This window comes from Thermithiobacillus plumbiphilus, assembly GCF_038070005.1.
Classification (GTDB): Bacteria; Pseudomonadota; Gammaproteobacteria; order Acidithiobacillales; family Thermithiobacillaceae; genus JBBPCO01.
This window is the reverse complement of sequence record NZ_JBBPCO010000001.1, coordinates 226,508-284,178: the sequence shown is the minus strand read 5'-3', so window position 1 is coordinate 284,178 and position 57,671 is coordinate 226,508. Positions and strand designations below refer to the sequence as shown.

Here is a 57,671-nt window from a genome sequence, read left to right as displayed (position 1 = left end):
TTGCCGCGCTGCCGTCCCATGTCAACGATGTCGATGAGGGCCTGGCTCCAGTCCGTATCCGTGAGGATCTTCATGGGCATTACCGCTGGTCCCTTGCTGGCAAAGCGCAGGCGACGGATATGCGGGATGGCCAGGAGCGTTTCGCCGATCAGGCGGATGCGGCTGGCGGACAGGTTGTAGGTATCGCCGCCGGAGATGACCACGTCCTCGATTTCCGGGCGGGAAGCCAGATAGGCAAAGGCCTGTTGCCACTCCTTCGGGCTGGCGCGGAAGGAGGCAAGCTTGCCGTGCGCCGCTTCGGGCCCGATGCTGTAACTGCGTGTACAGAAACGGCAGTATACCGGGCAGACGTCCAGAGGCAGGAACAGGGCCTTGTCGTAATAGCGGTGCACCAGATTCGGGACGGGCGCATCATCCTGCTCATGCAATGAGTCAAAGCTCAGCTTCGGATGATCGGGCAACAAGCGAGAGGCCACCGGAATGAACTGGATGCGGATCGGATCATCGTAGGGATTCTTCCAATCAACCAAGCTCAGGAGATAAGGGGAGAAACGCAGGTTCATCGGCGCCCGCTCCAGGCCGTTCTCGACATCCTGCAGAAACTCTGGTGAAACCAGCGGTGCAATCAGGGTCTTGAGCTGCTCGATACTCTTGGCGCTGTTCTTGACCTGGAAACGGTGGTCGAGAAATTCTTCCCGGCTCACCTTGGCAAAGGCCGGGATGACTTGCCAGAAGCTGGAAGCGTCAAAATCGCGGTGCGCCAGCGCATCGTCCGACACGGGATCCTTCAGTGGTGACGGGATCTCCACCTGGGACAGGTGCTGCAATTCTGGAATGTCACAGATTTCCTGGGACAATTCGTTGACCGGCTCATCATGTACAAAGTCAATCCGTTTGAGGGCTTCTAGGCTGCTCATTCGTTCTCCTTGGGTGTTATGGACTGCTGAGGATTCGTCGTGTCCTCACTGATCGCACCGGTATCCAGAATGGGCGATGCATCCAGGTGACCGACTTCCATCAAATGCACGAGGGTCTGCAAGGCGCTGGATATGGCAAGCTGCTGATCACGAGGCAGGTGCTTCAGGGCTTCGGCCAGCCGGTCCTGGACTGGCGAGGGCGCGCTCGCTGCCAGCAAATGTCCCGCCTCGGTGGCAGAGACATTGACCTGGCGGCGGTCCCGCGCATCCCGCTGTCGTTGGATCAGGCCGCGTTCCTCTAGCCGGTCCAGAATGCCCACCACGGTGCTGTTGCTGAGATAGACACGTTGCGCCAGGGCGCCGGTACCTATGGAACCCGATTCGACGATGGCCAGCAGGCAGATCAGCTGGGGCGCCGTGATCGCATGGCGACCTTTCAGGCGCTTTGAGTAAAGATCGACCGCCCGGATGATGCGCCGCAAGGACTGCAGGATGGCGAGATCATAGCGGTCTTCCGGCAGCACCGTTGCAGCACCGGCCTGGCTTTCCGGCCGGTCCTGGACGGCTGCGCTGGTAATCGAATTGCATGCCGTATCAGCGGGATCGCGGGCCAAATATTCGGGAGCTTTCGCTGGGATTTCCGGAAAGTGTTGGGGCATTCATTTCTACTGAATCAATTTGTGTAGAAACTAATTTAACAAAAAAGGGGTCCTCTGCCAAATCGACAAAGGCCCATGTCCGTGACGCGGACAGTATGGCAGCCCGACTCAGGTGAACAGGGTCAGCACGCCGGTGTAGCCGTAGAGGCGATCATGGGAGATCTCGCCATTGGCGAAAAAGCCGACCAGGGGAAAGTCGCCGAGGATCTCCTGAATCATCCTCAGCTCCGCCGAATCCGGTCCAAAGAGACTCTCGCCACGGCCAAGGCAGGAGTAGTAGAGCCCGCCTTGCGGCCTGGCGCCCTGGAGATTTTCCTTGAGGTCCGAAAGCATCCGCAACATGTCCTCGCGCGCGGTGCTGCCATCACGGCGGCAGAAAAGTAGGGGCTGGCCCGGTTCCAGCAGTTCGCCGATTGCGAGCAGTTTCTGGCCGATATCCACACCGGTGAGATTGCGCACCAGATAATCATTGGTATCGGAACCAGGCACCGGCAAGCCTACGAAGATATAACCGGCGGCACGCTGCAGATCGCGCACCAGCAGTTCACCGATCTCCTCGTAGAAGACATCCAGGGCCGGGCGGTTATCGATGCTGATGATGACGTTCTGGTGACACTCGGTAATGATGTGCCGCGGCCCGATGGGCGAGACGCTCTGGGTCAGGCGGGTGGACACACAGACACCCGGAGAAAACACCACCCCCGAGAGACCGCCCTGGGTCACGGCATCGGCAATCTGCAGGCTGCGGCTGCGCGAGCTGGTCAGCCCGCCGGTGACAAAGCCACTGCTCATCTGCGAGGCAAAGGCCTCGATCAGTTCGGGGAGATCCGGGGTGTAGGGATCGCCATGCACGATGGCGAAGTTCGGCGCCCGGCGCTGGGGACGTGGGACCGCGATGCCGGAAGCGATGTCACCCAGGTCCGCGATTGCGGGAAAAACCTCAAAGGAATCCGGTGCGAAGCTCCCGACCATGACAGCGATAGCAGGTCGGTCGAGGTACTCCTGGCCTGTGCTGCAGATCCCGATGCCGAGCGTACCCACCCAGTGCGCCCCGGGAATGCGGCCCTGGAAGAAGGCGAGAATGTCGTCCAGATGCTCCGTGAAGGCATCCGACACGAACAGGAAACCGAGATTGGTCCCGACCGGGAGTTCTCCCAACTGCGCGAGACAGGACTGGGCTGCCGATCGCCATTGCGAGGCGCTCCCATGGCCGTAGCGAAAATCATGTGACATGCCGCCCCCTGAGGCGCTCTGAAATGGTTAGTCCTATTGTGCCCAATCCCGCTGGTTTGTCCCAGCCCTCACAGGGCAGGCGGCAACCCGGACTGCTTTTTCCAGGAAACCTGGTCATCACCAAGCATCCAGCGCATGCGAATCGCGCCGGTATCGCTGCAGATCTCTCAAGAACAGCGGAAACTCCAGATCCAGTCCGCCTTGCAGTTGATCGGCCCTGGTCCGGAGAGCGGCTGATTGCACGCTATCCGGAGCATCCTTCGGGCTGGCCAGCACGATCAGATTGCCACGGTCTCGCACCGGCAGGCGCCACACCTGGGAAAAATATTCCTCGATATAGCCAAGCGGCTGGGCAACACCGCCCCAGAGATTGATGGAAAACCAGCCAGCTTCATTCAGAATGCGCCGGCAGTCAGCAAAGAACTGCGGCTTGAACAGGGCAGGGGCCAGACCCTGGCCATCATAGGCATCCACCAGCACGAGATCAAAGCGCTCCGGCGTCTCTCGTACATACTGCGCACCATCGGCAAGGATGAGGGCGGGCCCCTGCGGCAGGCCGAAATGTTCCTGGGCCAGACTCGCCACCAGCGGCCGCTTCTCGATGGCCGTCAGCCGGCACTCGGGAAAGTGATGCGCGAGAAAACGCAGCAGGGAGCCACCGCCAAGACCGATCAGCAGCACCGAGCGCGGGCTCGGGTCAAACAGCAGGCTGGCCAGCATGGCGCGGGTATAGCTCAGGACCAGCCTGGCCGGGTCCTCGGGGTCCATGCAGCTCTGGCGCGATGAAGTGCCGAAATAGAGTGAAAGCAGTGTCTGCTCCCGCACGATCTCGATCGGGCCGAACTCGTCGCGTGCGTGATGCAGCATCGATCCATGTCTTTTCATAATCTGATTCTAGCGCAAGGGCATTGAAAGCTGCCCGGACCTGGGCCGGATGGGACAGCGGCTTGAGTTGCCTTGCCGGCCTTGTTATACATGAAAAACAAGTCTGACTGGGAGGTGGCATGCGCAGCATCTGTGTTTTCTGCGGTTCCCGTGCCGGGGCCCAACCGGTGTACCAGACCCTGGCCGAACAGCTTGGCCGGCACATGGCCCGGCAGGGCATCCGCTTGATCTATGGTGGCGGCCATGTCGGCCTGATGGGTGTGATTGCCGACAGTGTGCTGGCTGCTGGCGGGAAAGTCACCGGTGTCATCCCGCAGATGCTCATGGACCGCGAGGTGGGGCACCGAAACCTCACCAGGCTGCATGTGGTCGGCTCCATGCACGAGCGAAAGGCGATGATGGCGGAACTGGCGGAGGGTTTCATCGCCATGCCTGGCGGTATTGGCACCTTCGAGGAGCTGTTCGAGATCTGGACCTGGGCGCAACTGGGCCTGCACCGCAAGCCCATCGGGCTTTTGAATGCCGGCAATTACTATGATGATCTCTTGCGCTTTCTCGATCACGCCGAGGGTGAAGGTTTCTTAGGCGAACGACACCGGCAGATCCTGATGACAGACGAGCATCCGGAAAGGCTACTGCAAAGCATGCGGGATGCCGTCATCCCGCCTGAAACGCCTGTCATTTCCCTGGAGGAGAGCTGAGCCATGCAGCGCGACACCCTGGTCAGCCATGTCAACGAGATGCTCGACATAAGCCGCTTTCGCGACTATGCCCCCAATGGTCTGCAGGTGGAGGGGCGGGAGTCGGTGCAGCGCATCGTGACCGGCGTGACTGCCTCACTGGCCATGATCGAGGCCGCCATCGCGCTTCAGGCCGACGCTATCCTGGTGCATCACGGTTATTTCTGGCGCAATGAGGACAGCCGGATCACTGGCATGAAAAAGCGCCGCATCGCGCAACTCCTGAGTCATGACATCAATCTGCTGGCCTATCATCTGCCTCTCGATGCCCACCCGACCCTCGGCAACAATGCCCGGCTTGGCGCCCTGCTGGGGGTGCCGGTGCAAACCTGGCACGGCGAGCAGGGCATCATCGCGCTTGGCACTCTGCCAAGCCCCATGCGCGTCGAGGCACTGGGCGCGAGGATCCAAGAGAGGCTCGGGCGCGAACCCCTGCTGCTGCCCGGCGATGGTCGCGAGATACAAATGCTGGCCTGGTGCAGCGGCGGCGCGCAGGGCTACTTCGAGGAGGCCATCATGCTTGGTGCGGATGCCTATCTGACCGGTGAGGTCTCGGAACCGGCCTTTCACATTGCGCGCGAGTCCGGCTGCGCCTTTTTCGCGGCGGGCCACCATGCCACGGAAAAGTATGGCATCCAGGCCCTGGGCGAGCACCTGGCCGGGCATTTTGGGCTTGAGCATCGGTTCATCGACATTTCCAACCCGGTCTGAGCCAGCCCCTTCTTTCGCCCCCTGTTAGTACTTTCGCTTCATTTCCGCATCAATACCCACCATATAATGAGGCCATAAGCCCGATGAGGCGTCTGAACTTCCAGATGCCAGATCACATCCTAACTGGACATGATCCCAGAATGGAAAAAGACATGAATGCCAAACCTTCGGAAAATGGCACGGAGCAATGCAAGGCGCAGCTTATCGAAGAAATGGCGCTTTCCGAACAGGAGCGGCACTCCTTTACCAAGACTGAGTTCTGGATCGAGGACGAGCCGCGCGCGGTCTATCAGCGAGCCCTGCAGGCGCTGAATGACGGGCAGGTGCCCTATATCCTGTCCGGGGCCTTTGCCATCCATCACTACACGGGCATCTATCGGGAAACCAAGGATCTCGATCTCTTTTTCGAGCCGGAAAATGTGGTGGCAGCAGCCAGGGTGCTCAAGGAAGCTGGCTTCCGGGTGCACGTGGAACAGCCGCACTGGGTGGCCAAGGCAACGATGGGGGAATACTTCGTCGATATGATCTATGGCATCGGCAATGGGCTGGGGCTGATCGATGCCGACTGGTTTCGCAACAGCCACCCGGCCATCCTTGCTGACCAGGCCGTGAAGGTCGCGCCACCCGAGGAAATGATCTGGCACCGGCTCTTCATTTCCGAGCGCCATCGCAACGACATGGCCGATACCATTCACCTGATCTACCGGCTGGGCGGCAAGCTCGATTGGGAGCGTCTGGTGGCGCGCACCGGCGATCACTGGCCGCTGCTGCTTTGCAATCTGCTGCAGTTTCGCTACATCTACCCGGGTTTTGCCGACTATGTGCCCGATGACGTGCTCAAATCCCTGCTGGATCGCGCCGAACAGCGGGTAGGACTCAAGGGCAATCGCGACAAGGTCACGCGCGGCACGCTGATGTCGCTCTTTTCCTTCCAGGTGGACGTCAAGGACTGGGGTTTTCAGGACCTGCGCATGGAAGCAATCACGCGTACCATGCAGGACCCGCGCATTGGCCGCCTCATTCAGGATCCTGTCTGGGAAAAATAGGAGGGCTTCAATGGCACAGCAGGAACAGGTACGGGTCGCTGCCGTGGGAGATCTGCACGTCGGCCCATCCTCGGCAGGCGCCCACCGGGACGCGATGGCACATGTCAACCAGGATGCAGACCTGCTGCTGCTCTGTGGCGATCTCACCAATTTCGGCACGGTCGAGGAAATGGCCATGATGCTGGAAGAACTGTCCGGCGTGACCATTCCCATCCTGTCGGTGCTTGGCAACCATGACTATGAATCTGGTCAGGAAAAGGAATTACTGGCCATGATGCGCCGACGCGGTATCCATGTACTGGACGAGGGCGAGCCCTACCAGTACAACGATTGGTTAGGCTTCGCTGGCGTCAAGGGTTTTTGCGGCGGCTACGCGCGTGGGTCCCTGTCGCCCTTTGGCGAGGCTGCGATCAAGCGCTTCGTGCAGGAAAGCCTCGATGAGATCTTTCGGCTGGAACTGGCCTTGCGCAAGCTGCCCACCCCAGTGCGCGTGGTGCTTTATCACTATGGCCCGGTGATCGATACCGTCCGGGGCGAACCCCTGGAAATCTACCCCTTCCTGGGAACCTCGCGCTTGGCGGAGCCCCTGGACAACTATGACGTCAGCGCCTGTTTTCATGGGCATGCCCACCGGGGCAGCCTGAGGGGCAAAACCCTGAGCGGCATTCCGGTGTTCAATGTGGCGCTGCCGGTTTTGAAGGCCCTGGAGCTTCCCAGGCCCTACTACGTCCATACACTCTGCAAGCCTGAGGAGGAGCGCCGTCAGCAGGGCACGCCGGAACGCCGCCAGCAACCCGAAAAGCCCCCCGCCTGAGACATCGGAATCCGGGGGATTGCGCCTGATTCCTGAGCAACTCACAATGTTCAACCCGGATGAAATCAGGAAAGCTGCCATCAGGGGTGGCTCAAACACGGATATTCAGGGAAGGAAACTGCATGACCAAGATGATCAGCGCTGTCTGGCCGGGAAAACCCTATCCTCTCGGGGCCACCTGGGACGGCCAGGGCGTGAATTTCGCCCTGTTCTCGGAACATGCCGAAAAGGTGGAACTCTGTATCTTCGATCCCACCGGCCGGCGCGAGATCCAGCGCATCGAAATGCCCGAACAGACCGACATGGTCTGGCACTGTTACCTACCTGAGGCACGCCCTGGCTTTCTTTATGGCTATCGCGTCCATGGTCCCTATGCCCCCGAACAGGGGCATCGCTTCAATCCCAACAAGCTCCTGATCGACCCCTATGCCAAGGACATCCAGGGCAGCATCCGCTGGAGCGACGCCATGTTCGGTTACCGGATCGGCAGCCGGCGCGAGGACCTGTCCTTTGACAGGCGCGACAGCGGCCCGGGCATGCCAAAATGTCGGGTAGTGGAGACCGCCTTCAGCTGGGGCGATGACCGCCCACCGAATACCCCTTGGCACGACACCATCATCTACGAGCTGCACGCCAAGGGATTCACCTGGCTGCACCCCGAGGTGCCACCCCAGTTGCGAGGTACCTATGCCGGGCTGACCTCGGCGCCGGTGGTGAACTATCTCAAGCGCCTCGGCGTGACCGCCATCGAATTGCTGCCCATCCACAGCTTTGTGGATGACCGCTGGCTGGTGGAAAAGGGCCTGCACAATTACTGGGGTTACAACTCCCTGAATTTCTTCGCGCCGGAAAATCGCTATTCCTATTCCAAGGACATCAGCGAGTTCAAGACCATGGTGCGCACCATGCATGCCAATGGCATCGAGGTGATCCTGGACGTGGTCTACAACCACACGGCGGAAGGCAATCACATGGGCCCGACCCTGTCCTTCCGCGGCATCGACAATGCCAGCTATTACCGGCTGGTGCCGGACAATCCGCGCTACAACATGGATTACACCGGCACCGGTAACACCCCGGACATAGGCAACCCGCGTGTGCTACAGCTGATCATGGACAGCCTGCGTTACTGGGTGCTCGAAATGCATGTCGATGGCTTCCGCTTCGATCTGGCCTCGACCCTGGCGCGGCAATATCACAACGTTGACAGGATGGCGGCCTTCTTTACCCTGATTCACCAGGACCCGGTGCTGTCTCAGGTCAAGCTGATCGCCGAACCCTGGGACGTGGGCGAGGGGGGCTATCAGGTCGGCAACTTCCCGGTAGGCTGGAGCGAATGGAACGGCAAGTATCGCGATGCCGTGCGTGCCTACTGGAAGGGCGAGGGCGGCCTGATCGGTGAGCTGGCCTACCGCCTGACCGGCTCCTCGGATCTTTATGAGCACAGTGGCCGCAGGCCTTACGCCAGCATCAACTTCATCACCGCCCATGATGGCTTCACCCTGCAGGACCTGGTCAGTTACAACGAAAAGCACAATGAGGCCAACGACGAAGGCAACTGCGACGGCGACAATTACAACCAGAGCTGGAACTGTGGCGTGGAAGGCCCGACCGACGATCCGGCCATCAATCGCCTGCGTGCCCAGCAAAAACGCAATTTCCTGGCGACTTTGCTGCTGTCCCAGGGCGTACCGATGATTACGGCAGGAGACGAGATCGGCCGTACCCAGCAGGGCAACAACAATGCCTACTGCCAGGACAACGAGATCAGCTGGGTGAACTGGGACCTGTGCGCCGAGGATGAATCCCTGCTGAACTTCGTGCAGCGGCTGATCCAGTTGCGCAAGACGCATCCGGTATTTCACCGGCGCAATTTCTTCCAGGGCCGCATGATCAAGGGGGCAGGGGTCAAGGACATCATCTGGCTCAACCCCGCCGGCCAGGAGATGAGCGATGAGGAATGGAACCTGTCCTTCGCCCGCAGCCTCGGGGTTTTTCTGGCAGGCAAGCACATGCATGAAAGCGACCGATGGGGTCAGCAGGTGAGCAAGGGCAATTTCCTGTTGCTGCTCAATGCGCACCACGAGGAGATCCCCTTCTGCATTCCGACCCTGACTCAGCCAGGTGATCGCTGGAGCCTGCTCCTGGATACCAGCCTGTCGGAAGCAGAATCCCAGGACAACCGAGTCTACGAGGCCAGCAGCAATTACCCCCTGCAGGCACGCTCCCTGGCCCTGCTGATGCAGGTCGAAGCCGCCCAGACGACCGGCATCACAGTCACCGGCACGGGCACCGAAGCAGGAACACCCACGCTGATCGAGGAGCGCCCACTGGCCGGCATTCCTGAGTGATAAAAACCACGAACAACCGGGAGAGGTGGAATGAACGATAGCGCTGCACTCGACCAGCTTTGCAGGATGAGCGGCATTTCCCCCAGCTATGCCGACGTCTGGGGCAAGATCCATGAAGCCAAGCCCGAACATATCCGGTCACTGCTAGCGGCCATGGGGATAGCGGCAGACGATCCAGAGGCATTGCAGGCGTCACTGGAGACACTGGAATCCCGCAACTGGCAACGGATACTGCCAAACGCGCGGGTGGTTCGCGAGAGCGGGGCACCCTTCGTGATCCCTGTCACGCTAACTTCGAATGATCCCGAGTTCCGCCTGATCTGGACGCTGCAGCGCGAATCCGGGGAAAGCGAGGGGGCGGAGATCCGGCTCGCTGATCTCGAGCACGAGGCAGAGCGCGACATCGATGGCGTTCGCTATCACCGCTATCTGCTTCGTTTGCCGGTCAATCCTGGCTGGGGCTATCACCGGCTGGCGGTCAGTCCGCGCGACTATCCGCCGGGCGACAGCATGTCCCTGATCGTGACGCCGGATCGCTGTTATGAACCCGCGGCCTTGCACAGCGGCGAGCGCGTCTGGGGCTTTGCCGTGCAGCTCTATACCCTGCGTTCGGCGCGCAACTGGGGCATGGGTGACTTCACGGATCTGAAAAATCTCGTCGGCATTGCCCATGAACTGGGCGCAAACGTCATCGGCCTGAACCCGCTGCACGCGCTCTACCCGCACAATCCGGGTCACATCAGCCCCTATAGTCCCTCCAGTCGGTTGTTTCTGAATCTGCTGTATCTGGATGTCGAGGCCATTCCCGACTTTGAAGAATCCGCGCTGGCGCGCGAACTGGTGCAGATGCCGGGCTTCCAGGAGCGTCTGGCGCAGTTGCGCGAGACCGAGCTGGTCGACTACCGCCAGGTTGCCGAACTCAAGCTGCAGGTGCTGGAAATTCTCTACCGGCACTTCCGGGAATGCCACCTGCAGCAGGAAACATCCCGCGGACAGGCTTTTCGTGCCTTTCAGACCGAAGGCGGCCCAGTGCTGCACCGCCAGGCCCTGTTCGAGGCCCTGCAGGAAGAATTTTACCGGGCTGACAGCAATATCTGGGGCTGGCCAGTCTGGCCCGAGCCCTTCCGCCATCCCGATGCGCCGGAGGTGGCGCAGTTTGCCGCCGACAATGTCGATCGCGTGGAGTATTACCAATACCTGCACTGGTTGACCCAGGAGCAGTTGGGTACCGCCGCCATGGAGTGCCTGCGCCTTGGTTACAAGGTCGGCATCTACCAGGACCTGGCCGTCAGTGTCGACCGCGGCGGGGCGGAGGCCTGGGGCAACCAGCACCTGTATGCACTCACTGCCAGCATCGGCGCGCCCCCTGATGAACTTGCGCTGCAGGGCCAGGACTGGGGCCTGCCGCCACTGGTGCCCGATCGTCTGCGCGAATCCGCCTACACGCCCTACATTGCCACCCTGCGCGCCAACATGCGCCATGCCGGTGCCTTGCGCATCGATCACGTCATGGCGCTGTTGCGGCTATACTGGATCCCGCCGCAGGCCAGTGCCGCCGAAGGCATCTATGTCCATTACCCTTTACAGGACCTGTTGGGCATCCTGGCGCTCGAAAGCCAGCGCAATCAATGCATGGTCATCGGCGAGGACCTTGGCACGGTGCCCGAGGAGATCCGCGAGGCGCTCGGGCCGCTGGGCGTGCTGTCCTATCGCTTGCTGCTCTTTGAAAAGGATGAACAGGGCAATTTCAATCCACCGGACAGCTATCCACGTCAGGCCCTGATCGCGGTTTCCACCCATGACCTGCCCACCCTGGCGGGTTACTGGGAAGGTGTCGACCTGGCCTTGCGTGAGAAACTGAAATTGTTCCCGACCGAGGAACTGCGCCAGAGCCAGACCGAGGGCCGGGAAAAGGAGAGGGCAGGGCTCCTCAAGGCCCTCGATGAGGCTGGATTGCTACCAGAGGGCTATTCCACCGATCCAGCTGAAATCTCCGAGCTGACACCGGCGCTGGTACAGGCCATCCATGCCTTTCTGGCGCGTTCTCCGTCAAGTCTGATGGTGATTCAACCGGAAGACATGCTTGGCCAGCGCCAGCAGGTCAACCTGCCGGGCACCGTGGATCAGTACCCGAACTGGCAGCGCAAGCTGACCCTGACCCTGGAAGCCTTCCTGCAGGATGACCGGGTACGGCAACTGACCCAGGCCATGTGCCAGGAACGTGGGGACTAGAACCCGTCACCAGCAACTGGCGAAGAGGAGGGGGTATGACAATTCTCGGCCCACTGGAGCGCGCCCTCGAACACATCGAGCGCGATCCCGCCAGTGATGCAAGTGCCAAGCTCTCTTTGTTGATCCACGCCCTGTACTGGCCCGACGCGGTCTATCCGCTCACGCAGATCTGGACCATGGAGGAGAACGAAATCCTGCTGGCCCTGGGGCTTTTCAACATGCGCCACTATGGTGATGAAGCAGCCTGGCAGGCCAGTGTGGAGCATCTGGGCGGACGCCAGGGTTATCTGGCCTTGCTGGCGCGCATGCAACTTTTGAGTTCTGCCGGGAATGGCTGAGATCATTCCTTGTTGCTGCGCCAGTTCAGGCGGTGCTTCTGCGCCTCGTCATGCCAGCGCTCATCATCTTCATGCACATAAAGCGAGGTCGTGCGCGCATCCTCGTGGCGGGCATCCTTTTGCACATAGCGCCGCTCAATGCCGCTGTCGACCTTGGCGGTGATACTGGTGTGGCGCCCCCAATGCGCGGAGGCCTTGCGCAGTTTCTCGGCCTTGTGCGGTGCTGTAGCTTCAAGCCGGACGGCAGCCGCAGCAAAGAGATCTTTCAGTATTTGATTTAGGCGCCGTGCCGTGATGGGGCGGCGACCCTTGAGCGACAGGAGCAGCGGGGTGTCTTCCGTGGGTGACGGCATCGGGCTCAGGCCCAGATGCAGGCGATAGCGTCTCAGCGCCGCCAGCATATCGTCCGGCACTGGCACCCTGGCCGCTTTCTGGCCCTTGCCCAGCACATACCACCACCAGCGTCCTCGCACCTCGCGAAAACTGTTCATCCCATGGGTTTCGAGCTCTCCAGCGCGGGGAGCGAGCATCATCAGCATGGCCGCGATAAAACGCGCCCGCTCATAATGATCCTGCTCCGACGAATCATCCCGGGGCAGGGCCTCGACCACCGCATTCAGCGCCTCCCACATTTCCTCATCGAGAAATCGCTCCACCTTCAAATCCGGCATGCTGGCTTGCGCGGCCTTCCTGCGTCGCTGACGGATCAATCCCAGGGGATTGCCGCCGAGATAACCGGCATCCACCAGATAGCTCATCATGGAATTGAGCGCGGCCAGGGCGGTGATACGGGCACTTTCGGAGAGCGGACCGACGAAGGGTTTCCAGTCGCGGGCATGGCGGTCGCGGCGTGGACCGCACCAGCGCTCGGCAGGCTGAGGATCACCCAGGAATTCGAGATAGGCCTCGAAATCCTGACGGTTCAAGCTGGAGAGCGGCTTTCGCCGTTCCGCCAAGGCCCACAGCAGCAGGCGCTCGCATTCCTTGGTGTAGATGCGCTGCGTGCCCGGCGAGCCGCTGTATTCATCGAGAAAACTGCGTACCGCTTCGAGATCGGTGCGCGCGGCGATCTGGAGTTGCGCCAGAGGCGCGCGATTGCTGCCCTGGCTGCCATCGAGGCTCGCGTCCGCCAGTTGCAGATGTTCCATGGGTGAGAGCGGGATGAAGGTAGCCATATTGTCGGGAGACATCATGATTCAGGGACTCCAGCGGTGGAACAAATGGTCGAGCCAAGCAATTTCAAGCCCTTCCAGGCCCAATTACACGACTTCTGAAAATGCCGATTTTCAGAAATTTTAGTCGGTATTCGGGAAAAGTCCAGGTCCCTCGGCTACTGTCTGCCGCTTGACCTGCACTCTCTAATATTTCATATTACGTTATACATATTACATTAATGAGGAACCTTCATGGCTCGCATAGGCATCAGCTTTGAAGATGTGCGCGATGCCGCGTTAAAACTCCAGGATCAGGATCTCCTGCCTACAGTGGAGCGCGTTCGCGCGCAGCTTGGCAGTGGCTCGCATTCCACCATAGCCCGGCATCTGCGAGACTGGCGCACGCAGCAGGAAAAGCCCGCTGAAGGCTCGCCTTTGCCGCCAGCGGCCCTGAACTCCCTGGGCGCGGCCTGGCAGGCCCTGCAGGAGGAAACCACGCAGGCCCTGGAACAAAGTCGTCAGCAGGCCCAAGCCGAGAAGACAGCATTGGAGAGCCAGCTCGCAGATGCCCTGCGCGTCACCCAGGAACACGCGATCCAGATTGAAAGCTTCGGCATAGCGCGCCGTGGCCTGGAACGGCGCCTGAGCCGGGAACGCCTGCAGCATCATCAAGCACAAAGGCAGCTCCAGCACGCGCAGGTGTCGGCGGTACGCGCGCAGCAGACCAGTAAGGCGCTCAAGATGGAGCTGAATCAGGCGCGCTCAGAGTTGGAAAAGGTGCAGGCGCAAGCCCATCAGCGTGAAACGCAGCTCAGAGCGGAAATGGCTGACTTGCGTGAAGGCCAAGCCCGTCAGTCGCAGGCTTTCAGCCTCTTGGAAAGCGCCCTGCGGGCTCAAGAAGCGGATCAGGCCCTGCTCCGCAGCACCCTGGACATCCAGGCGCGGCAGCATGAGGGAGCCATCAATGCCCTGCGTGCTGCTCTGCAACAGGCCATTGAGGTTCGTGACACTGCCCGGATGCGTTTGGCTGAGTACGAAAAAGCGATTCGAGAGAAGCACCGCCCCTGGCGGCAACGTCAGTGGGAATCGTCTCGGCGCAGAAAGTGATGCGCTCTCAGATGAAGCTCCTGTGAAGCTCCTGGGTCACTCGAAGCTTGCATCATTGCGCCGGTCAAGCTCGCGTTCAACTCGAATCTTCCTCTCTAGTTTTTCTAGCATTGCTTTGGCCCAAGCAGTGACCTTTGGATCACCATGCTCGCACAGTTGGTGCACAAGGGTACAGTATGACATCAGCACATCAGCCAGCGATCCGCTCCATGCACGCGGGTGAAAGCGTGACTCGAAGGCGGTCAGTACAGCACTCCTATCCGGGCATTTTTCGAGAATTTCCAACGCGATGGGCGGCCACCCTATCTCGGCCTCACTGGGGCTATTCTTAGGGAAAAACACTACTTCCTGCGCCAATCGTGGGTATCTAACCTTCGGGGACTTGCGTGCCCACGCGAACAGTACGTCAGGCTGCGCCTTTTCCACAGGACTTGCGGACCCGATGTAAAAACGGTCTCTAAGTGGTTTCCATCTCCATTTGCGCCCACCACCAAGAAATACATTCAGCGCAACCCAGGGATGTAAAGCAAAAAGGGTGCCGGCGAGTTCTCCATAATCCCAAGCCCCACTGTGATAATCCGCAAGTGCTCGCGCCAAGTTACGACTCACCACCATCGCCGCAGCGCGACCCTTTTCTCCTGCCAAGCATTGCTCAGCGATTTCATTGACGTGGTAAGCGAGGTTCGTATTACGCTTATAAAAGCGACACTCCATGAGTAATCGCTGTCCCAAAGTCAGGGTTGCCTCGTCAAGTACGGCTCCTTTACTCTTTAATGAGTGTATATGCATGCCAAACACATCTACAGCAATATCAAAACCATCATCCAGCGCTGCGATGCCCATGACGAGCTGCTCAAACAAGGGTCTTGGAAGGCCATCCACAATGTCTCCGTACAAATCACGATATCTATAGGCAGGAGCTCGCCGAATATTTAGAGAGAGAAGCAGTCGTTCCGCACCTCGCTCATCGATAGATATCGCACACTGAAGCACTGGGAAATAAGGTCCCAGCACTGGATGAAGAAGCGCATCCTCTAAGATACACTGCATGGTCTCTGGACGTTGTGTGGCAAGGCCGTTAATGTAGCATCGTAACAATAGCAGGTTTCGCTCATCTTCGGGAATCGCTTCCAGTCCCACCACCAGCTCCTGCCATGTTGCCTCCGGATCTTTGGACCTATATGCCAGACCTCGACCAAAAGCGCATAGACGGGACCCACTACGGCTCAAAAGTTCATTAAGCAGTAATTGTAGTATTTCTGGTGAACGGGCTGCCGATTTTCCGAGTTCTTCGGCAGCATGATCAGCCCGTCTGTAAGCATCGACGTGGTCGACCTCGTCACTAGAAGCATCGAGATCAGCAATATCCAGCAATAGCCTAGCTCTATCGGTGAACACATACGCCCTGATTTTCGTTACCAAATCAGCCGGGCGCAGTTCGATTTCGAGTTGGCGCAGTTTTTCTATATCCTCGGCACTTGTCATACTATCTCCGAAGGTCAAAACGGAACGGACTGCCAGCCATCCCTCCGGCCATCCGGATTGCTCAGAAATACTTCGGGTAAGTGCCACTAGTTCGTCGTTGATTCCTGCTTCATCCCACAATTCCCGAAAGCATCGTGCATAGAGCAGTTTGGCTGCTTCCCTATGTAGACAAGAGTGCTGTATCAATTCCTGTATATACAGAAGAGTCGAACGATACCATGCCTGCACTTGATCGATCGTGGTCGGCACCCACCCGAAATCTCGAGGTCGGCTGCCAAATGCAAAATCGTGGGATGAGGAAAAGAATCGGATCTTGAGCATTCCCCCCAGCGCCTTGATCCCAACATTTTGTAGAGCTTGATCTGGATTCTTAATCAGGCTTCTAATTAGTTGCAGGCGTTGGGCAGCGGTAGCGTGAGTTCCCGACAAACTAATGTGAAATAGCTCAAAAAAACTGTCACGCGCAGAATTGGTGTTGTATTCCCTGGGCTCTGCAGCAAGGAAACGGGCCAGCAGCCCCGCAGCTCGTTCAAATAGAGAAGGATCATAGGCAATTGCCCGGAGCAGACGTATCAAAGTATAGCGGCCAGACATCTCAGTGGAGAAAAATTCTTCTGCCTCCTTCAGAGCAGCATCTTCAATAGCGACAAGAGCAGCCTCTGGCATCAGCGGAGCCGCGTTCTGAAAAATAGCCACACCCAATTCACTGAGCTGGGTGACTTTTCCCAGGAATTTCGGATCTGTGAACCAGCTTTTAGCAATATGCCTGGCTGTCTCACTGTCATGCAAATAGCCCAAGCGTCGGCTAAATGATCTCAATAACCGTTCTTGGCCTGTTTGCCAAAACGTGTTCATAAGTCTATCACGATGGTTGTTTTCAAGCGCGAGCTTAGCCAAATGGTTGGCTATTGCATGGGGCAAGATCGCACGCCATTGTGATCGCTTCTGCACGAGGTCACGGCGTCGTAGTTCCTCCACCTGGCGGAACAATTCGTGTGCGGTCATGTTAGCCAGATCCGCAAGGATAGTCAGCTCCGCTTCGGCTCCTTCCAAGGTTTCCCCATCAAACGAATAAACAAGAGCACAGATTTCGGCCGCCCGAATAAGAGCGTCGTTCGGTTCGTTTCGCTGCTGAAAAAGGCGGCGGAATAGCTCTGCGTCGGTCAGTCGTCCCAGGTTGGCATTTGGCTGGATATTACGGGCAAGAGCCATTGCGATTCTGGCGTTTCCCCCAGAAAATTCCGCAATACGGGTGCGATCTACTTGGCTTAACCGAGGAGCCAGCTGCTCCATTATAGCTTCAACGGTTCTTGGCGACGCAGGCTCTAGTCGGAAAACCTGGGTATCTTCGGGCTCATCTTCGGAGATGTCATACTCAAGCGTGATCAAACTCAACTGCTGTGCATGCAAATTGAGCATGTGTGCCAGTGCCCGGTGGGTACTGGGTTTGCAATTATCAACAACCATGATGGCGCGAGTTCCAGCGCTGCCGAGACGGGTAATCATTTCACGAGGGGAAGGTTCTGGCTCTGCACCTTCGTCGGTATAGACAGCAAGGGATTGGTCCAGGCTAATCCCTGCCAGTCTGCGGTCAAACAGCGCCTGAACGAGACGTGTTTTACCTACCCCAGAGGTGCCAACCAAGCGGACAATGCCTTTTGGCTTGGCAAGCACATGTCGCATCGCAGAAATGCCTTGCTCAATGGTGACGTTCTCCTTGTGCTGATAATCCAGTATTCTCGCATGCTCATCAATCACATAAAGAGATCCCGGACTGTCCCCGTAGGCCCAAGAGCTATACGGTTGCCAACCTGCCAACGGCTCCCCAAGCCGATCCCGTAACCACAAAACCACGCCGGGGTATTGATTGATCCAGCGAGCCAATCTGTCCCGGTCATAAAAGTCCACGTGTAAATTTTCACCGGGCAGAAGGCTTGTGATAGATTCGCGCATTGCTTGTAGGCGCCGCTGGAAGGCCACATCGGCTGTCGACCCTTGAGCACTAACGATGACATATGAACCATTTGCTCTTGCGAGATCCAGAATAGACTGGCGCAAGTTCCCATTAGGTCGCATCTCCCTAGCAATCTCTCCCGGAGGCATATCAGGTTTTTTGACCTGAAAGCCAGTAATATGCCTGGGTATGAAATCAAGATGACTTACACAGCTTTCCAGAGAGACCCGGACGTCGACTCCACCATCGGGCGCATTTTGGTCACCACCTGCTGTAACTGAACTGATGGGCAAGTCATTGCGAGCGAGTTCGGCTTCCGCCAAGCGGACAACGAGGCTACGCAAGTCCTCGTCGTTTAGTTGTGCAACCTGATTACCTTTTATTTCAAACATGATAGCAATGCAGTGGAAGCTTTACTCTCAAAATAGGAGCCGGTATTCGGCCACTTGCGGGCAACCAAGCCGGGTTCCCCGGGCTGGCGTCCGGGCCAGGGTAACTGTGTGAATTGCAGCGCAGGCGGTGGGACAACCTAATAGTCGCACAATTCATTACTGTTGGCAGACTTGTTTCTTCAGGCTCCTTGCTTCAGTAGCCCCAATCCTCATGGCGCACCGGCAACTGGTTTAGCCTGTCGCGGCGGATACGCCAGTCCGGCATGAATTGCTCCATCAGCGCGACAAAACGGGTGTTATGCGTGGGCTCCAGCAGATGCACCATTTCGTGCACCACGATATATTCCAGACACTCGCGCGGTTTTTTGGCCAAGTCCGTGTTCAGTCGAATGCTGCGACTGGCCGGATTGCAACTTCCCCAGCGGGTTTTCATCCGCTGCACGAAAGATTGGCATACCTTTACCCCGATCACCGGCTCCCATTTTCCAATCAGCAGGGGCACGGCTTTCCGGATTTGCTCGCGGTACCACCCTTCCAGGACGGCCTGCCTCTTTGCCTCCTCGCTCCCTGGGCGTACCCGCAATAATATCCGGCTGTGCTTCAGGGCCACAGTGGGCGCGGCATCCCCCTCTTCCACCTGGAGCAGGAAACGCTTGCCCCATACGTAATGACTCTCACGGTCGAGGTACTCGCGTGGTGTTTCGCGTTCCTGCTCCCGCAGCTTTTTCTGCTGTTGTTTGATCCAGCCGAGCTTGGTAATGGCAAACACGCGGATGGTGTCGAGGCTCATGCGCGATGGGGCCGCAATACGCACCCGGCCATCGGGTGGATAGACGCTCAGATGGATGTTCTTGATCCGCTTGAACTCCACTTCCACCGCAAGCTCGCCCAACTGAATCCGGGCAGGCATCAGTATTCCGCCTGCTGCTTGATGATCAGGAAGATGCGATCCACCTCTGCCGTGTTCTGGCCCAACAGCGGCAGCAAGGCTCGCTTGATGACGTTTTCTCTGGCCTGGAAGCCACGCCAGTCATCCGGACGTACCTTTTTCACCGTTTCATCAATCTTCATCGCCAGGCTCAGCACTTGGTCGCCGTCAAACCGATAATCCCCATGCATTTCCCTTGCCCTGGGCATGTTCGCAGATTTTGGCTTGAGATTGTTATAGAGCGCGCGCACGGAAGGGCTTCTTTGCAGCGCCTCGGGTGTGTCATCCGCATGCCCTGTCTCAACCTGACGCACCAGCTCTGCGATCTTTTTCAAATATTCCTCATACTCGATGGCCTTTGCCTTGCGATTGGCGATGATTTCATCCAGCAGGGCCGACATCTTCTCGTAATAAGCGGGATCATTGAGATGTTCCTTGATGATCTTGCTCCGGACGTTATTCTCGATGGTCTCGGCAATGGCGCCCGGGTTGCCCTTCATTCGACCCAACCGGGCGGCAATTGCGTCATTGATGCCGGTTTTTACGATCAGTTCCAGCAGGCCCAGATTGTCGAAAGGCGAGATCTTGCGTGGCTCGTCTGCCTCGATGTAGGTGTCGATGAGGTGCCGCATGTCGGCCTCGTAAGTCTTGAGGTCCAGGCTCTCGCCGCTGGCTCTGCGGATGATCTCGCGCAGATTCAGGTAGTGATCAAGTAATTGCCGGATGCGCGCGATCTCCGTCGCATCATAACCTGCGGCCTCCAGCTCATCGGCGATGTTGGCATAGGCGCGCAGCAACGCGACCGTTGCCTTGTAGAGCGCCGCCCGCTGCGGCTCGCGCGCTTGCAGGTCGGACGGATCTTCCGTGTTGCCGCAGAAATAATGAATATGCGCCAGTTCGTCCCTGGGCGGCTCCACCGGCTCGCAGAGTAGAGCCAGGGCTTCAATGGCACTATCAAGACGTTCCCTGCCCTTGTTCAGCCGGTCCTGCAACAGCACTTCCGGGTCTGCCCCGCCGGCACTATGATCCAGCTCCGAGGTGTAGACGGCAATGGCCTTCTCGACCTTCCTGAAAAGGTCCTTGTAATCCACGATGTAGCCGAAGTCCTTGTCATCGCCGTCCAGGCGGTTGGTGCGGCAGATGGCCTGGAACAGGCCGTGATCCTGCATGGATTTGTCGATGTAGAGATAGGTACAGGGGGGCGCGTCAAAACCGGTCAGCAGTTTGTCCACCACGACCAGCAGCTTCATGTTTGCAGGTTCTTTGGCGAAGAGTTGCTTGGCCCGCTCCTCGTAGGTTTCGGTTTTGCTCATGCCCGAATGGGCTTCGACGTCCTTCAGCAGTTCAATATAGGTGTTGTAGATGAACTGCTTATCGGTTTCGGTATTGGCGCCGGTTTCCTCCAGGGTGATGTCCCGCGCCTGCGGATTATAGGAGGTGACTACCGCGCATTTGCCCTTGAACGGGGTTTTCTGGAACAGAGTGTAGTATTTGCACGCCTCAAAGATGCTGGACGCCACCAGAATGGCGTTACCCCGGGCATCGGACAGCCGCCGCTTGGTGCCAAAATCAAAAATGATGTCGCTGACCACCCGCTCCATGCGCGAACGCGAGCTCAGCACCTTCTGCATGGTGCCCCACTGCTGCCGCAGCTCCGCCTTCTGCCAATCGTTGAGGCCCCTGCTCTTGGCGTCGAACCAGGCATCGATCCGGTCCTGTGATCTCAGTCGCTGATCGATATCCCGCGCTTCGTAGACAAGATCGAGCACCACCTCGTCCGCTACGGCCTCGCTGAACTTGTAAGTATGAATGTAGCCGCCGAAGACCTCCAAGCTGCTTGCCTTGTCTTGCTTCAGCAGCGGCGTGCCGGTAAAGCCGATGAATACGGCATTCGGCATGATCGCCTTCATCACCCGGTGCAGCTTGCCGCTTTGGGTGCGGTGGCATTCGTCCACGAACACGAACACCTCGCCCACCGTCGGGCTTGGCTGGGCTTCCAGCTCCCGGATGAAGCCGTCAAAGTCATCCCCATCCTTGGGGCCGAATTTGTGGATGAGCGAGCACAGCAAACGCGGCCTGGATTGTCCGAGCTGGGCAAACAGATCACGGCCGCTGCGGGTACGATGGATCGGCTCGCCTGCATCGGTGAAAACCCGCTCGATCTGCTTGTCCAGTTCGTCCCGATCGGTAATGATGACCACCCGCGCCTCGGGCCTGTTCTCCAGAATCCACCTGGCCAGCAGCACCATGACAATGCTCTTGCCGCTGCCCTGCGTGTGCCAGATGATGCCACCCCGGCGTTCGCGCACATATTCCTGCGCCGCCTGGATGCCGAAATACTGATGCGCGCGCGGCAGCTTCTTGACCCCGCCGTCAAAGAGCACGAAGTCGTACATGAGCTCGATCAGCCGCGCCTTGCCGCACATTTTGCCCAGGTACTTATCCAGCTTGTAGCCGCGATTGTCAGCCTCATCTTCCTTCCAGGTGAGGAAATACTTCTCCTGAGTTTCCGTCGCGCCATATTTCAGCCCTTCGGAATCATTGCCTGCGAACACTATCTGCACGGTGGAGAAGAACCAGGCATTGAATGCCTGCTGCTGGTTGGAGAGTAACTGCCGGATGCCATCGCCGATGGAGACGCGACTATTCTTGAGTTCAATCACTCCGATGGCAATACCGTTTACATAGAGCACGATGTCCGGCCGCCGCTCGTGGTTGCCCCTGAGCGTGACCTCCTCGGCCAAGGCGAAGTCATTGCGTTCCGGGTCACGCCAGTCGATCAGATGCACGGTTTCGGTGACATGGCCGGCCTCGGTCTTCACCGGCACGCCATAGCGCAGCAGCCGGTACACGGCCTGATTGTTGCCATAGAGCGTGCGGTCATGCTTGCCCGCCTCGGTGCGCAGTTTGTGCAGCGCCACGGCGATCTGCGCCGGGTCATGGCCGCGCTGGCTCAGCCAGGCTTTCAGCATACCTTCTTCGATATTGCTGTTGTCGGGGCGCTCGCTCCAGTCGCCCAGATAGCGATATTTCAGCTCGTTGCGGAACAGATTGATGATGCGGTCCTGGGTGGCGCGTTCCGGCTGGCCGATGGGGTTCATGCTCATTCCTGTTTCTCCTTGAGCAGGCGTTTGCGCAGAGCTTCGCCCTTTGCCGTAAGCCGGTATTTCTGCCGGCTGCTCCTGGGTTTGTCCGGAATGGTCATGGCCACGCAACCGGCCTGCAATGCCGGAACCAAGTATGCCTCTCGGAAATAATCCTCGTGCTTCAAACCCAGAGCCTCCTGAATGTCAGCGCGCCTCATCTCGCCCTGAAGCACCAGCACCACACGCTCGACTTCCCCGGTAACTTCCCCGGTAACTTCCCCGGTAACTTCCCCGGTAACTTCCCCGGTAACTTCCCCGACCTGGCGCCGAATGATGGTTACGAACCCATCGTTTACCCTGAATTCCGGCTCCGGCAACCCCGCTTCGCGGCAGAGCCGGATCATGTCGCCAGTGCCCGTACCCATGCGCTCGATGTAGCGGGCCAGATACAATGGCTCTGCCAGCAGCGGGTTGAACGGCACCGAACCGTGCGGTTGACGCAGCTTCTCCAAGGTCAGCGAAGGCGGCAAGCCGCCCGGATTCCAGACTTCCAGCCGGTCGGCAAACAGCATCACCTGCACGCTGCCGTTACTGGTGTAATCCCGGTGCGCCACGGCATTGACGATGGCCTCGGTCACGACCTCGCGCGGGATTTCATAGGCCACCGGCACCTGCGGCCCCTCAGCCCGTGTACCAACCCGCAGGTTGATCTTCGACATCACGAAATCCACCGCCTGATCCACCAGATCGAACACCGTACCCTTGTAGACCTGGTAGGAAGGGATCGGCTTCGCTACCTCGGTACCATGGAAATGTGCGCATTTGAGCTCGGACGAAATCAGAAAGCGCTGCGGCTGGCGGCCAAACAGCAGCACGGCGGCATGCACCAGCCGCCCGTTGTCCAGCAAATTCAGATGGGTCAGCAGCTCCTCGGGAGAGGCTTCCTCTGCCAGCGGAAAGCCTCGGGCGCGACGGGCCTCGCGGAGAAAGCGCCGCATTTTCTCCTCGTCCAGATCAGCGAGCGTGGCCTTCGTACAGGGTGCTGCGTCGAAGGGCCCGTTGCGGATCAGTTGCCGCGCTTCCAGAACCTGCACCAAGGCGGCATAGACCCCGGCAATCAGCTCGGCGCTAGTGGCAAAGCGGCGACGCACCAGCTCATTGCCGGCACGCTGCACAAGCGCCTGCATTTTCGGGTGGCGGGCCTGGTCGTCGGCGCCCTTGACGAAGATCAGGCGCGGCTTGTGCAGCCTTGTAGCCAGCGCGAATTCCCGCTCGGTTGGCGCAATGCCCTGTGCATCCTGCGCGCCGTACTCATGGCCGAACAGGCCCACGTAGAGGTCGCAGTGCTCCACTTCCTCCAGGTAGACCGCATCCGCCCGGCGGTCCGCGGCGGGCAGTTCCTCGAACAGCACTGGCTCGAAGAAACGGCGCATCAGCGCATCGCCACGCAGATAGTCGCGCAAAGCCGTCCGCTCCTCGGCGAACTCCTTCTGCACGCTGCTGATGAAGATACGCAGTGGCGTCATACCAACCGAATCCTGCCGGTAAGCAGTTCCTGCATCATGCCCTGCTTGATGGCGCGGGCCTTGGCGAGCTTTTCTTCGAGTGCAGCAATCTCGGCGTCCATGTCGGAGAGCACGGCGGCGATGGCGGTTTGTTCTTCTTTAGTCGCGGGAACCGAAATGGTCAGTGGTCGCAAATCGTTTGGATGAATGTGTGGCTGCGCTCCGCCTGTCTGTGTCTTGTAAATAGCGCACTGATTCAGCAGAAGAACAAAATAGATGAACTCGACCGCGTAACTCGTGCCTTCTCCGATGGTTGAGCAGTCAGAGGCAAAGATGGGAATGTCATAGTAGGCGACATAGCCGGCGCTGGCTCCGGAGCCGCTGACCGTAATGGTCTTGCCCTTACGGTTTGCGCGGTTGTGGGAATAAGCAGGTCTCTTCCCCCCAGCAATCACGGGGATCGGGCCCGGAACTGCGTTCTTCTCCGTGATTAGCTCTCCTTTGTTAATCTCTACCACATCACCCAACCGCTTCACCACCCACTCCCCACTGAATCCCGGCAAGTGCCTCTCGCCGGTGAGCAGTTCCTGCATGGCGCCTTGCTTGATCTGGCGCTTTTTGGACAGGAGTTGTTCCAGGGATTCAATGAGCGCATCCGCATCGCTCAAGGCCACGGCAATGGCTTCTTGCTCGGTTTTGGTGGGCGGGAGGGGAATATTAAATTTTCTAATACGTGAGAGGGCGAGTTTCGGCTGTGCTCCAACAGTCTGCAAAGAGTCAATCACATTCTGAATCAGCGGCGACATCAGAATATAAAGAAGATAGTCTTGCGAACAGGTAATGTTTGTTATCCGGTCAGCGTTCTCCGTCAGATTTGCTCCATCCAGCTCAGAGGGGATTTTGCCGACGATCCCCAACGTCCCAGCAACTGAGATAAAAATATCATTCTTGAAGATTCGATATTGCTTGATAGCTGGAAACGCATCAACCGGCACGAACTTGATGTCGCTGAGCGCCACTGTTCCAGGACGCATATCGGTGACTCTGATGTACGGGTGCGGTGTCTCATGATCGGTTAAGGCGCGACCCAATGGTAACCTCTTGCCGCTCGTGACAAAAGCCGTCGAGTCAAGGGATTTCACTTCCCAATCCGCCGGGATCACCCCCGCCTCGGTCTGCTTGTAGCCTTTCGGCACCTGCGGCGCGGTCGTGATCACATAATCGGCACTGAGCTCCCTCACTTCCATGCGAACCCCATCTTCTCAAGATGGCGGTTGACTTTGGCCTCCAGTTCGGCCACGCGGCTGATCATTTGCGGCAGCGGGGTTTCGTAGCGCTCGGCAAGCATCCGCACGCGCTGGGTGAGCCGCTGGCTGATGCGGTCCATCTCGCTGTGGATGTCCTTGTCCAGCGCGGCAAGCCATTTGTCATCCACCACCAGCGTCTTGATTTCGGCCTGGCTGAGCTTGGGGTAGTAGGCGTAGACCCTGGCGTCGAGCACGGCCTCGGCTTCCTTGAGGCGCTTCTTGAGCTCGGCTTCCTCTGCGTTGAGTTCGAGCCAGTCGCGGAGAGCTGCGGCCTCAGTCCGGGCTTCCGCGTCCCCGCGGATTTCCTTCAGCCGGGCGGCGACGTTGGCCTTGTTGACCTTGTCGAGTTCGCTGAAAGCGCCCTCCTCGCCACCGTGTTCCTCCTCCAGCTCGGCGATCCTGGCGGTCACGCTTTCCAGCTCCAGAGCGAGCAGGTCGATAGCGTCCTGATCCTCGGCGTAGTAGCGGGCGACGATCAGCGCCTTGGGGACGAGGTCGCAGGTCCAGCCCTTGTCCTTTTCCTTGCCCTTTTTATCGGCTTCGATGATGCGGGTGGTCGCGGCCTGCCAGCCATCGGCTGCGATGAGATAGCAGTCGTCCTGCATGATCGCCGCCCAGTAGTCCATGAGGTGCTGGTAGACGTCATACTTGTCGATGAGCGGCTGCGCCGTGTAGTGGGCGAGCAGGTCCTCGGAGAGTTCGGCAATGACTTCCTTGGGGTGGAAGCCGGGAGTGAGCGCCTTGAGGGTTTGCGCTGCGCGATCGCGCCAGGCGGCAAAGTGATCATTCATGCCATTGATGAAGGCGGTAAATTCCGGGTGCTGGTAGATGCGGGTCTTGATGGCAGCCTTGTCCACGGCGAGATCGAGGTAGCCGGGCCGGCAGGGCTTGAACAGCGCGGATTTCAGGTGCGGGCAGACATCCCAGTAAGGTTGTAGCGCTTCGAGGTCCGCCACGGGTATGCCCCCTTTCAGGTGGCCTTCGATGTCCTGGCGGTCTTCGGCTTCAGTGCCATCGATGTAGCGCGGCAGGTTGAGGTTGTACTCGTTCCTTTCGATCTCTGCCAGTGGGACCATGCGCGCGTATTTGGGTACGTCACGCTGTTTTTTGAAGGTATCGACGATGCGGTGAATGTCCTGTGACCGCAGGCGGTTCTTGGGGCCGTCCTTCATGAAGCCCTGACTGGCATCGATCATGAAGATGCCCTGACGGTGCTGGGCATGCTCCTTGTCAATGACGATGATGCAGGCGGGAATGCCAGTGCCATAAAAGAGATTGGCCGGCAGGCCGATGATGCCCTTGATGTAGCCCTTGCGCACGAGCGCGCGGCGGATATCGGCCTCGGCATTGCCGCGAAACAGTACGCCATGGGGCAGGATGCAGGCGCCCTTGCCGGTGGATTTCAGCGAGCGGACGATGTGCAGCAGATAGGCATAGTCGCCCTGCTTGGCGGGCGGCACACCGAAGGGTTGGAAGCGCTCGTAGGGATCATGCAGCGGATCGAGGCCGGTGCTCCAGCGTTTATCGGAAAATGGCGGATTGGCGACCACATAGTCGAAGGTCTTGAGCCTGTCGCCGTCTCTGAACCTGGGATCGGCCAGGGTATTGCCCTGCACGATGAGCGCGGTGGGGTTGTTGTGCAGAATCATGTTCATGCGGGCCAGGCCGCTGGTGGCGGCGTCCTTTTCCTGGCCGTAGAGGGTAACTTCGCTGCCGGCCTCATCGCCCACTTTCAGGAGCAGAGAGCCGGAGCCGCAGGTCGGGTCATAGACGGTGGTAGCGGCGCTGGTCCTAGCCTCACGGATGCCGATGATCTGCGCCATGATGCGGCTGACCTCGGCGGGCGTGTAGAACTGCCCCTTGCTCTTGCCGCTTTCGGTGGCAAAGTGGCGCATGAGGTATTCGTAGGCGTCGCCCAGAATGTCGTCGCCCTCGGCGCGATTCCGGGAGAAATCAAGGGCCTTGTTCTCAAAGATGGCGATGAGATTGGTGAGACGCTCCACCATCTCCTTACCGCTGCCGAGCCTGTTGACGTCGTTGAAGTCCGGCATGTCGGAGAGCTGATTGGCGTTGGCCAGCGGAGCGATGATCTTCTTGTTGATCTGGTCGCCGATATCAGGCTTGCCCTTGAGGGCAGCCATATCCCGAAAGCTCGCGCCCAGCGGAATTTCAATGGGCGCGAAGGGCTGGCCGGCATACTTGTCGCTGATGTACTTGATGAACAGCAGCACCAGGACGTAGTCCTTGTACTGGCTGGCATCCATACCGCCGCGCAGTTCGTCGCAGCTCGACCAGAGCGAGGAGTAGAGTTCGGATTTTTTCAGGGCCATGCTTGTCTGCTTATCGTCTGATGTTGGCAGGCGGCTGGCTCGCGCGGGAGCCGGGAGTTTTTTTGTGAAATGCCGATCTGTGAGGTGACATTTTGCTTGTCAGAGAGGGGCAGATCAATCCCGGCCGAGTCCGGACACAAACTTCTCCATCTCCACCAGCCAGAACACGCTGCTGGCAAGCAGCGTCATCCACAGCCAGTCCGCGGGACGCAGCGCGACCGTGGCGAACAGCGCCTGCATGGGTGGCCAGTAAGTGAACAGGATCTGAAAGATCAGCACCAACCCGATCAGGCCCCAGGACCAGGGATTACCTTTCAACATGTGCCCCTGCCAGACCGAGCCGTGCAAGGCCCGCACCGGCAACAGGTAAAATATTTCAAAGAGCACCAGGGTGTTGACGGCGGCAGTACGGGCATAGTCCAGACCGGCTCCAGATTGCAACAGCCAGTAAAATACTGCGGCAGTGCCGGCCACCAGCAAAAGCCCGATGTACAGGATGCGAAACAGCATTGAGCCGCTGAGCAGCGAGGCATTCGGGTCGCGCGGCGGGCGCTGCATGACATCCGGCTCCGTGGGCTCGAAGGCCAGCGCCAGCCCGAGCGTGACCGAAGTGATCATATTGACCCAGAGGATCTGCACCGGCGTGATGGGGAGCTGCATGCCCAGTACCAAGGCGAGAATCAGTACCAGCGCCTGTCCGGCATTGGTCGGCAGAATGAACAGGAGGGTCTTCTGGATGTTGTCATAGACCCCGCGCCCCTCCTCGATCGCATGGGAGATGGTCGCGAAATTATCGTCGGCCAGCACCATTTCCGCTGCCTCGCGCGCGGCGTCCGTACCCTTGCGGCCCATGGCGATGCCAACATTGGCGCGGCGCAGGGCCGCCGCATCATTGACTCCATCGCCGGTCATCGCCACCACCGCACCCTGCGCCTGCAGGGCCTCGACCAAGCGCAGCTTCTGTTCGGGACTGATCCGGGCAAAGACATCCACCCGCCGTACCTGCTCCGCCAGGGCCCGATCATCCAGAACTTCGAGGGCATTGCCCTCCAGAACTTTTTCGCCATCGCCGATGCCAAGCCGGGCGCCGATGGCACGGGCGGTCACGGCGTGATCTCCGGTGATCATCTTGACCCGGATACCGGCCGCCTGGCAGCGGGCGACCGCGGGTCCGGCCTCCATGCGCGGTGGATCTTCCATGCCGACCAGCCCGAGCAGGATCCAGCCCTTGCCAGGATCCTGGCCATCGATATGCCCTTGTCCGATCTCCGCAGCCCGGGTGGCCAAGGCCAGAATGCGATAACCGCGGCTGGCAAGACTCATGACTTGTGCCTGCCAGAACGCCCGGTCCAGTGTCTCCTGGCTTCCGGAAAAGCCCTGGGCCTCCACGAGATCCATCACCCGCTCCGGCGCGCCTTTCAAAAAGAGCTGGTTGCCATGGCTCGACTGATTGAGCGTAATCATGAGCTGACGATCTGATTCGAAAGGGAGAAGATCCAGCCGGGGGCTCGCCGCTCGCAGTCCTTGAGGATCCAGGCCCAGGTCGATAGCCAGTTCCAGCAGGGCGGTTTCGGTCGGATCCCCTTCCAGGGTCCAGCCCTCATTGGCTGGCGCGGCCTCGGCATCGTTGCACAGGATACCGGCGAGCAGCAGCTCGGCCAATGCCGGACTTCGCCGGACAAGCAGCTGGGCCTCCTCGTCCCGCAACTCGGCCAGGAGCAATTCCTCGCGCCCAAGCACGATCTCCTCGACCCGCATGGCGTTCTGGGTCAGGGTGCCCGTCTTGTCCGTGCAGATGACACTCACCGCACCCAGGGTTTCTATCGCGGGCAACTGGCGAATGATGGCCTGTCGGCGCGCCATGCGCTGAACCCCGATGGCCAGGATGATGGTGATGACAGCCGGCAGGCCTTCGGGAATTGCGGCGACCGCCAGTCCGATGACGGCCATGAACAGCTCGCGTGGATCCTGCCCATGTACCGACCAGCCAAACAGCAGGATTGCGAGCGAGATTGCCAGAATGCCCGCGCTGAGTACCCGCGAGAAATGATCCATCTGCTTGAGCAGGGGCGTGCGTGGCACCTGCACGCGCGCCAGCATGCCGCTGATGCGTCCGATCTCGCTTTGCAACCCCGTCGCGATCACGATCCCCTTCCCTACGCCACGCGTCGCCAGGGTGGCGGCAAAGGCCATGTTGCGTCGTTCCGCCAAGGGTAGCTCCATGGCAAGCGTATCCGCTTGCTTCAGCACCGGCAGCGATTCGCCGGTCAGCGGCGCCTCGTTGATCTGCAGATCCCGGGCCTCGACCAGGCGCAGGTCCGCCGGCACGCGATCACCGGCCTGCAGAAGCACCAGATCGCCGGGCACGAGCTGCTCGGCCGGCAGATTCAGGATGCGTCCTCCACGCTGTACCCTGGCCTGAGGACTGAGCATATCGCGCAGGGCCAGCATGGCTTCCTCCGCTTTGCCCTCCTGTACGAAGCCGATCAGGGCATTGATCAGGACCACGCCCAGGATCACCCCGGTTTCGATCCATTCCCCTAGCATTGCCGTGATGATGCCCGAGGCGAGCAACACCAGGATGAGCACGCTCTTGAACTGGGCAAGAAAACGGCGCAATGGATGTGGGCGGGGTGCTTCGGGCAGGCGATTCGGTCCGAAATGTCGCAGACGGGTCTGCGCTTCGGACTCATCCAGGCCTTCTGGCCCGCTCTGCAAGGCTGGATATATGCGCTCCAGTGGTTCCGCGTGCCAGGGCTGGGACGGAAGCGCCTTGAACTGTTCGGGACTCTCGGGCAAGCTCGGCAAGGTTTTCCTTATTTATGGGGATTGCATCCACAAGCTCGGGTGACCGCTCGATTATTACATGGGCGCAGGCGTGGATGTAAGCACCATCCGGCAACGGGGGCAGCATGCGGATACTGGTCATCAACGCGGGTTCCACTTCCCTCAAGCTGGCACTCTGGGATACAGGCTCCGGCACGTCCCTAGCACGCTGGAAGGCGGTCGGCATCGGCGAGCGTGGACATCAACCCGATCACTGCACCGCCTTGCGGCACTTTGCGTCCACGCATCCTGATCAGGACCTTGAGGCCATCGGTCATCGCATCGTACATGGCGGTCCGCACCAAACGCCCTGCTGGCTGGACGAGCCCACGCTGGAAGCGCTGAACGCCCTTATCCCCCTGGCACCGCTGCACCAGCCACCCGCGCTGGCCCTGGTACACGCTGCCGCCGAGCTCTGGCCCGGCATCCCCCAGGCGGCGGTCTACGATACCAGCTTCCACCGGACTCTGCCGCCGATGGCGCGCGACTACGCCCTGCCCGCCAGCTGGCGTGAGCAGGGAATCCGCCGCTATGGTTTCCATGGAATCGCTTGTCAGGATGTGGTCGAGCAGCTCGACGCGACTCGGCGCGAGAAGCTCGTGATCTGTCATCTCGGTGGCGGCGCCTCGGCCACGGCCCTGCGCCGGGGCGAGAGCGTGGACACCAGCATGGGCCTGACGCCGCTGGAAGGCCTGATGATGACCACCCGCTCCGGCGACGTCGATCCCGGCGCCCTGCTCTACCTCATGCAGTCGAAGGGCCTGAGTCCCGAGGCGCTGGCACAGGGTCTGAATACCGAGAGCGGCCTGCTCGGCCTCGCCAGTGATACGGAAATGTCGCGCCTGCTTGCACGTCGCGATCCCGTTGCGCAAGAGGCGGTCGCACTCTATGCCTATCGGGTGCGCAAGACCATCGGCGCCTATGCGGCGGTACTGGAAGGACTGGATCAGCTCGTCTTTTCGGGCGGCATCGGCGAGCGCGCCGCGCCCCTGCGCGCCATGATCTGCGAACCCCTGCACTATCTCGGCTTGCGGCTCGACCCGCAGGCCAATGCCATCGGTGCCACGCGCATCTCGGCCGCAGGCAGTAGCGTGGACGTGCGCGTGATCGAGGTCGACGAGAGCCGGGTCATTGCCCGATTGGTCGCCGCCCTGCCCCGCTAGATCAATATGCCCTCAGGGGTTCGGCGCCGCTCCAGGGCGTCGATCTCCTCGGGCTCGAGGAAATCCCGCACTTCCCGCCCCAGACTGCGGGCGGCGGCTCGCACGATGTGCGCCCAGGACTGACGGTTGACGAAGAGCATGCCCGGCGTGTCGAGCGTGCCACCGTGATTGGTGAAGCCGAGGAAAATCGTGGTGTGGCCGCTGTCCAGAGGACGCAGCACACCGGCCATGAGCTCCGGATGGGTATGCGTGACGAAGACTCGATGCGGCAGCGTCTCCGGATAGAGTTGCTGGCGCAGGGCCTCGGGTGCCTGCCAGGCAGCCTCGCGCCGACCGCGGGGATCGCGGAATCGGCCCGGCTCGATCATGTAGTTGACCATGACGCAGACGCCCCGTTCGTCCAGCCGTTCGGCGGCACGCAGGACCTCGATGAGCTGATAGGCACCGATCGCGGTCAGGCTCACCTCGAATCCACGGCCCTGCGGGCTGCAGGCCCAACTCAGGGTCATGGCGCCGTCCGCCAGTAATTGGCGGGCCTCCATCTCGCCAAAGAGATTCGGGACATGCTCCGATTTCGGCGCCACCAGGGTAAAGATGCGTCCCTGCGTGGCGAAGCAGGCTTCCAGGCTCAGCAGCGCGGTATTGTAGTCGGCCGGAAAGAGCACGCGCGAGACATCCGAGGGCTCGCCCAACAACGCCTCGCACATGCTGGTGTCCTGATGCGAGCGTTCGTTCTTGCCGTTTTCGTAGGTGTTGGAGGTCAGCACCAACGGCAGCGATATCCAGCCCGGCGTACGTCCCACCGAGAACAGGTGATCCGACCAGATGATCTCCTGACGCACCGCGCCCAGCATCTTGGGCGAAAAGGCCTCGTAGGTGACGGTGAGATTGATGCCACCCTTGTTGCCGAGACAGGCGCAGACCACGGCCTCCTCGTTGAGCGCGGTGATCACTTTGCCATCCACCGCCTCGGCGATGCCGGCCTCCGGCTCCGTGACCCGGTGCTTCAGGTAATCCAGCGTGGCATTCATGCGGTTGCTGCGCATCTCGTCGGGATTGCCAACGCGGGGCCGAAGCTGCGGGTTGGCCTTCACATAGGCCAGGAATCCCTGATCCACCCCATCCATGGGACTGGCCGCGGTCCGGTAGGCCGGGTTGCGCCGATCACCGGAAACCGCCTGAAAATGCAGCGTCGGCTGGTTTTGCACGCGGATGTTCCGCACTGCCAGCGGATGCTCGCGCTCCTTGGGCCGGCCCGTTTGGGCATGGTTCTGAAGCGCCATTCTGGCGCGTTCCAGCTCCTCAGGCGGCACGAAGAGGCGTTTGGCGGCGGCATTGAAATGGCGCACGGCCAGTGGATCCTGGCTCGGATTGGTCCCCAGCGGCAAATTGTGGGCGTCGTTGCTGCCCGCGCCGTAGAATCCCGCACCTTTCTGGGTGACGGCGATGCCATAGGGTAATTTGAGCGGGTAGCGTTCGGCGCCCGCCAGGGCGCGCTCCGCGCGCTCGGTCAGGCGCCACTCACCTTCGAGAATCATGCAGGCAAAGGCGGCGGGGTCGCGGCCATCGAAAGCAATCGGGTCGAATTGCTGGATGTCGAGATACTGCTTGAACCAGTCCAGCCCGGCCTCCTGCGACAGAATGGCGCGCTGATCGATGCGCCGGCCATTGTAGATCATGATGGGCACCACCAGTCCGGAATCCTCTGCCCGCCACCAGCGCGGCGCCCAGTCCGAGCCGCGCTGCTCCTCGAAGGCGCCGTCCGAAAGAAAGGCGATCAGGCGCTCGCCGGGCAGAGGCATGTGCACGTACTGCAGTTCGGCAAAACCGAGATAGCCGCCCTCCAGCAAGCCGCCGGCGGTATGCACATTCACGTGGCTGCCCAGCGGCGAGTCCGGATTGCCCTGGGCGTTTAGCCTGTAGGAATAGAAATCATCGACATAGCGGCTCAGGCCGGCCTCACTGAGCTCGTAGCGCTCGGCATGGGCCGGGCTCATGTTGTCCAGCAGCAGGTTCACGGTATCGATGGCCGCCACCGTGTGCCCCTGACCCATCAGCCAGGCACGCGTGGTGCCGGTCAGGGCATTGGCGAGCATGTAACCGGCGTAGCCCACCGCCATGTTCAGTGCCCCGCCCGTGTGTCCCTGCGGACTGGACTTGAAATCACGCTGCTCCAGGGGCGCGCCGTCCAGGCGCACGCGCTGGGCGTAGGTCATGTGAACCACGAGCCACATGGCTGAATTGGCCAGCCGGTCCGCGGCCATCAGCAGCTCGATGGGATCGGTGCCAGCCGGCAGGTCTCCACGCCGGTCCAGATCTGCCAGTATCCGCCGAACCCAGTCCACCGTCTGCGGCTCGTGCCGGATGGCGCCGTAGCCCTGCATCCAGGAATCCAGCCGTGCATCATGTGCGTGCAATGTCATACACACTCCCATCCTGCTGATAGAAATACCTGAGTGTAGGCTTCAGCCGTACAGCCATCCTGGCCGTCATCCTAGAACCAAGGGCTGATGCCTGCAACTCCCGATGCTCTTCACCGAGCCGTTTCGGAGCGTCCTGTTGCTCCCATGCCGATGATTTCTCCTGAATCAGACGCCTGCCCGGTCAAGCACCTGTACGGCCGGCCTGCCCTGCTGCAGATGACCAATCACGCTCGCGGATTGCATCCCGCTCTGCTCAAAGAGATTCAAGACCCGCGGCACGTCAGCCGGATCACAAGTGACCAGCAATCCACCGCTGGTCTGCGGATCGCACATGAGACGCCGCTGCCAATCCGGCAGGTTCTCAGGCAGGGTCACGTCATGGCCGTAACTGGCCCAGTTGCGCTCCGCTGCCCCCGGACTGAAGCCGGCCTGCACCAGTTCAAGTGCTGCAGGCAGAATGGGCAGTTCGCCAGACCGGATGCTGGCGCCGAGCCCCGAGCCCCGGCAGACCTCCAGCAGATGCCCCAGCAGGCCAAAGCCGGTCACGTCCGTCATGGCATGCACGCTTTCGAGCGCCGACAGCTCGGCGCCAATGGCATTGAGCTGGGTGGTGCTCGCGATCATCTGCGCATATCCCGCCGCATCCAGGTGGCCCTTTTTGAGGGCCGTGCTGAGAATGCCGATGCCCAGCGCCTTGCCCAGGATCAGGGCATCCCCTGCCCTGGCCTGATCGTTGCGCCGGATGCGTTCGGGGTGGACCAGCCCCATCACGGCCAGGCCATAGATCGGCTCCTGGGAATCGATGGAGTGCCCTCCGGCAATGGGAATGCCCGCTGCCCGGCAAACATCGGCCCCGCCGGAAAGAATACCCTGGATGGTGGCCACCGGCAGCTTGTCGATGGGCATGCCCACCAGCGCCAGGGCCATGATGGGCTGCCCACCCATGGCGTAGATATCCGAGAGGGCATTGGTGGCGGCAATGCGCCCGAAATCGCGCGGATCATCGACGATGGGCATGAAAAAATCGGTGGTGGCCACCAGTGCCTGATGCTCGTTCAGGCGATAGACCGCGGCATCATCGCTGGATTCCGTGCCCACCAGGAGCTTCGGGAATATGCCGGCCTGCGGGATGCTGGCCATGATCTCCGCCAGCACCGCAGGAGCGAGCTTGCAGCCGCAGCCGCCACCATGGGAAAGCGAAGTGAGCCGGACCTGGGACATGGTGATCTCCGGAATTTGGCGGAAGAGAGTGGGAGTCGAACCCACACGGGACCGTCTGACGGCCCCAACCGGATTTGAAGTCCGGTCGCCCCACCGGGAACGGGTCTCTTCCAGAAAGCCTGGACTTGATGACTGATTATTCGCCCGCAGCAGGCCGCCCAAACAAATTGCTGGCTGGCTGGCGCAGTTCCCGCCAGTCGCCACGCCGTCGGGTCAGGCCACAGCGATCAAAGAATTCCAGAATGTGAATGCTGAGCTTGCGCCCGATGCCTATGCGGTCCCGGTACGCAGTGACCGAGAAACGCTCCTGCGCCTGCGCCAGTTGTTCGACGATAGCGGCCAGTTCGGCCACCCGGGCCCGCGGGAAATAATGATCATGCGCCACGGCCAGCACCTGCCCCAGGCGCGCCAGCCGGCGCAGGCACTGGCGGATGCGGTCTTCGTCCTGTTCGAGCATGCGGGCGAGATCGCGCACCCTGGGCGGCTGAAATCCGGTTTCGCTCAGTATAGGGGCTATTCTCAACCAGAGCGCTTCATCGGCATCCGACAAACGGGCCCGGTAAGCTGGCCGATGCAGCCAGGGCCCATCCCGAATGATCTCCCCTTGTGCCAGCAGTTCCTCGATCAGGGCTGTCACAAGCTCTGGCGGCGGAAAGCCTGTCAGGCGACTGCGCAGAAGACCTGCGGTGGCTCCGGGCACATCCGGCTGCTGCTCATGATAGCTGTCCAGGGCAGCACAGAACTCATCCTTGCGGGCCTGCCAGTGTCCAGGCGCGAACCCAAAACCCGCCACCTGCCGCATGGGCATCTGCTCGAGGAGCGCCGCGGCTTCAAAGGTATGCAGATTGCGATTGCGACAGAAGGCATTCAGATCGACCCCGCCCGGTTGCAAGGCCAGCAGTTCGTTGAGCGCCTGATCTGGCTTCGAAAGACTCAGTGCATGCAGGGCCTGCAGGCGCTCGGGCCTACGCGCATGCCGGGCCGGCGGGGCGGCGTCCACCACCCAGCCGCCGCCCAGGGTGCGCCGCGCCGACTGGTCGCGCAACACGAAACGATCGCCATGCAGGGCAGCAATCTCCTGGTCCAGCACCAGCCGCGCCCAGGCTTTCTCGCCGGGCAGCAGGACATCATTCTCCAGCAGCGCCACATGCCCGGTGCAATGGGCGGCTGCAAGGTGCACATGTACCGCGCTCCAGTGTCGCAGGGCCCGCGCCTCTTCGGGCGACAGTTGCAACTGCACATCCAGCTTGGAGGTAGGGGCATGGGCTTCGGGTGCCAGCACCCAGTCGCCGCGCTGGATCATGCTCTTTTCCAGCCGTGGGCCACTGACATTCAGGGCGCAGCGCTGCCCCACCATGCCCGCGGATGCTGGTCGGTTCTGGGCATGAATGCCGCGCACCCGCAGATCCAGCCCCGCTGGCGACAGCAGCAGGCGATCACCTAACTGCACGCGCCCCGAAAAGACCGTGCCGGTCACGACGATACCGCTGCCAGCTAGGGTGAACACACGGTCCACCGCCAGCCGAAATCCACCCTGCGTGCCACGGGGCGGTAATCGCATGGCTGCCTGATGCAGATGATCGCGCAGGGCTGCCACCCCTGCCCCACTCTGGGATGACACCGGAAAGATCGGAGCGTCGGCCAGCGCCGTGCCCTGCAGCAAGTCCCGGGTTTGCGCTTCAGCGGCCATCAGACGCTGCGGATCGACCCTGTCGATCTTGCTCAGGGCCACCACGCCGCGCGAGAGTCCCAAAAGATCGAGGATCTGCAGGTGCTCGCGGGTCTGCGGCATGGGACCATCATCCGCCGCCACCACCAGCAATACCTCATCGATCCCGGTCGCGCCCGCCAGCATGTTGTGAATGAAGCGCTCATGGCCTGGCACATCGACAAATCCAAGCACCTCACCGTCGGGCAGATCCTGATAAGCAAAACCGAGATCGATGCTGATGCCGCACGCCTTCTCCTCCTTGAGCCGATCGGTCTCGACACCGGTCAGGGCGCGGATCAGGGCGGTCTTGCCGTGATCGATGTGACCAGCCGTGCCGACGATCATGGCGGGGTTATCCTGGCCTTCAGGATGGACAGCTGTTCCAGAAAGCGCTCTTCCATGGCTCTCTCCAGGCAGCGCAGATCGAGCAGCAGCATGTCGTCCTGAACGCGCCCAATCACAGGCATGGCCAACTCGCGCAACTTTTTTGCCAGATGCGACAGTGCCCGGCCCCTGCTTCGTCCGACAGGACGGATGGCAAGGCAGGCACTCGGCAGGAGATCCACCGGAAGCGAGCCGCTGCCGATCTGGCTCTGGCAGCCCATGACGCTCACGCTGGCGAGGTCCTGCAAGGCTTCCTGCAGGCGTGGCGCGAGCCGCTGGGCCTGGGTATGGATATCCGAGATTGGCCGGGTCAGCAGGCGCAAGGCCGGCAGATGCTCGCCCAGCGAGTCCGGGTCGGCGTAGAGCCTGAGCACCGCCTCCAGCGCAGCCAGAGTCATCTTGTCGGTTCTCAATGCCCGCTTCAAAGGGTTGCGCTTGATGCGGGCAATCAGGTCGGCGCGCCCGACGATCAACCCCGCCTGAGGACCTCCCAGCAGTTTGTCGCCACTGAAGCTCAGCAGATCGGCACCATTTGCCAGCGCTTCGGCAGGCGTGGGCTCATGCGGCAGACCAAACTGGCGTAGATCAACCAGCGTGCCGCTACCCAGATCAATCACGAATGGCAGCGCGTGCGCATGCGCCAGGTCCGCGAGATCCCGTTCCGGGACTGCCTTGGTAAAACCCTGGATGGCATAGTTGCTGGTATGCACCTTCAGCAGCATGGCGGTGCGGGGCGTGATCGCCTGCTCGAAATCGCGCAGATGGGTGCGATTGGTGGTGCCCACCTCGCGCAGCCTGCAACCCGCCCGCGCCATGATGTCCGGCACCCGGAAGGCGCCGCCGATCTCCACCAGTTCCCCACGCGAGACCGGCACGTCCTTTCTAAGTGCGAGCGTATTGAGCATCAGAAACACGGCTGCGGCATTGTTGTTGACGACGGTGGCGGCCTCGGCGCCGGTGAGCCGGCACAGCCAGTCCTCGACATGGGCATCGCGATCGCCCCGCCTGCCGGTCTCGAGATCGAATTCGAGGCTGGATGCGCCGCTGCTGATCGAGACAACGGCCTCGATGGCGGTTTGCGGCAAGGGCGCGCGGCCGAGATTGGTATGCAGCACCGTGCCGGTGAGGTTGAATACCGGGCGCTGGGAAGGGCTCAGGAGGCGCTCGATGGCCTGCATGCAGTCGGTGGCAAAGTCGGCATCCGACCAGACCGCTGGCGCTTCGCCCTCGCGAACTGCCCTGCGCTGCTGATTCAGACGCTTGCGTAGCTGCTCCAGCACCAGCGGCCGGCCGAACTGAGCGCACAAGGCGGCAACCGGCTGCGACTGCAACAGGCGATCCACCGAGGGTAGCCCGGCCAAGGCATCCCGGGGAATGCTGGCCTGTTCAGCCATTGTCCGCCAGCAGAAAGGGATTGGCGGCCTGACGGTGCCAGCCGGCCTGTGCCAGCAGCAGATCCAGCCCGATGCTTGCGATATCGTCAGCTATCGCATCCATGCCGGTGTCCTTTTCCATGTCCATGAGTTTGTGGTAGCTCATGCAGTTGCGACAGGTTTCGCCGAGGATGGCTTCCTTTTCACCTTCGATGCCGTAATAGGCAATGTCGCGGGTCTCGCCGCAGTGCACGCAACGGATGCGCGGCAGATGCCATTCGCTGGCGCACAGCGCGCAATAAAGATAGCGGCTTCCCTGCACCACGCCGCCAATGCGCAGGCGGCTGGCCACTGCCGGGCTGCCACAACAGGGGCAAAGGTCCGGCGCATGCAGCGGTTGCAGGCTCTCGACATCCATCTGGCGCGCCAGGGCCGTCCAGTAAACCTGCAGGGCGGCCATCAGAAAGGGGGCATGGCCGGCCTGGGCTGCTGGCAGTTCACCACTGAGCAGGGCAGCTGCCCAGTCATCGAGCGTCTGCGCCGGGCTACCAGCCAATATCTCCAGCAGGCTGCGCGCCGCAGCCGGCATTTCTGCCCCGGAAAGCAGTTTCAGCAGGTGCTGCAAGGGGGCCTGCCAGGCCTGGTCCTGCAACAGTGTGGCATGGCCCAGCGGCGGCATGCCATGGGTACGTGCAGATTGCAGGCGCTCGGCCGAGGGCAGGGGCGGCTTGTCGAGCTGATCGAAAACCAGTTGCTGGGCACGGGTCAGTTCGCCCAGCAGGCGCAGATAGCCACTCAGGGATTGCCGCTGGCCAGCAAGACGCTCGAAGCGTTCGGCACGCCGGGCGAAGATCTGCGTATCGGCCGGGAGCAGGAAGGCTGGGGCCGCATCGGCGGTGCTGACCGGTTGCCAGGCCGGTGTGCTTTCTTTCATTCACCTTTCCCCTTGATTTCCCGGTACCACAGGGGGTGGAAACGCCGCGACCAGGCCGGCGTGACGGTACCACGCACCATGGCCCTGATCGAGCCCTTGACCCAGATGGCCGAGTAGATGTGAATGATGATGCCCAGGATGATCACGAAGCCCGCGAAGGCATGGGTCATCGAGGCAAAGCGCCGGACCACGGGTGGAAACAGGGTTGCGAAATATTGATACCACATGATCAAACCGCTGATAAGGAGCAGCAGGGTGAAGATCACCAGGGTCCAGTACAACATCTTCTGGCCGGCATTGTAGCGTCCCTGCGGCGGCAGACGGTCCTCGCGGTTGCCCACCACATCGCGGATCTGGCGCAGCCATTGCCAGTCATGACTTTTCAAAAGATTATGATGCCAGAAGCGCAGTGCCAGCCAGGCAAAGAAGATGAAATAAGCCACCCCGAGCCAGGGGTGCACCGCGCGCATGCTGGTCCCACCGCCAAACAGTGCCGAAAGCCAGAAGAAGGCCGGATAGAAGAGCGCGAGACCACTGAGTGCCAGCAGGATGAAGAGAATGGCCACCAACCAGTGATTGAGCCGTTCGAGGGGGCCATAGCGAACGATCAGATCAGGATCCTTGTTCATTTCCTGCCCTCCCGATCGCGGTCGACCGCCTCGCGGTCTTCGTCCGTCACTTCATTGGGGCCCACGGTCACGTAATGGAAAAACCCGACCACGGCCGCTGCAACCAGGCTGAGTGCCGCCAGTGGTTTGGTGATCCCTTTCCATAACTCCACGAAAGGGCTGATCTTGGGATCCCGGGGCAGATTGCTGTAGATCTCCGGCTGGTCACCATGCTGCAGCACGTACATCACATGGGTGCCATTGACGCCGGGTGGATCATAGAGTGCAGCGTTCTGGAATCCTCGCTCCTTGAGGTCGACGATGCGGTCCTCGGCGTGCTTGATCATGTCCGCCTTGGTGCCAAATACCAGGGTGCCGGTCGGACAGGCCTTGATGCAGGCAGGCTCCAGCCCCACTTCCACCCGGTCGGCGCAGAGCGTGCATTTGTAGGCCTTGTGATCCTCCTTGGAGATGCGCGGGATGTTGAATGGGCAGCCGCTCACGCAATAACCGCAGCCAATGCAGTTTTCCTGCTGGATGTGCACGATGCCATTGCTGTACTGGATGATTGCGCCCGGCGATGGGCATGCCCTGAGGCAGCCAGGATCGGCGCAGTGCATGCAGTTGTCCTTGCGGATCAGCCATTCGAGGTTGTCGTTGATCTCGACCTCGGAAAAGCGCATCAGGCACCAGGAGTCCGGTGTGAGATCCGCCGGATTCTGGAAACTGCCGAAGTTGATGCCCGGCTCGTCGCGCACGTTGTTCCATTCCATGCAGGCCGCCTGACAGGCCTTGCAGCCGATACACTTGGAGACGTCGATCAGCTTGGCGACAGGCTCCTGGAAGCGGATGTTCGGCGCCGGCATCAGGGACGCCGAACGACTGACGACCGCCCTCGTCTCTCCTTCTCCATCCATGTCCTGTCTCCTTAGGCTTTCTCGACGTTCACCAGGAAGCTCTTGAACTCCGGCGTATGGGTGTTGGGATCACCGACGAAGGGGGTCAGCACATTGGCCGGGAAACCCTTCTTGGTCTGCCCGAGAAATCCCCAGTGAATGGGGATACCAACCTGCTGGACGATCTGGCCATTCACCTTCAGCGGCTTCATGCGCGGAGTCACCACCGCCACGGCCGTGATTTCGCCGCGCTTGCTGCGCACCCGGACCATATCGCCATTGGCAATACCCTTCTCCTTGGCCAGTTGCACCGACATCTCCACGAACTGCTGCGGCTGCAGCACGGCGTTGATGTGGGCGTGCTTGTTCCAGTAATGGAACAGTTCGGTCAACCGATAGCTGGTGCCCACATAGGGGAAGTCCTTGCTGGTGCCCAGATCCGCCTCATCGTTCCTGAAAATCCGCACCACCGGATTGTGGATCACGTTCGGGTGCAGCGGGTTGGTGCCGATCGGCGTTTCCATGGGCTCATAATGCTCCGGAAACGGACCGTCCCGCAGCATGTCGCGCACGAACAGCCGAGCCGTACCTTCCTGCGTCATGATGAAGGGGCCTGTGCCCTGCGATGGCGGCACATTGGGCGGGAAATCAGGCACGTCCAGCCCTTCCCATCGCTCGCCGGTCCAGACCATCAGGGCCCGCTTCGGATCCCAGGGTTTGCCCTCGGGGTCCGCGGCGGCGCGGTTGTAGATGATGCGACGGTTCAGGGGCCAGGCCCAGGCCCATTCCGGCGAGATGCCCGCACCAGCGGGATCGATGGTGCCGCGCCGCGCCATCTGGTTGCCATCTTCCGTCCAGGCTCCGCAATAGATCCAGCAGCCCGAAAGCGTACTGCCATCGTCTCTCAACTGGCCGAAACCTTCGAGCTGCTGGCCCTGCTTCACCAGCACCCTGTCCGGCTGTTCCGGATCGCGCACATCGGCCAGGGCGTAGCCGCTGTACTCGCGCGCCAGTTCCGCCGGTGTCGGCGACTCCGGCTGCTGATAAGGCCAGTACAGGTTCAGGATGGGTTCCGGCAGTTTGCCGCCTTCCCTGGCATACAAGTCGCGTATGCGCAGGAAGAGCCCCGAGAGGATCTCGATGTCGCTGCGTGCCTCACCGGGCGGATGCTGGCCCTGGAAATGCCATTGCAGCCAGCGCGAGCTGTTGGTGGTCGAACCGTCCTCCTCGGCAAAGCAGTTGGTGGGCAGGCGGAACACCTCGGTCTGGATCTGCTCGGGATTCACATCGTTGTAGACACCATAGTTCTTCCAGAATTCGGAGGTCTCGGTGGCCAGCGGGTCCATCACCACCAGGAACTTCAGATTGCTCAGCGACTTTATGATCTTGCCTTTGTTGGGGAAGGCCTGGAGCGGATTGAAACCCTGGCAGAAGTAGCCATTGACCTCGCCGGCCCACATGCGCTGGAACGTCAGCAGGATGTCCTGATCGACATCGAGCTTGGGTAGATAATCATAGGCGTAATCGTTTTCCGGGGTGGCCGCATCACCATACAGCGCCTTCATGAAGCTGGTCTGGAACTTGGGGAAGTTCGACCAGTAATTGACCTGATTCGGGCGCAATGGCTGCAGAGTATTGTTGGCCAGATACTTGGCCCGGGTGTCCTCTTCCTCGTGCGGCAAACGCATGTAGCCCGGCACTGCGGTGCTGAGCAGCCCGAGATCAGTCAGCCCCTGGATGTTGGAGTGCCCGCGCAGCGCATTCACCCCGCCACCCATCATGCCCATGTTGCCGAGCAATGACTGGATGATGGCCATGGCGCGGATGTTCTGGGTGCCCACCGTGTGCTCGGTCCAGCCCAGGGCATAAAGATGGGTCATGGTACGGTCCGGCACGGCGGTGGATGCGATCATTTCGCAGATCTTGAGAAACTGATCCTTCGGCGTGCCGGTGATATTCGCGACCACATCCGGCGTATAACGGCTGTAGTGCTGCCGCATCAACTGAAGCACACAGCGCGGGTGCTTCAGCGTTTCATCCACCTGCACATAGCCATCCGGTCCGAGCTCATAGTTCCAGGTCTCCATGTCGTATTGACGCTGGGTCGGGTCATAGCCGCTGAACAAGCCATCCTGGAACTCAAAGCCGTCCCGGATCAGGTAACTGGCGTTGGTGTAAGCCCTGACATATTCGTGCTGGATCTGGTTGTTGGACAGTAGATAATTGATCACACCACCCAGAAAGGCGATATCGGTGCCCGAGCGGATCGGGGCATAGTAATCCGCCACCGCCGCCGTGCGGTTGAAGCGCGGATCCACCACCACCACGCGCGCCTTGTTGCGGGCCTTGGCTTCCATCACCCACTTGAAGCCCACCGGATGCGCCTCGGCGGGATTGCCGCCCATGATGAGGATCAGATTCGCATTCTTGATGTCCATCCAGGTGTTCGTCATGGCACCGCGACCGAATGAAGGGGCAAGACTTGCCACCGTCGGTGCGTGTCAGACGCGCGCCTGGTTGTCGAATGGGGTAATGCCGAGGCTGCGGATGATCTTCCAGGTCAGATAGCCGGTTTCATTGGAAGACGCGGATGCAGCCAGGAAACCCATGCTCGACAGGCGGTTGACCGTGACGCCCTTGGCGTTCTTGAGCTCAATGTTCTGGTCTCGATCATTCTTAACCAATCGCGCGATGCGATCCATGGCCCAGTCCCAGGACACGCGCTTGAACTCCTTCGCACCTGGCGCCCGGTATTCCGGAAACAACAGCCGTGAGGGACTGCGCACGAAATCCAGCAGCGCCGCGCCCTTGGGACAGAGGCTGCCGCGGCTGACCGGATGGTCCGGGTCACCCTCGATATGGATGATCGATAGCCGGTTATTGATGGAACGATCACCCAGGCTGTACATGATGATGCCGCAACCCACCGCGCAGTAGGTACAGATATTCCGGGTCTGCGTGGTGGTCTGGAGCCGGAAGGGTCTCACCTCCGCCAGCACCTCGAAAGGCGAGAATCCCAGTGCCGCCATGCTGGAAACCCCCAGCCCGGTTGCACTTAGCTTGAAGAACTGTCGTCTGGTTATCTGCATGGAGCTCCTCTTTTATTCCTGCCTTCTCCAGGAAAGGACGTTCACCTGCAACGGATCTTGACTCACAAAATGATTGGAAAGCTTAGGTAACTATCGACCCAAGTATTTGGCAGTGACAGGGACTTTCGAAGGATCTGAAACAGGCACGCGAAAGCGGAAAACCCAGGAATTTCATATCTGCCAATTTGACTTTGATAAGACCCTGACCCTAGTCTTAGCTATCTAACTAACCCGGATCCCGATAGTGCGTCCCAACGAGAAACGCGAGCGCCTGTTGCAGGCAGCGGAAAGCCTGATCCATCATCAGGGCTACAGAGTAACCACCCTGGCCGACATTGCGCAGGCTGCCGAAGTGCAGCTAGGCAATGTCTACTACTACTTCAAGACCAAGGATGCCTTGGCTGTCGCCATCATTCATCGGCATGCCGAAATGATGCGCCAAAAGCTGGTCAATTGGGATCAACTTCCCCATCCGCGCGCTCGTCTCGAAACATTTTTGGACATGGCTCTGGAAAATCGGGAACTCTACGCGCTTCAGGGTTGCCCGATCGGCAGCCTCAGTCAGGAACTGAACAAGGGCGAACCGACGCTCGCCGTTGAGGTAAACCGGATCCTCAGGATGCAGGTGGACTGGACCATCACCCAGTTCCGGGAACTCGGCAAAGCTGATCCACAGCTGCTGGGTGCGCGATTCATCGCGCAAATCCAGGGCGCAGTCTTGTTGTCCAACGCCTTCCAGGATCCCGAACTCATGATCCAACTGATGGAGCAGTGTAGAACCTGGCTAAAGGATGTTTGATTTTTACAGATTTGTTAGTTAGCTTTCCAACTTATTGGTCTCATCCGAGATCTTAAACCTCAGGAGATGCCCATGACCTCGCAGGTCCCAAAAAAGACTCACTCGCCGCTCAAACCCAGCAATTTAGCGAAAAGTTTCTTGCCAGTGTACCGGAGGACGTCAAAGCTGTCCTGGCCACAGCCAACGAGAAGCTGGCCCAGTCAGATCCCGCCAAAAATGCTCGAAAGATCGGCGAGCAGGCGCCGGCATTTAGTTTGCCGAATGCTACCGGACAGATCGTCAGCTTGGCTGAGGTCCTGACGCGCGGACCCGTGGTCCTGAGCTTCTATCGGGGTGGCTGGTGCCCCTACTGCAATCTGGAACTCCAGGCCCTGCAGCGGCATCTGCCAGAGATCCGGGAAATGGGCGCATCACTCCTGGCCGTTTCGCCACAGACCCCTGACAACTCCCTGTCCACCGCTGAAAAGCACCAATTGCAGTTTGATGTACTCTCGGATCAAGGCGATCAGGTCGCCCGCACTTACGGCCTGGTATTTACGGTGCCCCCGGAACTCCACTCGATCTATCGCCAGTGGGGCATTGATATACCCGCCTGGAACGGTGATGAATCCTGGGAACTCCCCCTTCCCGCCACCTACGTCATCGACCGAGGGGGAATCATCCGTTCAGCTTTTGTCAATCTCGATTATACGCAGCGTATGGAACCGGCAGACATTTTGAGGGAATTACGGGCACTGACCTGATCCGACAGGTATTTCTCGATCGGCCTTGATCTCTCGACAGTCCTCCTGCCGGAAGGCATGCTGGTGCGCATGAAACCCTTACCCGCCAACGGTTCACAGCAGGCATCCTGGCTCAGTACCGCCACCCTTCTGGGGGCAACATTTTTTATGGGTTCGTCCTTTGTGGCCGGAAAGGTGCTGCTGCGCGCTGTTCCGCCTCTGCCGCTCGTGGGCTGGCGCTTTCTCCTGGCGGCCATCTTCACGGGGGCATTGCTGGCCATGCGTCCGGCACAAAGGGCCCAGGCTCGCCAGGAATTCCGTGAACTGAGCTGGCGAGACTGGGCCGTAGTAGCAATGATCGGCGGATTACAGACGACAGCAGTCATGGGACTGCTGTTCTGGGCCATGCAGTCGATAAGTGCGGGACAGGCCGCAATCCTGCTTTTCACCAATCCTATCTGGGTGGCCGCACTGGCCCCGCTTGCACTGAAGGAAGCCCTGTCCAGGCGCAGCATTCTGGCACTGGCATTGGGATTTGTGGGTGTCATTCTGGCCATTGGTAGCCTGGGTGGGCAGCATCACATCACGGGGGATCTACTCGGACTGCTCTCCGCCCTGTCATGGACCCTGGCAACGCTTATTACCAAGCGAGTGAATCTTCCAATCCGCGGCCTGCATCTCAATGCCTGGCAGATGCTGATTGGAAGCGCTCTTCTGTTGTTCTTGGCAACGATCCTGGGCCAAAACTGGCCCGCCTCTCTTAGCCTGAATGACTGGCTTTGGTTTGTCTGGCTTGCCATTCCTGCTTCCGCCGGCTCTTTCGGCCTCTGGTTTCTTGCGCTGCAAGGAAGTGGGGCGGCGCGGGCCAGCAGCTTTCTGTTTCTCACCCCGCTTTTTACGGTCATTCTGTCGCACTGGACCCTGGGTGAGACACTTTCCGCGAGTCAGGCGGTTGGCGGCATACTCATCGGCCTGAGCCTTTATATGATGCATGCGACCTCTTCGCGCCTTCGGCGCAAGGAACCCCTGCCCTGAACAGACTGGCTTGGCGGAACTTGCTTAATGCGTTCAGGTCGCACAGAAAGTGGGCTCATCGTTGTGGGTACTTCGCATTTTCAGTACGGTATTCAGAAGCACAATGACGCCGCCAAAGGCACCCTGATGCGTTTTCAGAGCACAATATTCCTGCTGCTCGTGCTTTGTTCCGCCTGCGCACGTCCTCCCGAAGCGCAGCACGATCAGGTCAGCTTTCTGGATAATAATCATCACGTGCTCGCCACGGTGGCGGTGGAAATCGCCGACACACACGCGAAACAGACGCGGGGCCTGATGGGACGACGCCTGCCCGACGATGATCGCCATGGCATGCTCTTTGTTTTTGAGAATGCCGCACCGCGGGTCTTCTGGATGCATAACACGCCGGGGCCGCTGGATATGATCTTCATGGACGAGAGCGGGCGCGTGCTCAACATTGTTGAGAATGCCGCACCCTATTCCCGGCAACATCATGCCTCACATGGGCCGGCCCGCTATGTCGTGGAAGTGCCAGGTGGCTTCGCGGCCCGCCACCGGATTCTACCGGGCACCCGCATGGGATTTTAGCCCGTCAATTCTCGGAAACAGGCTGAACGGTATAATGGATCGTCTGTGCGATAATGCGGCCATTGCGGATCAGGTATGAATCCGCGCCATCCTTAACCTGAGACTTTTCTGTTTGGGTGCCCCACTCCAGAAAGGCCATCTCCCCCGCCACCAGCCGGGTGTAATAATCGAAACACGCCCCAGGCAGGGCCTGCATCAAAACATTCGTCAGATAGCGAAGGCCTTCCAAGCCGCGATAGATCCCCTCTCCCGTGAGCAGTACCACGTCATCGGCATAGTTGCGGGCGAAATCCTCCTCGACGGAGCCGTGATTGCTCTGCCAGAGATGATCCTCGAATACTTCCTGCGTCGTACGGATGCTGCTCATATTCCCTCCTTTGCCATCCATCCCGCCGAATCCGTTTCCCCATCCATTGCATCATTTGCATCTGTTTACCCATAAGTTTCAGGGTATCGTCGTTCATCGAATATAGGCAGATAGTCCCTCCAAAGACGGAACCATCAAAAGTAAGCCTGGTCCACCCTGAAAACGGCCCTGGACCATTCACCTGGAGAGGAGCCCCCGATGAAAACCTATGATCTGGTGATTATTGGCAGTGGGACCGCGGCAATGGTCGCGGCGATGCGCACCCGCGCGGCCGGCTGGCAGGTCGCGGTAATTGATTTCCGGCCCTTTGGCGGCACATGCGCCTTGCGGGGCTGCGATCCGAAAAAGATGCTGATCAGAGGCGCGGTTACCGTTGATGAGGCCCATCGCATGCGCGAGAAGGGTGTGGAAGGCGCCTTGCACATCAACTGGCCCGGGCTGATGGCCTTCAAGCGCACGTTCACCGATCCCGTCCCTGAAAAACAGGAACGCCGCTACGCCGAGAAGGAAATCGATACCTATCACGGGCAGGCGCGTTTTACCGGCCGCAACACGCTGGTCGTCAATGACACGCATATCGAGGGCCGCCATATCCTGATTGCCGCCGGTGCACAACCCATCAGACTCGGAATTCCGGGCGAGGGATATCTGGCCGATAACGAGGACTTTCTCAGGCTGGAGCAACTGCCCCGGCGCATCGTTCTGGTGGGCGGCGGCTATATTGCCGCGGAATTCTCGCATATCGCCGCACGCGCCGGCGCCGAGGTCACCATCCTGCAGCGGGGTGCGCGGATTCTGAAACAATTCGATCCCGAACTGGTCGGCTGGCTCATGGAAAAGTTTCTGGAGATCGGAGTGGATGTGCGCACCGGGACCACGGTCGATGCCATCGAGAAGACGGGAACTGGCTTTCTCGTGCACACATCGGCAGAGAATGGAGCCCGCACTTTCGAGGCGGACCTGGTGGTCCACGCCAGCGGACGCGCACCCGCGCTCGAGGCCCTGGATCTTGATGCTGCCGGAATCGCCCATGAGAAAGGGCAACTCAAGCTGAACGAATATCTGCAGAGTGTATCGAATGAAGCCATATACGCGGCAGGTGACGCGGCGCAAATGGGACCACCGCTCACGCCGGTATCGAGCCACGATGCCAAGGTCGTCGTTGCCAATCTGCTGGAGGGCAACCGACATAAACCAGACTATCGCGGCGTGCCGAGCGTAGCCTTCACCATTCCACCGATTGCGGCAGTCGGTTTGAGCGAGGACCAGGCGCGCCGACAGGGACTCAAATTCCGCATGCAGTCCCAGAAGGCCTCGGACTGGTTTACCGCGCGCCAAGCCGCCGAAAAGATCTATGGTTTCAAGGTACTGGTCGACGACGCGACGGATCGCGTATTGGGGGGCCACTTGGTCGGGCCACATGCCGATGAAGTCATCAACCTCTTTGCGCTGGCGATTCGTCACAATCTAACGGCCGAGGACCTGAAGACCACCATGTTCGCCTACCCGACCGGGGCCTCTGATATCGGCTACATGTTGTAAGCCAAGCTCCAAGAAAAGCAATGCACCATACTGAATCGTCGGGCTGGCTAAAACATCAGCTATCTGCTTTTTTCTGCATATCCATGCCGCAACAGGGGCATTTGGGTGATTGTCTTTGCTGGTCGGATGTCGCATCGGATTTCGGTTCATCCGTGACGCGCATACCGCATCCACAATGTGCGCATTGATACTGCTCGTTTTTCTTGCAGCAGCCCATGAGATCTCCTTTCGGGTACAGGTTTAGCGCGGAACCGACACTCATTCTGAACCAGCACCTGCACGAAAAGTTCCTGCAGTCGAGTCCTGCAAAAGGTCTTGACTCCGTACCGTAGTACGAGGATTAAGCTGTGCCTGCAATGTCCCAAGATCCGCTTCACGGAGGTATTCATGAATCTGGAAAGCCAAGTCAGGCCAGCCATACCCGCTCAGGAAAGTACCGAAGCCACTGGCCATGTCTCCACACCATCGGCTCGTACCGGACTGATTGGCGCGATTCTGGCTGGCATCGCCGCCTCGCTCTGCTGCGTCGGTCCCCTGGTGCTGCTGCTGCTCGGCATCGGCGGGGCCTGGGTGGCGTCACTGTCCGCACTCGAACCCTTTCGGCCCTTATTCATCGCGTTTACCCTGGGATTTCTCGGCTATGCCTTCTACAAGGTGTATAAGCCGGCTTCTGCCTCAAACTGCAGCGTCGATGGCGTCTGCGCCCAACCCAGTGCGGAGCGCCGCAACAAGCTCATTCTGTGGACCATCACGGTCCTGATTATGGCGCTCCTGGCCTTCCCCTACTATGGCCAATGGCTGATCTGATATTCACCTATAAAGGAGTTACACCATGAACCCTTCAGTGCAAAAAGGTCTCAAATTGACTGCCGTTGGCCTGACACTAGCCGGTATCCTGCTTCCAGGTGCCTGGGCCATGGGTGACAAGCCCGCCGCGCCGTATGCCACGATGGCACAGGCGCCAGCAAGCAAACAGATCACGCTGGCGGTGGAGAACATGACCTGCGGCACCTGCCCCATCACCGTGCGTAAAAGCCTGGAAAGGCTGCCGGGCGTATCTTCAGTAAAAACCACGCTGGAGCCGCCGGAGGCGGTCGTCATCTATAATCCGGCCAAGGTCAGCATCGAGCAGATGATGAACGCCACCAAGGAAGCCGGTTATCCGTCCAAGCCCAAGGGCTGAGCACGGGTGTACTGAATCGCTGGAACCGGCACCCAAAAGGAGAATTTGTCATGGAAACCCAACAGCATCTGGTCATCATCGGTTCCGGATCAGGGGCCTTTGCCGCCGCCATTCGCGCTACGGAAATGGGCGCCCGCGTCACCATGATCGAACGCGGGACCATCGGCGGCACCTGCGTGAATATCGGCTGCGTGCCGTCCAAGACCTTGATCCAGGCAGCCGAAATCCGCCATCATGCCGCCCATCATCCATTTGAAGGGATGCCGACCCATACCGATCCGGTCGATCTGCCGCCCCTGATGGCGCAAAAAGATGCCCTCGTCGAGCAACTCCGTCAGGCAAAATATGCCGATATCCTGGCGCAGAATCCCGATATAAGCTTCATCAAGGGCAGCGCCCGCTTCTTGGATGGCCACACGGTCGCGGTGATCCGCCCCGATGGCGCTGAAAAGACCCTGCGCGCTGATCGCTTTCTGATCGCCACCGGGGCCCGTCCGGCCATTCCCGCGATACCGGGGCTGGCGGACACGCCCTACTGGACCTCCACCACGGCACTGGAGGCGCAACAACTCCCAAAAGAGCTGTTAGTACTCGGCGGCGGGATCGTCGCGGTGGAATTGGCCCAAGCCTTCGCCCGTCTTGGCAGCCAAGTGACCATCATCGCCCGTTCGACCCTGCTCTCAGGCGAGGACCCCGAGCTCGGCGCAGCCCTTGTGGAGTACTTCCAGGCCGAAGGCATCCGCGTTTTGAGCCACAACCAGGCCGAAAATATATCTCACGATGGCCAGCGCTTTACGCTCATGCTCACGAGTGGTGAACAGCTCCAGGGCGAGGCCCTGCTGGTCGCCACCGGACGCCGGGCCAACACCGAGGATCTCGGCTTGGAAACTGCGGGCGTACGGACCAGCAGCACCGGTTCCATCCCGGTAAACGAACATCTGCAAACCAATGTCGCCCATATCTATGCTGCGGGCGACGTCACCGATCAGCCGCAGTTTGTCTATGTCGCCGCCGCGGCTGGCTCCCGCGCCGCCAACAACGCTCTGGGCGGCGCGCCGGACAGCCTGGATCTTTCTACTATGCCGGCCGTGGTCTTTACCGATCCGCAGGTCGCGACCGTGGGCTTGAGCGAGACCCAGGCCCGCGCCCAGAGCATTGAAGTCATCAGCCGCGTGCTGCCGCTCGATGCCGTGCCCCGAGCGCTGGCCAATCGCGACACCCGTGGCTTCATCAAACTGGTGGCCCGGGCGGAAGATCAGGTGCTGATCGGCGCCCAGGTGCTGGCGCCGAATGGCGGTGAAGTGATCCAGACGGCGGTGCTGTCCATCCATGCAGGCATGACGGTCACCGCTCTGGGCAAGATGCTCTTTCCCTATCTCACCATGGTGGAAGGGCTCAAGCTTGCGGCGCAAACCTTCAGCAAGGACGTCAAGCAGTTGTCCTGCTGCGCGGGTTGATCGTGGCGGCCCTTTCTGAAGGCGGGCTGAGCATCGGACAGGTAGCGAAGGCTGCGAACGTCAATGTCGAGACGGTGCGCTATTATGAGCGCCGCAGTCTCCTGCAGCAGCCGGAGAAGGGCCTGCAAAGTATCCGCCGCTATCCAGCCGATGCGGTCACGCGCATTCGTTTCATCAAGCACGCGCAGGACCTCGGTTTCACACTGGAAGAGATCAAGGCGCTAATGGCTCTGCGGGCCAGCGCGCAGACCCCCTGCACGGAGGTCAAACACCGGGCGGAACAAAAGCTTGCCGCCGTGCATCAAAAAATCGAGCACCTGCAGGCGCTTGAACGCGTGTTGCGCGATATGATTCAGGCCTGCGAGCAGGAGCCTCGACCGGAACTCGAATGTCCCATTCTCGCCGCCCTGGATTCTCAGGAAGGCAGCACAAGGAGATAAGATCATGCAAGCCGGAAAGATGTTGGAAAAGATGCGCAAGATGCCGATGTTCCCGCTGATGCCCCTGCTGCCCATGAGCATGATGATAGGTATGGTCATGATGAACGTCATGAACTTCCGCCGCCTCAGGCGCGTGGAAAAAGAGATCCGGCACCTCGAACGAACCCGCCACTGACGCACTTCCCTCTCCCGCCGCCACTCCGTATGCTTGAGGGCCTCACCCTTTCGCGGAGTGCGCAATGAATATCAGCTTTCTCGGCACAGGCCTGATGGGCCAGCCTTTGGCGACACGCCTGCTGCAAGCCGGCCATAGCGTCACCGTCTGGAACCGTTCAATACAAAAGACGCGTGAACTGGCTGCTGCGGGCGCCGAGGTAACCGATAACCCCGCGCAGGCCATCGCCGCCGGCAAGGTGGTGTTTACCATGCTGAGCGATGCCGCGGCACTACGCGAGGTGTTGCTGCACGAGTCCGCTCGTGGTCAGCTCCAGGGCCGCAGCATCATCCAGATGGCTACCATCGGCCCGCAGCAGAGCCGGGAGCTTGCCGCCGACTTACATGCCCTTGGCGCGGAATACCTCGAAGCGCCGGTTCTCGGCAGCATCCCCGAGGCCCGGAACGGCACGCTCCTGATCATGGCTGGCGGACCGGAGGCGCTTTATCAGCGCATGGACGCGCTGCTGCAGGTGCTCGGAACGCCCCGGCGCGTGGGCGAGATCGGCCAGGCGGCCGCTCTCAAACTCGCCCTCAATCAGCTCATTGCAGGTTTGACCTCGAGCTTCGCCCTGAGCCTTGGTTTCGTGCGTGAACAGGGCGTGCCGGTGGATAATTTCATGGACATCCTGCGTCAATCCGCCCTCTACGCCCCGACCTTCGACAAGAAGCTCCAGCGCATGCTCGACCGGGATTACAGTAACCCCAACTTTCCCACCCGGCATCTCCTGAAAGACGTGCGGCTGTTTCTGGAAGAAAGTGCAACCCTCCCACTCGACCCTGCTGCCCTGGACGGAATGCGTGGCATCCTCGAACGGTCCATATCTCAAGGCCTCGCCGACGGAGATTATTCAGCGCTATATGATGCGGTGCATCGGGAGGACAAAGACCGCGACTGACCGGACCGCACAGGCTATGATCGCATCCGGAGTAAGGCGGGCGTGACACCCCAAACATATTTGTACTATATTATATTTTAAGTATAAATATGTACGAAAGGAGCCGCCCATGCTCACTCCTGAAAAAGCCGCCTTACCGGATCGCAAACGCCTGAGCGAAGTCGCCCTGAAGGCGTTTTTCAACCTCGCCGAGCACTGGCAATTGAATCGCAAGGAAGCCATGACCCTGCTGGGCCTGGAAAGCACCTCGACCTACGCGAACTGGAAGGCCGGCAAGGCGGGTGGACTTCCCCGCGATACCCTGGAACGCATCTCCTACCTGCTGGGCATCCACAAAGCGCTTCGCATCCTGTTTTCCCGCCATCCAGAGTCCGTGTATACCTGGGTGCGCAAGCCAAATGCAGATCCGCTTTTCGCCAACCGCTCCGCCCTAGACTTCATGCTGTCCGGCCAGGTCGCCGATCTTTTCCTGGTGCGGCAGCACCTCGACAGCGTGCGCGGCGGCTGGGCGTGAGCGCCAGCCTGGAAGATCTGCTGCCTGGGCGTGCAGGCCCGATCCAGACCTATCGTCTGGTAGCGTCCGCACACCCGGCCATCAGCCTGTTTGGGGACTTGGAAGACCTGAGCCCGGAGGACTGGGACCTCGCCTATGCCCTGGAAGCCATGACCAACCCCCGACTGCGTGACGAGCGGGGGGAATTGGTACTCATCCCGCAGGCTGAGCGAGTCTACGGGCCGGGATCATCACTGATCATGGCGGCTTTCGCCTACCGCAATCCACGCGGCAGCCGCTTCAGCGACGGGAGTTTTGGGGTTTACTACTGCGCCGAACTGGAGGAAACCGCGATTCGCGAGGTGGCCTACCATATGGGGAAGTTCTTTGGCGCCACACAGGAAGCGCCGCAGACCTTCGTGGCGCGCAACATCGGGGCGGAACTGGAGGGCTCGGCTTACGATGTGTTCGCCCTGAACGAGCCCTGGCTGCGCGATGACGACTACAGCGCCTGTCAGGCCTTCGCCCGGCAGGCGCGGGTGCAGGTGGATTGCCTGCGTTACCAAAGCGTGCGGCACCCAGGCCAGGTCGCCTATGCCGTGTTTCGGCCGAAGGCCCTGCGCAATGCCCGGCACATCCGCTATGTGGAACTCTACTGGGATGGCAACCGCTTCACCCACGCCGCCAACATCAGCCTGGAACTTTGAAGCTGATTACCCACCTCACTTGCCCGATGCAAAGTGATTAGATACGATTAATATTTAATCATGACAATGAGGTGTGACATGCCACAGTCCGATACCAAGGTATTGACCGCACACGTTCCCTTGCCGCTGGCCGAACAGGTCGACCAGATGGCCGCTCGCCTGGAGAGATCGCGCGGCTGGATCATCAAGCAGGCACTGGCGGCCTGGCTCGAGCAGGAGGAAGAGCGCAACCGCTTGACCCGCGAGGCCCTGGCCGATGTGGATGCCGGCCAAGTTATCGACCACCAGGCCGTGCAGGCCTGGGCAGATAGTCTGGACACTGACAAACCGCTGCCACTGCCACGCTGATGGAATTGAAATGGACCAGCAAGGCACTTGCTGATCTGGCGCGCCTGCATGACTTTCTTGCGCCCGCCAACAAAGCCGCCGCCGTGCGCACCGTACAGGCGCTAGCCAAGGCGCCAACCACTCTGCTGACCAACCCACGCATTGGTGAGCAATTGTTCGAGTTCGCGCCGCGCGAGGTCAGGAGGATTCTCGTGGGGCGCTACGAAGTGCGTTACGAGATCCAGGGCGCTACGCTCTACGTGCTCCGACTTTGGCACACACGCGAGGACCGCTGACATGATTTGCCGCCGAACTTAGGTCGGCTTCGGTCATGTCTCTCGCATCTGCACGTTCCGGTTGAGCGCTGCCAGCAATGCCTGCAGCGAGGCACGAGTGATGCTCTGGTGCCGCCCCGCGCCGTAGCGCACCACACCTGCCGGGTCTTCCAGGGCCACATAGGCCATCGCCAGCGCGTCACTGCCCTTGCCGAGTGCGTGCTCCTGGTAGTCGCGAATGCAGTAGTCGGTTCGCGCATGCCGGTTCAGGGCCTGCAAGAATGCCGCCAAGGGCCCGCCCCCTTGCCCCGTTACCCTCTGCTCGATGCCATCAACGGAAATGACAGCCTCGATCAACGTGCCCGCCGCACGATCCGCTTGTTCCTGGAATTCCAGCAGTTCATAGGACTGCCGCCCGTTCAGATAGGTGTCCTGAAAGACGGCCCAGATCTCCTCCGCACTGAGCGACTTGCCGGTCGCGTCCGTAATCTGCTGAATGATCTGGCTGAACTCGGCCTGCAGCGCGCGCGGCAGTTTCACGCCATAGTCCCGCTCCAGCAGGTACGCGATGCCGCCCTTGCCGGACTGGCTGTTGACCCGAATGATGGCCTCATAACTGCGTCCGACATCCGCCGGGTCCAGAGGCAGGTAGGGGACTTCCCAGAAGCCGGCCGGATCCCGCGCCGCCAAGCCCTTGCGGATAGCATCCTGATGCGAACCGGAGAAGGCGGTATAGACCAGTTCGCCGGCATAGGGGTGGCGCGGATGCACCGGCAACTGATTGCAGTGCTCCGCGGTCGCCACCAGGGCATCGATATCGCGGATGTCCAGTCCCGACTCGATGCCCTGGGTGCGCAGGTTCAGCGCCAGCGTCACGAGACACACATTGCCGGTGCGCTCGCCATTGCCAAACAAGGTGCCCTCCACCCGGTCCGCGCCGGCCATGAGCGCAAGCTCGGCGGACGCCACCGCGGTTCCGCGGTCATTGTGGGGATGCACGCTCAGGATGACGCACTCGCGCTGGCGCAACTGCCGCCGGAACCACTCCACCTGGTCGGCAAAGACGTTGGGGGTAGCCACTTCCACGGTAGTAGGCAGGTTAAGAATAATCTTCCGGGCCGGCGTGGGCTGCCAGACATCCATCACCGCCTCGCAGATTTCCAGGGAAAAATCGAGCTCGGTGGACGAGAAGCTTTCAGGCGAATATTCCAGCACCCATTCCGTTTCCGGCTGCTCGGCGGCGAGCGATTTGATCAGGGCCGCACCGCGCACGGCGATGTCGACGACTCCGGCCCGATCCAGGCCAAACACGACACGCCGCTGCAACGGCGAGGTCGAGTTGTAGAGATGCACGATGGCCCGCCGGGCGCCGCGCAAGGCTTCCAGGGTGCGGCGGATCAAAGGCTCGCGTGCCTGAGTGAGCACCTGGATGGTGACATCACTGGGGATCCGGTCCTGCTCGATCAGGCCGCGCACGAAGTCGAACTCGGTCTGCGAGGCGGCTGGGAAACCGACTTCGATCTCCTTGAATCCCATCGCCACCAAGGTATCGAACATGCGCTGCTTGCGGGCGAGGTCCATGGGCTCGACCAGGGCCTGATTGCCGTCGCGCAGATCCACGCTGCACCACTGGGGCGCCTGGTCGATCACCCGTGATGGCCAGGTCCGATCGGGCAAGTGGATGGGTGGAAACGGCTGGTACTTCTGACTGGCTGGAACAATGGACATCTTGATTCTCCTGGACGCGTGCAAAGTGAAATGCGGCACGCAAGAGGCCACGGGGCGGCCGCGCACTAGGCCCGGTGGCCGATCGTTAGTCGCAGGAGATCAGATAGGAACGTGCGGATGCCGCGTTGCAGGAGATCAACAGCGCGAAAGGAATTTTCTGGAGCGGAAATTTGGGCTGGATTTGACATGAAACCCTCTGAACGCAAGCAACGACAACCGGGACTGATTCAGGCAGTCAGGCGAGGTAGTCGTAGCAGCAAGGCGCGTACAAAGGTCTGGGTATTCATGGTCTCAGTGTAGGTCGATCCAAAAACAGCGTCAAGAACTTTGGGTCCGGCGTGCACAGCCGCGCAAGCAGACTGGCTGCAGTCATCGCATAATGCTCAAATCTTGCCCGCTCTCCACAAGCGCGGATCATACCGGAACTCCTGCACTTCAACGCCACAGCGGATGCGTTGAAAATCCGCGTGGAGCGGGTTGAGCAGATAATTGAATTCCTGCGGGATCGGCACAGAGGGAACCGCCAGGACGGCGCTGCGACCTTGTGCGTTCCAGGCATCGCCCATTGCACGCAGATGTTCCAGACATTGATTGGTATGCCAATTCTCGGGCAGATCGCGTGACGTGATCTGTTCAATATGAAGATCATCAGGAATATCTGCGGCGGCAGCTAACATCTGATCCGGTATCAGATCAGTATCCAGGTGGACGAACAATTCCAGTGCGGCCAGAGAGAGATGGGCGGAGGTATAGACGACCGGAACGCCCCGGCTGTTCCAGCGCCCACCCGCGCGGCGGGCGCCCTCGCCGCTAAAGACGGATTGCCGATAGTCAGCGTGGCAGATCCGCCAGACGCGCATCAGCTATACACGCCAAAGTAAATTCGATCCAGTACGTCCTCCACCTCGCAGGTGCCCACATCGGTATCCAGCAAATCGATGGGGGCTTGGCCCTGCAGGGCGCGATTCGCCCGCCGCAACCAGAGGTGCGCCTTTTCTTGATTCGAGAACACCTTTTCCGCTTTGGCGGTGATACTCGCCAACCGAAACAGACGATTGGACTCATCAGGCTTGAGGCGATCCCGTTCATGCAGCCGAAACAGGGTGCGCCGAGAA

At 60.2% G+C, this 57,671-nt stretch carries 47 protein-coding genes, 1 tRNA gene and 1 pseudogene (2 of these 49 running past the window's edge); 23 read left to right on the top strand and 26 right to left on the bottom strand.

Annotated elements, in window-relative coordinates; all coding sequences use genetic code 11:
• The 4 genes from WOB96_RS01360 to WOB96_RS01345 all read right to left on the bottom strand — a co-directional run.
• Positions 1 to 917 carry the 5' portion of a KamA family radical SAM protein gene (locus tag WOB96_RS01360; protein WP_341369465.1) on the bottom strand. 559 nt of this gene lie to the left of the window's left edge, so the window shows 917 of its 1,476 coding nt (coding positions 1-917); the start codon lies at positions 915 to 917; its stop codon lies beyond the left edge, outside the window.
• On the bottom strand, positions 914 to 1,531 hold the full coding sequence (locus tag WOB96_RS01355; RefSeq protein ID WP_341369464.1) for a MarR family winged helix-turn-helix transcriptional regulator: 618 nt from the start codon (positions 1,529 to 1,531) through the stop codon (positions 914 to 916). The genes WOB96_RS01360 and WOB96_RS01355 overlap by 4 nt, the downstream gene beginning before the upstream one ends.
• Positions 1,532 to 1,684: 153 nt before the next feature.
• Positions 1,685 to 2,809 (bottom strand): FIST signal transduction protein, encoded by a 1,125-nt coding sequence (locus WOB96_RS01350; RefSeq protein WP_341369463.1) that lies wholly within the window; start codon positions 2,807 to 2,809, stop codon positions 1,685 to 1,687.
• A gap of 117 nt (positions 2,810 to 2,926) precedes the next feature.
• Entirely contained in the window at positions 2,927 to 3,676 is a 750-nt protein-coding gene (locus WOB96_RS01345) for a spermine/spermidine synthase domain-containing protein (RefSeq protein ID WP_341369462.1), read from the bottom strand.
• A 137-nt stretch (positions 3,677 to 3,813) separates the two neighbouring features.
• Here WOB96_RS01345 and WOB96_RS01340 point away from each other — a divergent pair, with 137 nt between their 5' ends.
• From WOB96_RS01340 to WOB96_RS01310, 7 genes are all read left to right on the top strand, one after another.
• Complete coding sequence (locus tag WOB96_RS01340) at positions 3,814 to 4,395, top strand: LOG family protein (protein ID WP_341369461.1); 582 nt, start codon at positions 3,814 to 3,816, stop codon at positions 4,393 to 4,395.
• 3 nt (positions 4,396 to 4,398) lie between these two features.
• Positions 4,399 to 5,145, top strand: a complete 747-nt coding sequence (locus tag WOB96_RS01335) for a Nif3-like dinuclear metal center hexameric protein (protein ID WP_341369460.1) — start codon at positions 4,399 to 4,401, stop codon at positions 5,143 to 5,145.
• A 140-nt stretch (positions 5,146 to 5,285) separates the two neighbouring features.
• On the top strand, positions 5,286 to 6,191 hold the full coding sequence (locus WOB96_RS01330; protein WP_341369459.1) for a nucleotidyltransferase family protein: 906 nt from the start codon (positions 5,286 to 5,288) through the stop codon (positions 6,189 to 6,191).
• 10 nt (positions 6,192 to 6,201) lie between these two features.
• A complete protein-coding gene (locus tag WOB96_RS01325) occupies positions 6,202 to 7,005 on the top strand; it encodes a metallophosphoesterase family protein (protein ID WP_341369458.1) in 804 nt (267 codons plus the stop codon).
• Between the two features lie 122 nt (positions 7,006 to 7,127).
• A complete protein-coding gene (glgX, locus tag WOB96_RS01320) occupies positions 7,128 to 9,356 on the top strand; it encodes a glycogen debranching protein GlgX (protein ID WP_341369457.1) in 2,229 nt (742 codons plus the stop codon).
• A gap of 30 nt (positions 9,357 to 9,386) precedes the next feature.
• A complete protein-coding gene (malQ, locus tag WOB96_RS01315; RefSeq protein WP_341369456.1) occupies positions 9,387 to 11,588 on the top strand; it encodes a 4-alpha-glucanotransferase in 2,202 nt (733 codons plus the stop codon).
• Positions 11,589 to 11,623: 35 nt separating this feature from the next.
• Positions 11,624 to 11,926 (top strand): hypothetical protein, encoded by a 303-nt coding sequence (locus WOB96_RS01310; RefSeq protein ID WP_341369455.1) that lies wholly within the window; start codon positions 11,624 to 11,626, stop codon positions 11,924 to 11,926.
• A gap of 2 nt (positions 11,927 to 11,928) precedes the next feature.
• Here WOB96_RS01310 and WOB96_RS01305 read toward each other — a convergent pair whose 3' ends face one another.
• Positions 11,929 to 13,101, bottom strand: coding sequence for a tyrosine-type recombinase/integrase (locus tag WOB96_RS01305; protein ID WP_341369454.1), 1,173 nt, complete (start codon positions 13,099 to 13,101; stop codon positions 11,929 to 11,931).
• Positions 13,102 to 13,332: 231 nt separating this feature from the next.
• Here WOB96_RS01305 and WOB96_RS01300 point away from each other — a divergent pair, with 231 nt between their 5' ends.
• Positions 13,333 to 14,187, top strand: a complete 855-nt coding sequence (locus WOB96_RS01300; protein WP_341369453.1) for a DNA-binding protein — start codon at positions 13,333 to 13,335, stop codon at positions 14,185 to 14,187.
• A 36-nt stretch (positions 14,188 to 14,223) separates the two neighbouring features.
• Here the strand turns inward: WOB96_RS01300 and WOB96_RS01295 are convergent, their stop codons facing one another.
• The 7 genes from WOB96_RS01295 to WOB96_RS01265 all read right to left on the bottom strand — a co-directional run bounded on the left by WOB96_RS01295 (position 14,224) and on the right by WOB96_RS01265 (position 29,973).
• Entirely contained in the window at positions 14,224 to 18,018 is a 3,795-nt protein-coding gene (locus WOB96_RS01295) for a hypothetical protein (RefSeq protein WP_341369452.1), read from the bottom strand.
• Between the two features lie 193 nt (positions 18,019 to 18,211).
• Positions 18,212 to 18,928, bottom strand: a complete 717-nt coding sequence (locus WOB96_RS01290) for a M48 family metallopeptidase (protein WP_341369451.1) — start codon at positions 18,926 to 18,928, stop codon at positions 18,212 to 18,214.
• Entirely contained in the window at positions 18,928 to 22,053 is a 3,126-nt protein-coding gene (locus WOB96_RS01285; protein WP_341369450.1) for a type I restriction endonuclease subunit R, read from the bottom strand. Before WOB96_RS01285 ends, WOB96_RS01290 begins: the two co-directional genes overlap by 1 nt.
• Positions 22,050 to 23,558 (bottom strand): Fic family protein, encoded by a 1,509-nt coding sequence (locus tag WOB96_RS01280; protein ID WP_341369449.1) that lies wholly within the window; start codon positions 23,556 to 23,558, stop codon positions 22,050 to 22,052. The genes WOB96_RS01285 and WOB96_RS01280 overlap by 4 nt, the downstream gene beginning before the upstream one ends.
• Entirely contained in the window at positions 23,555 to 24,784 is a 1,230-nt protein-coding gene (locus tag WOB96_RS01275) for a restriction endonuclease subunit S (RefSeq protein ID WP_341369448.1), read from the bottom strand. The genes WOB96_RS01280 and WOB96_RS01275 overlap by 4 nt, the downstream gene beginning before the upstream one ends.
• Entirely contained in the window at positions 24,775 to 27,174 is a 2,400-nt protein-coding gene (locus WOB96_RS01270) for a type I restriction-modification system subunit M (RefSeq protein ID WP_341369447.1), read from the bottom strand. Before WOB96_RS01270 ends, WOB96_RS01275 begins: the two co-directional genes overlap by 10 nt.
• Before the next feature lie 114 nt (positions 27,175 to 27,288).
• Entirely contained in the window at positions 27,289 to 29,973 is a 2,685-nt protein-coding gene (locus WOB96_RS01265; protein WP_341369446.1) for a cation-translocating P-type ATPase, read from the bottom strand.
• Positions 29,974 to 30,086: 113 nt separating this feature from the next.
• Here WOB96_RS01265 and WOB96_RS01260 point away from each other — a divergent pair, with 113 nt between their 5' ends.
• Positions 30,087 to 31,163 carry an acetate/propionate family kinase gene (locus tag WOB96_RS01260; protein WP_341369445.1) on the top strand — a complete coding sequence of 359 codons (1,077 nt, stop codon included), beginning with the start codon at positions 30,087 to 30,089 and terminating at the stop codon, positions 31,161 to 31,163.
• Here WOB96_RS01260 and WOB96_RS01255 read toward each other — a convergent pair.
• From WOB96_RS01255 to WOB96_RS14535, 10 genes are all read right to left on the bottom strand, one after another.
• Complete coding sequence (locus tag WOB96_RS01255) at positions 31,160 to 33,586, bottom strand: phosphoketolase family protein (protein ID WP_341369444.1); 2,427 nt, start codon at positions 33,584 to 33,586, stop codon at positions 31,160 to 31,162. The genes WOB96_RS01260 and WOB96_RS01255 overlap by 4 nt on opposite strands.
• Positions 33,587 to 33,751: 165 nt before the next feature.
• Positions 33,752 to 34,807: a selenide, water dikinase SelD gene (gene selD / locus WOB96_RS01250; protein ID WP_341369443.1), complete on the bottom strand. Its 1,056-nt coding sequence runs from the start codon at positions 34,805 to 34,807 to the stop codon at positions 33,752 to 33,754.
• Between the two features lie 16 nt (positions 34,808 to 34,823).
• Positions 34,824 to 34,919: transfer RNA gene (locus WOB96_RS01245), tRNA-Sec, on the bottom strand.
• A 24-nt stretch (positions 34,920 to 34,943) separates the two neighbouring features.
• Entirely contained in the window at positions 34,944 to 36,863 is a 1,920-nt protein-coding gene (gene selB / locus WOB96_RS01240; protein WP_341369442.1) for a selenocysteine-specific translation elongation factor, read from the bottom strand.
• Positions 36,860 to 38,296 (bottom strand): L-seryl-tRNA(Sec) selenium transferase, encoded by a 1,437-nt coding sequence (gene selA / locus WOB96_RS01235; RefSeq protein ID WP_341369441.1) that lies wholly within the window; start codon positions 38,294 to 38,296, stop codon positions 36,860 to 36,862. The genes selB and selA overlap by 4 nt, the downstream gene beginning before the upstream one ends.
• Positions 38,289 to 39,209 (bottom strand): formate dehydrogenase accessory protein FdhE, encoded by a 921-nt coding sequence (gene fdhE / locus WOB96_RS01230; protein WP_341369440.1) that lies wholly within the window; start codon positions 39,207 to 39,209, stop codon positions 38,289 to 38,291. Before fdhE ends, selA begins: the two co-directional genes overlap by 8 nt.
• On the bottom strand, positions 39,206 to 39,838 hold the full coding sequence (locus tag WOB96_RS01225) for a formate dehydrogenase subunit gamma (RefSeq protein WP_341369439.1): 633 nt from the start codon (positions 39,836 to 39,838) through the stop codon (positions 39,206 to 39,208). Before WOB96_RS01225 ends, fdhE begins: the two co-directional genes overlap by 4 nt.
• Positions 39,835 to 40,734 (bottom strand): formate dehydrogenase subunit beta, encoded by a 900-nt coding sequence (gene fdxH, locus WOB96_RS01220; RefSeq protein WP_341369438.1) that lies wholly within the window; start codon positions 40,732 to 40,734, stop codon positions 39,835 to 39,837. Before fdxH ends, WOB96_RS01225 begins: the two co-directional genes overlap by 4 nt.
• A gap of 11 nt (positions 40,735 to 40,745) precedes the next feature.
• Positions 40,746 to 43,202 carry a formate dehydrogenase-N subunit alpha gene (gene fdnG, locus WOB96_RS01215; protein ID WP_479725474.1) on the bottom strand — a complete coding sequence of 819 codons (2,457 nt, stop codon included), beginning with the start codon at positions 43,200 to 43,202 and terminating at the stop codon, positions 40,746 to 40,748.
• 12 nt (positions 43,203 to 43,214) lie between these two features.
• A complete protein-coding gene (locus WOB96_RS14535; RefSeq protein WP_479725473.1) occupies positions 43,215 to 43,802 on the bottom strand; it encodes a hypothetical protein in 588 nt (195 codons plus the stop codon).
• Between the two features lie 274 nt (positions 43,803 to 44,076).
• Between WOB96_RS14535 and WOB96_RS01210 the strand changes: the two genes are divergently transcribed.
• From WOB96_RS01210 to WOB96_RS01195, 4 genes are all read left to right on the top strand, one after another.
• Positions 44,077 to 44,601, top strand: a complete 525-nt coding sequence (locus tag WOB96_RS01210; RefSeq protein ID WP_341369436.1) for a TetR/AcrR family transcriptional regulator — start codon at positions 44,077 to 44,079, stop codon at positions 44,599 to 44,601.
• 170 nt (positions 44,602 to 44,771) lie between these two features.
• On the top strand, positions 44,772 to 45,344 hold the full coding sequence (locus tag WOB96_RS01205) for a peroxiredoxin-like family protein (protein ID WP_341369583.1): 573 nt from the start codon (positions 44,772 to 44,774) through the stop codon (positions 45,342 to 45,344).
• 69 nt (positions 45,345 to 45,413) lie between these two features.
• Positions 45,414 to 46,358: a DMT family transporter gene (locus tag WOB96_RS01200; RefSeq protein ID WP_341369435.1), complete on the top strand. Its 945-nt coding sequence runs from the start codon at positions 45,414 to 45,416 to the stop codon at positions 46,356 to 46,358.
• 27 nt (positions 46,359 to 46,385) lie between these two features.
• Positions 46,386 to 46,925: a DUF192 domain-containing protein gene (locus tag WOB96_RS01195; RefSeq protein ID WP_341369434.1), complete on the top strand. Its 540-nt coding sequence runs from the start codon at positions 46,386 to 46,388 to the stop codon at positions 46,923 to 46,925.
• Positions 46,926 to 46,929: 4 nt separating this feature from the next.
• On the opposite strand, the gene WOB96_RS01190 is transcribed toward WOB96_RS01195, so the two are convergent.
• On the bottom strand, positions 46,930 to 47,292 hold the full coding sequence (locus WOB96_RS01190) for a nuclear transport factor 2-like protein (RefSeq protein ID WP_341369433.1): 363 nt from the start codon (positions 47,290 to 47,292) through the stop codon (positions 46,930 to 46,932).
• A 198-nt stretch (positions 47,293 to 47,490) separates the two neighbouring features.
• Here WOB96_RS01190 and WOB96_RS01185 point away from each other — a divergent pair, with 198 nt between their 5' ends.
• From WOB96_RS01185 to WOB96_RS01135, 10 genes and pseudogenes are all read left to right on the top strand, one after another.
• Positions 47,491 to 48,834, top strand: a complete 1,344-nt coding sequence (locus WOB96_RS01185; protein WP_341369432.1) for a dihydrolipoyl dehydrogenase family protein — start codon at positions 47,491 to 47,493, stop codon at positions 48,832 to 48,834.
• Positions 48,835 to 49,221: 387 nt separating this feature from the next.
• Entirely contained in the window at positions 49,222 to 49,641 is a 420-nt protein-coding gene (locus WOB96_RS01180; RefSeq protein ID WP_341369431.1) for a mercuric transporter MerT family protein, read from the top strand.
• A 142-nt stretch (positions 49,642 to 49,783) separates the two neighbouring features.
• Positions 49,784 to 51,474 (top strand): annotated as a pseudogene (merA, locus tag WOB96_RS01170) (mercury(II) reductase).
• Positions 51,475 to 51,476: 2 nt separating this feature from the next.
• The gene (locus WOB96_RS01165; protein ID WP_341369429.1) at positions 51,477 to 51,914 is read left to right on the top strand and encodes a MerR family DNA-binding protein; all 438 of its coding nucleotides are present in this window, start codon (positions 51,477 to 51,479) and stop codon (positions 51,912 to 51,914) included.
• A gap of 4 nt (positions 51,915 to 51,918) precedes the next feature.
• The gene (locus WOB96_RS01160) at positions 51,919 to 52,089 is read left to right on the top strand and encodes a hypothetical protein (RefSeq protein WP_341369428.1); all 171 of its coding nucleotides are present in this window, start codon (positions 51,919 to 51,921) and stop codon (positions 52,087 to 52,089) included.
• A 64-nt stretch (positions 52,090 to 52,153) separates the two neighbouring features.
• Complete coding sequence (locus tag WOB96_RS01155; protein ID WP_341369427.1) at positions 52,154 to 53,026, top strand: NAD(P)-dependent oxidoreductase; 873 nt, start codon at positions 52,154 to 52,156, stop codon at positions 53,024 to 53,026.
• Positions 53,027 to 53,135: 109 nt separating this feature from the next.
• Positions 53,136 to 53,540 (top strand): MbcA/ParS/Xre antitoxin family protein, encoded by a 405-nt coding sequence (locus WOB96_RS01150; protein ID WP_341369426.1) that lies wholly within the window; start codon positions 53,136 to 53,138, stop codon positions 53,538 to 53,540.
• Positions 53,537 to 54,226, top strand: a complete 690-nt coding sequence (locus WOB96_RS01145) for an RES family NAD+ phosphorylase (RefSeq protein ID WP_341369425.1) — start codon at positions 53,537 to 53,539, stop codon at positions 54,224 to 54,226. The genes WOB96_RS01150 and WOB96_RS01145 overlap by 4 nt, the downstream gene beginning before the upstream one ends.
• 78 nt (positions 54,227 to 54,304) lie before the next feature.
• Complete coding sequence (locus WOB96_RS01140; RefSeq protein WP_341369424.1) at positions 54,305 to 54,574, top strand: CopG family ribbon-helix-helix protein; 270 nt, start codon at positions 54,305 to 54,307, stop codon at positions 54,572 to 54,574.
• The gene (locus WOB96_RS01135; protein ID WP_341369423.1) at positions 54,574 to 54,849 is read left to right on the top strand and encodes a type II toxin-antitoxin system RelE/ParE family toxin; all 276 of its coding nucleotides are present in this window, start codon (positions 54,574 to 54,576) and stop codon (positions 54,847 to 54,849) included. The genes WOB96_RS01140 and WOB96_RS01135 overlap by 1 nt, the downstream gene beginning before the upstream one ends.
• A 33-nt stretch (positions 54,850 to 54,882) precedes the next feature.
• Here the strand turns inward: WOB96_RS01135 and leuA are convergent, their stop codons facing one another.
• From leuA to parS, 3 genes are all read right to left on the bottom strand, one after another.
• Complete coding sequence (gene leuA, locus WOB96_RS01130; protein ID WP_341369422.1) at positions 54,883 to 56,556, bottom strand: 2-isopropylmalate synthase; 1,674 nt, start codon at positions 56,554 to 56,556, stop codon at positions 54,883 to 54,885.
• Between the two features lie 383 nt (positions 56,557 to 56,939).
• Entirely contained in the window at positions 56,940 to 57,416 is a 477-nt protein-coding gene (locus tag WOB96_RS01125; protein WP_341369421.1) for an RES family NAD+ phosphorylase, read from the bottom strand.
• A protein-coding gene (gene parS, locus WOB96_RS01120) for a type II RES/Xre toxin-antitoxin system antitoxin (protein ID WP_341369420.1) crosses the window boundary here: on the bottom strand, positions 57,416 to 57,671 show its 3' portion. It continues 179 nt past the right edge of the window; the window shows 256 of its 435 coding nt (coding positions 180-435); its start codon lies beyond the right edge, outside the window; the stop codon is at positions 57,416 to 57,418. Before parS ends, WOB96_RS01125 begins: the two co-directional genes overlap by 1 nt.

Excerpts from the sequence above, each read along its gene's own strand:
- WOB96_RS01225 (WP_341369439.1), bottom strand. The coding sequence starts at position 39,838 with ATGAACAAGGATCCTGATCTGATCGTTCGCTATGGCCCCCTCGAACGG.
- WOB96_RS01200 (WP_341369435.1), top strand. The coding sequence starts at position 45,414 with ATGAAACCCTTACCCGCCAACGGTTCACAGCAGGCATCCTGGCTCAGT.
- WOB96_RS01125 (WP_341369421.1), bottom strand. The coding sequence starts at position 57,416 with ATGCGCGTCTGGCGGATCTGCCACGCTGACTATCGGCAATCCGTCTTT.
- WOB96_RS01305 (WP_341369454.1), bottom strand. The coding sequence starts at position 13,101 with ATGGCTACCTTCATCCCGCTCTCACCCATGGAACATCTGCAACTGGCG.
- leuA (WP_341369422.1), bottom strand. The coding sequence starts at position 56,556 with ATGTCCATTGTTCCAGCCAGTCAGAAGTACCAGCCGTTTCCACCCATC.
- fdxH (WP_341369438.1), bottom strand. The coding sequence starts at position 40,734 with ATGGATGGAGAAGGAGAGACGAGGGCGGTCGTCAGTCGTTCGGCGTCC.
- glgX (WP_341369457.1), top strand. The coding sequence starts at position 7,128 with ATGACCAAGATGATCAGCGCTGTCTGGCCGGGAAAACCCTATCCTCTC.
- WOB96_RS01285 (WP_341369450.1), bottom strand. The coding sequence starts at position 22,053 with ATGAGCATGAACCCCATCGGCCAGCCGGAACGCGCCACCCAGGACCGC.
- selD (WP_341369443.1), bottom strand. The coding sequence starts at position 34,807 with ATGTCCCAGGTCCGGCTCACTTCGCTTTCCCATGGTGGCGGCTGCGGC.
- WOB96_RS01290 (WP_341369451.1), bottom strand. The coding sequence starts at position 18,928 with ATGCCTGCCCGGATTCAGTTGGGCGAGCTTGCGGTGGAAGTGGAGTTC.
- WOB96_RS01195 (WP_341369434.1), top strand. The coding sequence starts at position 46,386 with ATGCGTTCAGGTCGCACAGAAAGTGGGCTCATCGTTGTGGGTACTTCG.
- WOB96_RS01300 (WP_341369453.1), top strand. The coding sequence starts at position 13,333 with ATGGCTCGCATAGGCATCAGCTTTGAAGATGTGCGCGATGCCGCGTTA.
- fdhE (WP_341369440.1), bottom strand. The coding sequence starts at position 39,209 with ATGAAAGAAAGCACACCGGCCTGGCAACCGGTCAGCACCGCCGATGCG.
- WOB96_RS01140 (WP_341369424.1), top strand. The coding sequence starts at position 54,305 with ATGCCACAGTCCGATACCAAGGTATTGACCGCACACGTTCCCTTGCCG.
- WOB96_RS01135 (WP_341369423.1), top strand. The coding sequence starts at position 54,574 with ATGGAATTGAAATGGACCAGCAAGGCACTTGCTGATCTGGCGCGCCTG.
- WOB96_RS01340 (WP_341369461.1), top strand. The coding sequence starts at position 3,814 with ATGCGCAGCATCTGTGTTTTCTGCGGTTCCCGTGCCGGGGCCCAACCG.
- WOB96_RS01345 (WP_341369462.1), bottom strand. The coding sequence starts at position 3,676 with ATGCTGCATCACGCACGCGACGAGTTCGGCCCGATCGAGATCGTGCGG.
- WOB96_RS01255 (WP_341369444.1), bottom strand. The coding sequence starts at position 33,586 with ATGACATTGCACGCACATGATGCACGGCTGGATTCCTGGATGCAGGGC.
- WOB96_RS01310 (WP_341369455.1), top strand. The coding sequence starts at position 11,624 with ATGACAATTCTCGGCCCACTGGAGCGCGCCCTCGAACACATCGAGCGC.
- WOB96_RS01325 (WP_341369458.1), top strand. The coding sequence starts at position 6,202 with ATGGCACAGCAGGAACAGGTACGGGTCGCTGCCGTGGGAGATCTGCAC.
- WOB96_RS01275 (WP_341369448.1), bottom strand. The coding sequence starts at position 24,784 with ATGGAAGTGAGGGAGCTCAGTGCCGATTATGTGATCACGACCGCGCCG.
- WOB96_RS01330 (WP_341369459.1), top strand. The coding sequence starts at position 5,286 with ATGGAAAAAGACATGAATGCCAAACCTTCGGAAAATGGCACGGAGCAA.
- WOB96_RS01280 (WP_341369449.1), bottom strand. The coding sequence starts at position 23,558 with ATGACGCCACTGCGTATCTTCATCAGCAGCGTGCAGAAGGAGTTCGCC.
- WOB96_RS14535 (WP_479725473.1), bottom strand. The coding sequence starts at position 43,802 with ATGCAGATAACCAGACGACAGTTCTTCAAGCTAAGTGCAACCGGGCTG.
- WOB96_RS01185 (WP_341369432.1), top strand. The coding sequence starts at position 47,491 with ATGAAAACCTATGATCTGGTGATTATTGGCAGTGGGACCGCGGCAATG.
- WOB96_RS01155 (WP_341369427.1), top strand. The coding sequence starts at position 52,154 with ATGAATATCAGCTTTCTCGGCACAGGCCTGATGGGCCAGCCTTTGGCG.
- WOB96_RS01260 (WP_341369445.1), top strand. The coding sequence starts at position 30,087 with ATGCGGATACTGGTCATCAACGCGGGTTCCACTTCCCTCAAGCTGGCA.
- selA (WP_341369441.1), bottom strand. The coding sequence starts at position 38,296 with ATGGCTGAACAGGCCAGCATTCCCCGGGATGCCTTGGCCGGGCTACCC.
- WOB96_RS01160 (WP_341369428.1), top strand. The coding sequence starts at position 51,919 with ATGCAAGCCGGAAAGATGTTGGAAAAGATGCGCAAGATGCCGATGTTC.
- WOB96_RS01180 (WP_341369431.1), top strand. The coding sequence starts at position 49,222 with ATGAATCTGGAAAGCCAAGTCAGGCCAGCCATACCCGCTCAGGAAAGT.
- WOB96_RS01150 (WP_341369426.1), top strand. The coding sequence starts at position 53,136 with ATGCTCACTCCTGAAAAAGCCGCCTTACCGGATCGCAAACGCCTGAGC.
- WOB96_RS01350 (WP_341369463.1), bottom strand. The coding sequence starts at position 2,809 with ATGTCACATGATTTTCGCTACGGCCATGGGAGCGCCTCGCAATGGCGA.
- WOB96_RS01335 (WP_341369460.1), top strand. The coding sequence starts at position 4,399 with ATGCAGCGCGACACCCTGGTCAGCCATGTCAACGAGATGCTCGACATA.
- WOB96_RS01190 (WP_341369433.1), bottom strand. The coding sequence starts at position 47,292 with ATGAGCAGCATCCGTACGACGCAGGAAGTATTCGAGGATCATCTCTGG.
- WOB96_RS01270 (WP_341369447.1), bottom strand. The coding sequence starts at position 27,174 with ATGGCCCTGAAAAAATCCGAACTCTACTCCTCGCTCTGGTCGAGCTGC.
- selB (WP_341369442.1), bottom strand. The coding sequence starts at position 36,863 with ATGATCGTCGGCACGGCTGGTCACATCGATCACGGCAAGACCGCCCTG.
- WOB96_RS01295 (WP_341369452.1), bottom strand. The coding sequence starts at position 18,018 with ATGTTTGAAATAAAAGGTAATCAGGTTGCACAACTAAACGACGAGGAC.
- malQ (WP_341369456.1), top strand. The coding sequence starts at position 9,387 with ATGAACGATAGCGCTGCACTCGACCAGCTTTGCAGGATGAGCGGCATT.